The organism is Acidocella aminolytica 101 = DSM 11237 (assembly GCF_900129125.1).
GTDB classification, from domain to species: Bacteria; Pseudomonadota; Alphaproteobacteria; order Acetobacterales; family Acetobacteraceae; genus Acidocella; species Acidocella aminolytica.
In genome coordinates this window covers 1-51,707 of record NZ_FQVJ01000028.1, presented here as the reverse complement: position 1 = coordinate 51,707, position 51,707 = coordinate 1, and the positions used below count along the sequence as shown (strand labels likewise).

The following is a 51,707-nucleotide window of genomic DNA, read 5'->3' as shown; positions in this document are numbered from 1 at the left end:
ACACCCACCTCAGCGTCTTGGATCAATCAGGTCGAACGTTTCTTCGCTTTGTTGACAGATCGAGCCATCAGACGCGGCGTGTTCCGCTCCGTCGCAGAACTCGAGCGCGCCATCACAGCCTATATCGATACCAACAATGCCAATCCAAAGCCGTTCAGATGGACCAAGAGCGCCGACGATATCCTCGCCTCAATTCAACGCTTCTGCCTGCGGTCCCTCACAAAAATGCCCAAAATGAAGACAAATTCCGAATCAGGACACTAGGTGAGTCTGGCGTTGGAAAGACAGTGATTGCCCGGCATATCCACGACCTAGCCGCCGGTAACGGTGCACCTTTTATGCATGTGAATTGCGGAAGTATTCCTGAGACTTTGTTTGAATCCGAAATGTTCGGTTATGAGCGCGGCGCCTTTACCGGCGCGTTGCAGGCGGGCAAGCGCGGCTTTGTCGAGGGTGCGCGCGGTGGTACGCTTTTTCTCGACGAGGTTGGAGAAATCCCTCTCTCCTCCCAGGCCAAGCTGCTTAAATTCCTCGAAGATAGTACGATCCAGCCGGTTGGCTCGCCGGTTTCCAAACGTATTGAGACCACCGTGATCACCGCCACCAACCGCGATCTGCGCGAGATGATCAGGCTGGGGCGGTTCAGGGAGGATTTGTTCTATCGTATCGCTACTTTTCCCATGCTCGTTCCAGCGCTGCGCGACAGGCCGGATAAGGAGGCGTTGCTCGACGCTCTGCTTGTCAAGGCAAACGCTGGGCGGCAGCCGAAGCTGCGCCTCTCCCCAGGCTGCCGGACGGCGCTACTGACCGCGCATTTGCCCGGAAATGTACGAGAACTTTCGAGCATTATCGACTATCTTGACATCGTCGCTGATGAAGTGGCGACGCCGGAGCATCTGGAATCTGTGCTGAACGTGGAGGCGGCAAGCCCAGCTTCATTGCCCATGCAGGAAGAGGGCACAACGTTGAAGGAGATGACCGCCATGTTCGAGGATCGAGTGCTGCGCGACGCCATTGCCAAATATGGCACGAGGCGTGAGGCCGCGCAGCGTTTGGGAATCGACAATGCCACGCTGCTTCGTAAGCTACGCCGGCTAACTGGCTAAAGCTTCTTTCAGCGGAATGTTATTATCTGAGGCGCGGACAACATCCAGCCGCGCGTGATTGAGCACAAGCGGTTTTCCTGCGGCGTAGTCCTTGGTACAGTTCACGCAATCCAGGGCGATAACTTTTCCTTCTTTTAGATAAAGGATCGAGAAACTACGCGCAGCGAGGTCCCCGCGCAGCAGCGTAGTGTCATGACCCATGTTGAGCCCGGCGCTTTGCAGGCGCAGATCATACTGGTTGGACCAAAACCAGGGCAGAGCAGCATAAGGCTTGCTTTGGCCCGCAATGGCGTGGGCGGCAGTGATTGCCTGATCGGTGGCGTTCTGCACCGATTCCAGCCGCACCCATTCATTCAAGGCGAAACGATTACGGTGGCGTGCGCCGTCACCAGCCGCGTAGATGCCAGGCAGGCTGGTGGCGCAGAACTCGTCCACCTCTACCCCGTTGCCACCCGCTGCTCCCGCCTCCAGCAATGGCGCAACTAATGGCGTAATGCCGATGCCAGCGACGACGAGGTCGGCTGGTAATTCTCTTCCATCAGCCAGTACTGCAGTTGTTACCTCACCATTCGTCCCGTGCAATTCGCGCAGTTGGGCGTTAAGAAAGACCTCTACCCCATGAGCGCGGTGCTCGGTTTCAACGAAACGTGACAACGTCTCACCGGCTACACGCGCCAATACACGCTCCTGTGCTTCCAGCACGGTGACGTGATGCCCCAGCTTGCGCAGCACCGACGCCATCTCCAGCCCAATATATCCGCCGCCGACGATCACCGCACGCCGGGGGGCGCCGAGCCGCGCCGCAATGGCATCGGCATCTAACTTGTCATGCAGTGTGAATATACCGGAGAGTTTCGCGCCGGGACACGTGAGGCGGCGGGGGGTGCCGCCTGCGGCCCAAAGCAGATTGCCAAAGCCAATAACACGACCATCGGTCAGCGTCACCTGTAAGCGGGCAGGATCGATGGCGATGACGGCTGCGTTAGTGAAAATACTGATTTTCTGTTCAGCCCAGAAGCGAGCGGGACGGATCAGGTTGCTTTCGAAATTGCGCTTCCCGAGTATATAGCTTTTCGAGAGCGGTGGTCGCTCATAAGGAAGATCTGCGGTGGCTTCCAGAATGGTCACGCTTCCGCCAAAACCAATCTGGCGCAGAGTGATGGCTGCGGTGGCGCCTGCTTGGCCGCCCCCGACGATTAGAACATCTGACGTGAACAAATTTCAGTCCTCGGGAGCGATGACCACGTGTAACGGGTCCATACCCCTGATCAGGGTGATTTGGCAGGAAAGGCGCGAGTTGGCCTGACGTTCCGACGTGCCGTCGAGTAGGTCGTTCTCATCCTCGCTCATAACTGCAAGCGGAGTATCGCTGTCCACATATACATGACATGTTGCGCAGGAACAGCTTCCACCGCACAGCGCCTTGATATCGTAAATCCCCTGATCACGAATGCTTTCCATAAGGCTCTTCCCCGGCGTGGCTTTGAAGTTGTGTTCGCAGCCCGCGCGATCAATCACAATTAAATCCACCAAGGTAAATTACTCCTATTCTTGGTTCAAATGATGTTTCTCTCTGAATTTTTTGAAAGCAAGAGTTGTGCCGTTTCCAGAAATGCTTGGAAATGCTAGAGATCACGCTTGGTGTGGTGCAAATTTGCCGATATTTTTGCGTTTTTGTTTTGTCTTTGATAATTTTTGTTTCATCGACCTGATATTTACTTAACCGGATTGAGGTAGGGGGCGTGGACTTGCTTTGGAAAAGTGGAGAGCTGTTTTAATTACGGTGTCTACCTCTCGTAAGCGGCTAGGCTGATGAAGTCCTGTGATGGATGTTGGCAGGCTGGATTATAGAACCCGTCGATGTAGCGGCTAATGGCGGCCTTGGTTTCCTGCTTTAGTCATAAACGTTGTGCGCCAGACGATTTCTGACTTGAGAGTTTTGACGAAGGTCTCGACGATGGTGTTGTCGTAACAACTTCTCTTTCCTGACATTGAAATGACGGCCCCCTGCCTCTTCAGTTCAGCTTGACATTCAATTGAACAATATCAGTTGCCGTGATCTGTATGGCAAATCAAGCCAGGACAAGAGCCACGAATGGTAAAAGCCTGCCGGATTGTGGCCGGGGCGAGGTTGCGGTGCAAGCGGGCACTGACGGACCAGCCGTTAGTGTGCCGGGACAAGAAGTCCATCACGACCGCCAGATAAAGCCATCCTCTCTTGGGCCAAACGTAGGAAAGATACTGTCGGTGACTTCACTTCGTTTGAGCCAAAGCTGCAAAGCGAGTAGTCTCAGTTTTCGCTCGTGGCTTTTGATCCAATCAGTTCACGATGCGCGATACGTTCATGGTCGCTGCCGTGCAAGCTTCTTGTAGTCCTGTCTTTGCCAAGCCGATGTATCGGCTTTGTCGCAATCCGAACGTGCGCACGCCCTGCAACAATGTTCCTTAAATTCCAGCCTTTATCCCGTAACGCTTCTGCCATTCTTGGTCATGGATCCGCATATAGGCGGTATTCAGCGCCTCGTCTTCTGGGCGCGGACGGAAGTAGATCGACCGCCGTGCTTCTTTTGATGGTGTACATTGCTCTCAAACCTCAAAGGCACTGCAGTTAGTGCGGCTGAATATCGCTTGAATGCGTGAGATAGTCGTAGCAGCGCGGGTGCTCATCGTTATCGCGCATAAGCCGCGCAACCCTCTGGCGTCCTACCGTCAAACCCTGGTCGCGAAGTTCGCGGGTCATCCGCTGGCGCCCGTAAGCGCCATTCGACAAGGCGTATGCCGACCGGACATGGGCAAGTAGTACCTTATCCTGCCGTTGTGCAGTCTGAGGAGAAGGGATCTCCAGGCAAAATGTCCACTTTGGCTTATTGCCAGCATTTTGCAATGCCGATGGACATGGAGGTCTTTCTTTGCACGGCGAATGTGCCCGCTCGTGATGACCAGCCGAACCGCCGCATCTTCAAAGTCCTCGGTATTCCGTTGCACCATGAGCGAATTACCCCTCCCTATACAATTAGGAGCTCTCCATTTTCCTGAAGCAAGTCCAGAAGCATAGCACGGTCGCATACCAGCTTCTTGACATCTTCTATCACTCGAAAGTCTAATTCTATTATCGGCTATATTGCGCGATAATCGGACAAACAATTTCTGCCTCGTGAAGGCGGAAGAAAATGAGACAGGGGTTAAGGCTTGGCTGTGTGTGATGGTTTGGCCTTCAGCATCCTACGCTCGGAAACAAATGCAGGAAGAAGTTATGAGTAGTTCCAGGGATTTACCAGCTCTGTCAGGCGGCGCCGAGCATAAACGCATTGTCGATAAAATTGTCTATGTCTTTGAACAGCTGTTGCCTGACCCGTTCATCCTGTCCATTGGACTCACGGTATTGGTTGCGGCGTTGGCCGTAATTCTGGTGCCTGGTATTTCGGTATCAAAACTGCTGAACAGTTGGTACACAGGCGCGTTTAAAATTATCGCCTTTGCGTTCCAGATGGTGCTGATTTTACTTACTGGTTTTGCGGTGGCGGACGCTCCTGCCGTGCGTGCCATTCTAGGTGCAATGGCCAAAAATGTAAAAACCCCGGCTCAAGCGGTCATATTGCTGTTCCCAGTCGTCGCGATAGCAGCTTGGCTAAACTGGGGGCTCGGGTTGGTGGTTGCAGCTTTTCTCTCACGCGAAATTGCACGCCGAGCACAAGTGGATTTTGGCTGGTTGGTGGCGGGTTCTTATTCCGCTTGGTCGATCTGTAACAACGGCTTGTCTAGCTCGATCGCCCTCTCTCAAGCCACTCATGGAAATGAGATGAACTTTGTTGAGAAAATTACGGGCCAACTCATCCCATTGAGTCAAACTATTTTTGCTCCCTTTGTATTGGTACCCACCGTTTTGGTGGTTGTGGTCATGGCGGTAATTTTTGTTTGGATGCACCCGAAGGGAGACGATCTTCAATCTGTTCAGATTGAAGATGAAGCAGGGGACATGGACAGCCACAGCCGTACAGCCCTGAATCCGGGCTCGCCAGCTGCGCGTATGGAGCGCTCTCCCTTAGGCACAATCGTTCTGCTGGCGCTTGGGCTTGGTTTGATCTGGACAAAAGTTGCCAGTCACAGCTTCGTACTCGACATTAACATGACGATCCTGATTTTCTTGCTAGTAGGTCTGGCTTTGCAGGGACGCCCGATCAACTATGCCTATGCCGTTCGCAATGGCGTAAGACAAACTGGCTCTATGGTCCTGCAATATCCGATGTATGGCGGTATTATGGGGATCATGGCGGGTACGGGGCTAGCAGCTCTAATCGCCAAAGGCTTTGTGAATATTGCGTCTAGCCATTCTTTGCCGCTGTGGAGCTATGTAAGCTCTATGATCATTACACTCTTGGTCCCTAGCGCAGGTGGTCATTGGGCTGTGCAGGGGCCGTTCGTAGTGCCTGCCGCCGTGACATTGCATGCTTCTGTGGCACACACCGCCATGGGGGTTGCAATGGCAGAAAATGTTTCAAATATGCTGCAACCCTTTTGGGCGGTGCCTGTTGTGGCCATGGCTGGCATTCGGCTGCAACGTGTAATGGGCTATACTGCGGTCACGTTCCTGGTATCGTTCGTGATCTACGCCGCGAGCCTACTCTTCATTCCGTAAACGAATATTGAACTTAGCCTCAATCACACAGTCGTCATTGGGGCTAAGAGGTGTAGGTGAAAGAGAGACTTGAAAGCTGGATGCGCGGATAGGGCGAAAGTTATCCTGACAGCAGACAGTCAAGTTGCGTTCGTGTCGGCAAAATAAGCCAGCTGGGGCTCATCACGATGTGTTGAGCCCCAGCCAGGCGGGTAGTGCTGCCAATGTAGTGACTTCATGTGCGGGCTGGCCGGGCAGGCGCTCGCGGCGTTGGCCGTAGCGGTTGCACCAGACCACACGCATACCGAAATCCGCCGCGGCATGGGCATCCCAACCGTTGGAAGATTGGAAGCTGATTTCATCCGCTGCCAGCCCCAGCCTGTCCAGTGCGTATTGATAGACGCGCCGGTCAGTCTTGTAGGTACGCAGCGGATCAACTGAAAGCACCTCATCAAACAGCCCTTCCAGCCCGGCACTGGAGATGGAAGAGGCGAGCATTGCCGGGGTGCCGTTGGAGAGGATTGCAGTTTTCAGGCCGGCCTGACGCAGGATGCGGAGCATTTGCGGCACCTCCGGGAAGGCGTGAAGCGTTTCGAACAGCGCCATTAGCGCTGCATGGCGTTGGGGGCTGGCGAGGTTGAGGCTCTCCAGCGCGAAGTCCAGCGCTTCGGCAGTGACTTGGTGAAAGTCCGCATAGCGTCCCTGCAGCGCGCGCAGCCAAGTGTATTGCAGTTGCTTGTCGCGCCAAAGCGCGTTCAAGGCGGCGCGCTGAGGTTCCGGTATGTCTGGGCAGCGCGCGGTGGCGGAAGCGAGGTCGAACAAGGTTCCATAAGCGTCGAATATGCAGGCTTTAATGGGCATGGCTTCCTCTCCCTCACGCTGCAGCAGGCATTGCCCCGGCCAGCCCATCATAGGCATTCAACATGCGGGTGAACCAATCGGCCAGGGCTGGTTGATCGCTGGTGACGTCGTGAGGGCTGCACACACGCAGCCATTGCAGCGCTCCAAAGACGACATGGTCCGCATAGGCAGCCGCCGCGCCGGATATGTAAGCCTGCTGGGCGAGTGTGGCCGCAAGAGGACGTAGAGCCTGGCGCAGCGTGGCAAGATGCGCCTCGCGTCCCGCCGCTAGATCATCCAGGCTGCAGCCAAAGAAAGCCTCGCGCGTGGTTTTGAAATAATCCTGATCCTTGGGGTGAAGCATGGCGTGGATCTCCGGCAGGATCAACCGGGCGATGGCGGGGTGCAGCGCATTCTCGGTCCATTCATTAACGAACCTGGTCAGCGCATGACCAGCCGCGCCGTTGAACAGCGAGGGGCGGTCAGGGTACGTCACCTCCAGATATTCAGCGATGTCCCAGCTATCCACCACACAGCGCCCGGCATCGACGATCACCGGCACCTTGCCCTGGCCGGAGAAGGAAATCGCCTCCTTTTCCGTAAAGCGCCAAGGGATGGTCTCAACCGGCAATCCTTTATGCGCCAGTGCCAAACGTACCCGCCAACAATTCGGGCTGAAGCGGATGCCATCATCCTTGGCGGCGAGGTCGTAAAGTCTGATCGGGTTGGTCATCATTTGCTCTCCGCCAGGTTTGTTGCGGTCTGGCCAAACAGAACAGCGCGCGCTTCCTCGCTTACCACCGGCGCAGTGTTGATTTTATCCGCCAGCTCATAGGCGCGCTTCACCGCTGGCCGCTCGCTCACCAGCGCGTACCAGCGCGCCAGATGCGGGAAGTCTTCAAGGTTTTGCTTCTGGTTTTTATGCAGCTTGATCCAAGGATGGCATGCCATGTCGGCGATCGAATAATCCCCGGCGATATAGTCCCGGCCCGCGAGACGTTTGTTAAGGACACTGTATAGGCGATTAGTTTCATTCACATAGCGGTCGATCGCATATTGAATTTGCACCGGCGCGTATTGCACGAAATGATGGTTCTGGCCGGCCATTGGGCCAAGTCCGCCCATTTGCCAATAGAGCCATTGCAGCACGTCGAAACGCTGGCGCGGCGCGCGGGGGAGAAACCGCCCGGATTTATCGGCCAGATATTCTAGAATGGCGCCGGATTCGAAGATGCTGAGCGGTCCCGCGCCATCTTCCGGCGCATGATCGACCATGGCGGGCATGCGGTTGTTTGGCGAAATGGCGAGAAATTCGGGCGTGAATTGTTCGCCCTTACTGATGTTCACCGGCACGATCTTGTAAGGCAAACCGGTTTCCTCAAGGAAGATCGTGATCTTATGGCCGTTCGGTGTGGTCCAGTAATAGAGATCAATCACAGGCTTCAGGCTCCTTGTTCAAGGGAAAGTCCAAGCGGGGTTAGGGCGGCCTTAACCAGCCGGCGCAGCCGCACCGGGTCGGGGTCTAGGCGGGCGAGTACGCGCAATGCGAGTACGGCGCCAAATAGCCCTTCCGCCGCCAGGGCGGGTTCAGTTCCTGGTGGCAGCAGTCCGGCCTTTTTGGCGCGCTCAAGCTGGGCGCGCAGAAATGCCTCAACCTCGCCCAGCCGTTCGCGTACCAGGTCAAGGGTGGCCGTATCAGCCGCACCATCCAGCGCGGTGTTGATAAGCAGGCAGCCGGAAGGTGTGTCCGTCGAACATGAGAGAGCAAGCAACTCGGCAAATAGTCCGACAACCGCGTCAGCAGGGTTCGGCAAAGCGGCCAAGCGGGGCAGAAATGTGCCGCTTAACCCTGTATCGGCGTAGCGGCGCAAGACTTCACGAAACAACCCGGCTTTATCGTGAAAGCGGTTGTAAAGCGCGGCGGCAGAAAGGCTGGTGGCCTCCGTCAAGTCTCGCAGCGAGGTGGCTGCGTAGCCCTGACGCCAAAAAATGTCGCGGGCGCGGTCGAGAAGCTCATCATCATTAAGTACACGGGGACGGGACATGCCTAAGTTATAATAGAACGATCGATATATAACAAGAGCCCCAGTAAGGTGCCGCCATATAAAACTTGGTGAAGCCAAATGCTGTGCGGTCCTATGCTTCCATGCCCCCGGAGGCTTCAGGCGAACTGGGCGGCTGTTTTTCGGGAAAACCCTGTCCGTGGTGGTTACGCCATTTTCTTTGCTTGTTTGGGGATGTACGACCAGACGAGCGCTTAGAAAAAGTCGGACAATGCAACTTCTACTCGCCGAAGACGAACAAAAAACAGTTGACTACCTCACCAAGGGGTTGCGTGAGAATGGTCATGTTGTGGAAGCCGTTAACAATGGCCCGGACGCGCTGGCCCTGGCCATGGCGGGGACGTTCGACGCAATGATCCTGGATGTGATGATGCCGGGGCTGGATGGCTGGGAGGTACTGAAACGCCTGCGCGCGGCTGGGCGCGCTACGCCGGTGCTGTTCCTGACCGCACGTGACCATGTGGAGGACCGGGTGCGCGGCCTCGATCTCGGCGCTAATGACTATCTGATCAAACCTTTCGCCTTCGCGGAGCTATTGGCCCGGCTGCGCAATCTGGCGCGGTTGCCCAGGGCGGTGACGGGAGGCGCCCTGGTGTCTGTGGGGGATTTGGAAATCGATACGCTGCGCCATCGTGTCACCCGCGCCGGCCACGTTTTGCAACTCACCTCCAAGGAGTATGCCCTGCTGCTACTCCTTGCCCGCAACCAGGGCCGGGTGCTTTCGCGGACTCTCATCGCTGAGGCGATCTGGGGTTTGTTTCACGATCAGCAATCCAACGCCGTAGACGCGCTGGTGCGGCGTCTGCGCACCAAGCTGGACACACCTTTCGCATCCGCGCTGCTGCATACCATACGCGGCACCGGTTATGTGCTGGATATATGAAACGCCTATCCCTTCGTCCGGCTTCAATCAGCGGGCGTCTAGCCTTACTCTACACGCTTGGGGCGTTGCTGGCGGTGGGGGTGTTCGCGCTGCTGGCCAACTGGAAGCTGGAAGCGAATTTCACCGCCGCACACCGTGATTTTCTTCAGGCCAAGGCAGCCGAGCTGCAGGATGATCTTAGGGATGGCGACGGCACGCCGGATGCTCTGATTAAGGAAATTCTCCAGGAAACCGCTGGCGCCCGGCTACGCGCTTATGAGGCTAGGGTGTTGGTGGCGGGCAAACAGGTGGGCGAGACACCGGGTATGGGCGTTGCCTTGCCTGCGGATTTGTTTCCTGCCGCGCGTAATGTGCAGAATCTGACGCTTATCCCTTCTCAAAACGACAAAGGCTCCTGGCTGTTGACCAGCCTGCCCTTGCATGTTGCCCAAGGGCCAAAAGGCGTAGTCCTACAGATCGGGCTCGACATCACCAGGGACAATGCGTTGCTGACGGATTTCCACCGTGCCCTGGCCGCGTTTTTTCTGCTGATGGTGCCACTATTGCTGGTGGCCGGGCGCTTGGCCGCCGCGCATGCGCTGGCGCCGCTGGAGCGCATTGCCAAAGTGGCGCAAAGCATCACACCGGCACAGCTTTCCCGCCGTATTCCGCTAGATCCGCCCTGGCCACGGGAGTTGAGCGGTCTGGTAGAGATATTCAATCAGATGCTGGATAATCTCGACGCGAGCTTCAAGCGTCTCTCTCGCTTTTCGGCGGATATCGCGCATGAGTTGCGCACCCCGCTCTCCAACTTCAATGGCAGCCTGGAAGTCTGTCTTACTCGCCCACGCAGCGAGGCGGAATACCGCGCCGCGATCGCCTCAGCGCTGGAGGATGGCCAACGCCTGACCGAACTGATTGAGAATTTGTTATTTCTGGCGCGGGTGGAAAACCCTAGTCACGCGTTGCGCCATGAACGCTGCGAGGCGGATGAGCTCTGCGCCTGGGTCACCGCGCAGTATGAGGCGCAGTCCAGGCCCAAGGGCTTACATATCCGCATTGAAGGAACGGCCACGCTATATGCGGATACGCTGCTTTTCCGTCAGGCGGTGGGCAATGTTCTGGCCAACGCGGTACGCCATGCGCCACCAGCCTCTGAAATTTCAATTGTCATTTCAGGCTCTCCCGCCAGCGGTGTGGAGATCGCCATTACTGACCAGGGGTCTGGTATTCCGCCCGAGCATCTGCCCCGGCTGTTCGACCGTTTTTACCAAACAGACCCGGCGCGGGGTCACAAGGCCGCGCAAGGCTCTGGGCTAGGGCTGTCCATCGTGCGGTCGATTATGGATCTGCATGGCGGGCGGGTCGTGATTGAAAGTAAGCCCGGCCAAGGCACGCGGGTAACATTGCGCTTCCCGCCCATGGAAGCCTGAAAATGATAAAATTATCATCAAAATAGCGCCGTTTTGTCGAGCGGTGGCGCTTATGAAGAAAGGATGACTCGACGATCAAGATGCGCGCCGCTTTGGCTCATTCTGACCGCTTTGGCTCTCACCGCGCAGGCCCCAGCCGGTTGGGTGACAGTAAAGGCCACACAACAGGCACCCATTCTTTCCGGTTTTGCCTCCGTGCAGCCTGCCACCGACATTACCATCAGGGCCTTGCAGCCAGGCGTACTGACAAGCCTCTCTGTCCTGCCGGGCGAGAGCGTGCGGGCGGGCGAGACAATAGGACGGCTCGGCGGCCCGCAGATCGTGGCGGCACTTGCCACGGCGCAAGGGGCTAGCCAAGCCGCTAATGCTGCTCTTGTCGCGGAACGTGGGAAGTTTGCGGATCATCTCTCCACCCGCGCGGCGGTGACGCAGGCCGAGGCAGCGGCAACGGCGGCGCAGGCCAATCTTGCGGCACTACGGGCAGCATTCCGTCTGCAAAGCCCTGTAGCGGGGCACGTGCAAAGCCTTGCCGTTGGGACAGGGGCTTCCTTGCAGGCGGGGCAGGCGGTGGCAGTGGTTCAACCGGCCGCCGGCGCATGGGTGAGAGCCGTGCTTTACGGCTCGCAGGCAGCAGCGCTTCCCCCTGGTTTGGCCGCGCGGTTTATCCCCGCCAATGGCCACCCTGCCATGCCGGTTACCCTGCGCGGTATGGCCGACCATCAGGCCGATGGGGGGGAGGTGCTCGCTTTCGCCGGCACAGGGCTGCAGCCCGGTGAGGCAGGCATTGTTAGGCTTTCTCTGGCGCCCCGGCGTGTTTTGCTGGTTCCCAGCGCGGCGCTGGTGCTGGATGACGGGCGCTGGTGGGTGATGCTGCGTGACGCAAATGGCGACCATGGCGTGCAGGTGGTGCCTGGCGCAACGGAAGGCACTGAAACGCCTATTCTCTCTGGCCTCGAGGCCGGGGATCAGGTGATCGTCCAGGATGCCGCCCTGCTGTACCATCGCGGCATTGCCGCCCAATACCAGCCGCCGGATTAAGCTATGCCCGCCGCGTTACTCCGCCTGCTAGGCCGTCCGGCTTTGTGGCTGATGATCTATGCCGCCTTGTTCGGTTACGGGTTGTTTGCCCTTTTCAATATCCCAGAGGAGGTGCTGCCCGCCTTCAACTATCCCGAGGTGAGCGTTATGGTGCACCTGCCCGGCACCACCGCCACGGATATGGAGGCTATGGTTGCCACGCCGCTGGAGGGTGTGCTGCTTGGCCTGCCGGGGGTATCCAATATACGCAGCACAATCAGCAATGGTCTGGTGGAAACAGATCTGCGCTTTGCAAGCACAACCAACGCACAGGCTGATTTGCAGGCGGTCAATGGCGCGGTAGATCGCGCGCATACAGTTTTACCGCCCGGTGCGCGGCTTTTTACGCAAATCATGGGCAATGCCATCAATGAAGTGGCGGATTACGCAGTGCGCTTTGACCCCGGCACATCGCAGGCTGAGGTGTCACGCGCCGTTGCTATGCGGCTTATCCCCGCCCTGCGTGCCGTGCCTGGCGTGCAGCTTGTCACCACGGCGGGGCTGGGGAGAGAGGTGCTCTGGGTACAGCCCAACCTCGCCGCCATGCGGCAGGCGGGCGTGCCGGTGCAGGGGTTGCAAAAAGCCTTGGCAGGGCAGGCAATGCTGGTGCCGGGCGGGCACCTCAGCCTTGGCCATGCCGATGCCCTTATAACCTTTGGCAAGCGACCCAGCGCCGCCGCCTTAGCGCAAATTCCAGTCCAAAGCCCCCGCGGACCGGTACCGCTCGGCGCGCTAGGCCGGATTCTACGCGCCACGGCGCCTGTGCATCAAAGAGAATTACTCGACGGTAAACCTGCCATTGCGCTCGTCATCTTCAAGCAGCAAGGGGCTTCCACCTTGCCTGTCACTAGAGCGTTGAAGAAGGCGATTCAATCCGTGAAGCTGCCGCCCGGCGTGTCCGTGGTGAAGATTTACAGCCAAGGCCATCTGGTTGGGGCGGTGAGTAATGACCTGCGCCGGAACCTTGTTATTGGCGGAGTATTGGCCATTGCTGGGCTGCTTGCGGTACTAGGGTTGAGCAGCGGCGCGTGGCTGTTGGCGCTCTCAATCCCGGCCTCTCTGCTGCTGGGCATCGCAGGGCTGTATGCCAGCGGGCAAAGCCTAAATCTGCTGACTTTCGGCGCCATTATCGTCGCGCTCGGGCTGGTGGCGGATGATGCCATTATCGTGCTGGAGAGCATCTTTCATCGCTGGGAATTGGGGGATGATACCTGGTCTGGCATCTGGCGGGGTGTTCGAGAGATCGTGGCCCCGGATATTATCGGTACGCTCACCACCGTGCTGGTTTTCGTGCCGCTGCTTTTCACTGGCGGGCTGGCGGGGCTGTTTTGTGTGCCCTTCGCGCTCGGTATGATCTTCTCCCTCGGTGCATCGCTGCTGGTGTCACTCACATTGATCCCACTGGGGCTGGGGCTGCTGCCACGCCATGCCGTGCGTCCGCCACGCGCCGCCAATATGCTGCTCCTGCGGCTGATGGGCTGGAACCGCCGCTTTTTCCGTTTGGCTTTGGCTTATCCGAAACGCGCTGTGTTCGCCTGTGTGGCGCTGTTAGTGTTCAGCCTGGGGGCGATGAGCCTAGTTTCCGTCAATATAATGCCCTTGCCGAACGAGGGTGTACTGCTGGAATCGTTCACTTTGGCGCCCGGTACCGCGCTGGCGGATACAGATGCGCTGATGCGCCACCTCTCCGCCCGGTTAGCAAAAGACCCCGCGGTGGCGGATGTTCTGGCGCGGATCGGCTCCTCTGCGAATTCAACTTATACGGAGCCCGCTTACGCAGGAGAGGTCACCATACGTCTCAAGCCGGGGGCGGGTGGGGCGAGCTTGGACAAAATCGCCAATCGCGTACAGGCTGAAACGCAATTTCCCTCTCTGCAAACAAGTATCGACACGCCAACCATAGAGCGACTGGGTGAGAGCCTGGATGGCCTGCCACAGCCCTTCGCACTCGATCTTTTTGGCGACCACCTCAGGCAGATGTCTGCCACCGCCAAAGAGATCACGAAACGGCTGCGCCGTGTGCCGGGCCTGAGCAGCCTGTTCAACGACCAAGGATACCCCGAGACCCAAATCCGCATTACGCCACGCTCGGCGGCGCTAGCGGCGGCGGATATGACGCCGGCTGAACTAAGCGCGCAGGTCTCAACATTGCTGGCAGGGCAGATTGTGACGGAAGTGCCGGACGGCGCTGCGCCACTGCCGCTTTATCTGCGTTTGCCGAACCCGCATCTTCTTTCATTGAGCGCGCTAAAATCACTGCCGGTCGGGCTAAATGGCGCCACCCCCTTGAGCGCGTTGGCCAATGTCTCGCTTACGACTAGCCCAAACCAGTTCATGCATATTGATGGTGCCCGCGCGCTCGAAATTCTTGCCACCCCCACCACCGCGCCCAACCTCGCCATTACTGAGGCGCGACGGGCTTTAGCTGGGCTGAAGCTGCCGCCAGGTGAGCGGATCGTGTTCGGCGGGCTCTACCCGTTGCTGGAGAACGCGGCATTGGGACTGGGCATTGCCGCCATTGCCGCCATTGCATCCCTTGCCTGGGTGTTGTTCTTGCGGTTTTCCGGCCGCCGCGTGCCGCTTTTGCTTATGGCGCAAATTCCCCTAGCAATGACCGGAGGCGGGTTGGCGCTGGCGGTGAGCGGGCTGGGGTTAAATGGCTTCGGGCTAATTGGCTTTCTGTCCTTGGCGGGGATCAGCCTGAATCATGGCGTGGTGCTGTTGGACCGCGCCCGCCGTAACGAGGCTGCGGGCATGAGCCCGGAAGAAGCGGTTGATGAAGCTTTGAATGTGCGCTTCCGCCCTATCTTCCTTACGACCGCGGTGGCGATGTTGGGGATGCTGCCCACAGCTCTGGGCTTCGGTGCCGGGGCTGCCCCGGAGCAGGGGTTGGCGGTCGTCATTGGTGGTGGGATTCTCTGGAGTGCGCTGCTCTGTACCAATTTGCTGCCTGCTCTTTATCTGGCTGGCCGGGAGGGAGGGGCGCAGCAATGAAGCGCGTGCTTCTGCCGGCCTTGGCCGTACTTTCCGGCTGCGCCACCTATCATCCCGCTCCGTTGCCGGATGCAGCCCCGGCTACCAAGCCGCTGACAACCGCCCTTCCTTTGACGCTGACAAAGCTTGCTGCGCTGGCGGTGAAACGGGACCCTGAATTGGTGGCCGCGCGGGCTCAAGCTGGTATCGCCCAAGCAGAGTTACTGGCTGCCGGAACCCTACCTGACCCATCCCTCTCCATTGGGGTCGAAGCATTGTTGAGTGGCCCGGCCTCCATGTCCGCGGTGGCAGGCAGCTTGGTGGAGGACGTCTCGCCCATCATCACCCGTTCAGTCGATGTGAGTGCTGCCAAGGCGCATTTGTTGCAGGTGAATGCTGGCATTCTCTGGCAGGAATGGCAGGTGGCGACCCGAGCAGAGCTGCTTGGCGTGGCGCTCACCGGTGAGGCCGCCCAACTAACCAGTTTGAACAGGGATGTGCAGGCGCTCACGGCACTGGACCAGGAGGTGCGGGCGCAGACAGCGGCGGGCAATCTTACCCAGCAGGATGTTTCAGCCACGCAGACCACTCTGGCGACGCTTCGTACCACTTTGGATGCTGAGGAACAGGCCCAGGTGCAGGGTGAGGCGCAACTCGACGCGCTTTTGGCGCTGCCGTCTGGTACGCCGGTTGCTCTGGCATCTCCGGATGTGCCAGCGATTCCGGCCGCGCGGCGGCAGATGGCCATCGCCACCTTGGCGCGGCGCCGGCCGGACCTGTTGGCCTTGCGTTATGGCTATACCGAGGCGGACGAGAAACTCCGCGCGGCAATCCGCCGCCAGTTCCTCCCCATCAGTCTTGGCGCGCAGGGTGGGCGAGATACATCGGGCGTTGTCAGTGTCGGGCCGCAAATCACCCTGTCCTTACCTTTGTTCAACCGCAACCGTCCTGCCATTAAAGCCGACGAAGCCACACGCGCCGCCTTACGCGCGCAATATACAGCCAGCTTGGATGAGGCTCGGAACGGTGCAGAAGAGCTGGGGCAAAGCATCGTGCTGCTGCAACGCCAAACCGCGCAAGCCGGGCACGCCGCCGCAAGAGAGGCCGCCATCGCCGCCAATGCAAGTCATGCTTTTGCGGCGGGCAGGCTGGATGCCAGGGCGGAGACAAATCTCATAATTGCCGCCGGAGAGCGGGAACGTGAGGTGATCCAGTTGCGCACGCAACTGCAAACAGCTGAAATTTCCCTGGCCATGCTGTTAGGAATCGGCTTGCCTGCTGAAGAAGAGGTCGCGCACCAGCCAGCCGAATGAAAGCTAATTGTCTGGACATTGCAGGACCATCCAGCCTTTGAGATGCTACGCAAAGCCATTGGTGAGAAGGGGCTTTGATTTGTCTGCCGGTTTGACATGGGTACAGCAAAGCTTGCGGTGGGCCATAGCACCAGTTTGGAGGATGGCTTACGGTCTTTATGAGCACCAGCTTGAAAAACAGATACGGACTTTGCCCATGCCCGGCCATGTTGGCATTATTCTCGACGGTAATCGTCGTCATGCGCGTGAGTCCGGGATGCAAAATCCTGATGCCATTTACCGCCTGGGCGCGGCAAAGCTGGATGATATTCTAGCCTGGAGCGCCGATCTTGGGGTACGCAGAGTCACGTTATGGGTATTTTCACCTGATAATCTGCGCCGTCCGGAGGCCGAGGTGGGAGGGATTTTCGGTGCAGTTGAAGCCAAGATGCGCGACTTGGCGGCGGACCCGCATATCCGCCACAAAGGCGTACATATTACCGCCATAGGCCGTCGCGACCTGCTGCCCCCGGCTTTGCTGGAGGCGCTTGACGCCGCTGAAGCAGCAACGCGCGGCAACGACCAGATCACCGTAACGCTGGCGATTGGGTATGGCGGGCGTGAGGAAATTGCCGATGCAGTGCGTGCATTGCTGAAAGACTTTGCCGCTCAGGGGCTTTCCATAATGCAGGCCGCCGCGCAGGTCTCGCCCGAAACGATCAGGCGGCATCTTTATCTGGCCGATATGCCGGACCCGGATCTGATCATCCGTACCAGCGGTGAGGTACGGCTGTCCGGCTTCATGCTTTGGCAGAGCGTGCATAGCGAGTTGTATTTTTGTGACGTGAACTGGCCGGTGATGCGGCGGATCGATTATTTGCGCGCCATCCGTGCTTACCAGCGCCGGGAACGGCGGTTTGGCGCCTGAAAGGAAGCGTCGCGCCCATGGATCTTCTGCACGCCTTTGTAACCGCCATCATTGGTTTTGCCGCCGCGCACCGGCTGTTGGCTTATGGTGTGGCGTTTCTGCTGGCTGGCGCCGAGACGGTTCCGGTGTTTGGCGCGCTGGTGCCGGGGACAGCGATTATCGTCGGGCTGGGCGCGCTGGTGCCCGGCGGAACTCTAGCAATGTGGCCCCTGATCGGTCTGACCGCGGCCGGTGCTCTTACAGGTGATGGTCTCTCTTACCTGTTCGGGCGGCGCTATAAGCAACGTGCCATGGGGATGTGGCCATTGCGGACACGACCCAGCCTTCTGGCGGCGGGTAGGGCGTTTTTTGCACGCCATGGTAGCAAGGCGGTGCTGATTTCCCGTTTTTTGCCTGGGGTGCGCGCTGCAATTCCCATGGTGGCGGGCATGTCCGGCATGTCCGCTGTCCGGTTCTACGCGGTCGATGTTTGTGCCGCCGCGCTGTTTGCGCTGGCACACATCCTGCTTGGCATGGCGCTAGGCGCGTCCTTAACGGTTTTGCATGCCATTGCCGGGCGGCTGGTGGTGTTGGTGCTTATTTTGGCAGCGGCGCTGGCGCTGGTGGTGTGGCTTACACCGCGGGTCATCCGGTATGCAATCGGACTGCTGACGCGTCTGCGCGGGCCGCTGCGGCAATGGGCCGAGGCGGGAGATGGCTGGGTACGGCGGCTAGTCCGGTCGTTACTCGACCCTGCCCGGCCGGAAGCATTGGGGCTTCTTGTGCTCGGTGCCTTACTGATTGGCGGATTATGGCTGTTCTTTGGTGTGCTCCAGGATGTAGTCGCGGGTGACCCGCTAGTACGGGCGGATGCGGCGATCTTTCATTTTTTGCAATCGCTGCGCACGCCCGCGGTCGATCAGGTTATGGTGGCCATCACAGAGCTAGGGGATGCAACGGTCGTTATCCCTGTGCTTGTGGTGACGTTGGCTTGGCTTGCTTGGCAGAGGGCTTGGCGCGCGGTATTTTATGGAATTGCGGCCGTGGCCGGCGCCAGCTTGTTCGCTTTTCTGTTAAAAATTACCCTGCAATACGGCCGGCCCGCAAATATTTACGCCGGATGGGATGCTTATTCCTTCCCAAGCGGTCACGCCACAGCAAGTACCGCCTTGTATGGATTTCTGGTGGTGTTGATCTGCCGGGAAGTCGGAGCTCGCGCCCGTGTGCTCGTGACGGCGGCGGCTTCTGTGTTTGTGGGAGGAATTGCTTTTTCGCGGCTATATCTTGGCGCACATTGGCTTTCAGACATAATGGCGGGGCTAGCCTTTGGCGTCGCCTGGGTGGCGTTACTGGGCCTTGTATATATGCAGCATGCGCGCAGAGAAGTAGGCGCGTCTGGCTTGGCCGCGGCGGGGTTAAGTGCGTTGTTGTTGGCAGGTGGGCTGCATATTGCCACCGCCCACGCCAAAGACATGCGGAGGTATGCACTTACATTGCCTTTGCGGCACATGACCATGGCCGACTGGCACAATAGCGGCTGGGCAAGTCTGCCTGTACGGCGCGTTGACCTGATGGGCGACTACGAGGAACCGTTTATTCTACAATGGGCCGGTGCCCTGGCGCCGTTGAAAGCTGCCTTGCGCGCACAAGGCTGGCAGACGCCTGCGCCGTGGGATTTATCCTCGTCCGTGGCGTGGTTGTTGCCGGATGCCAAGCCAAACGCGCTGCCCGTACTGCCGCATCTCGATAATGGCCGCTCAGAGGCTCTGGTGATGATTAAAACCAGTGGAAATGTGCCTTCCGGTCAGCGGGTGATTTTACGAGTCTGGCCGTCTGGCACGGTGCTCACAAGTGCCGGGGCTACCCAACCTCTCTGGATCGGCACTGTGGTTACCGAGAAAATAGAGCATCTGAAGCCTTTTGCTAGCCTAGTAGATGAGCGGAATGATGTGAATCGGGCTTTGCACGCTCTGGAGACTTCCCTGCCGGGAATAGAACTGAAAAAACGTACGCTCAAGGAGGCTGATTGGAACGGGGTGGTTTTGCTCGGTCAGTCTTGAAACGCCCAGAGGAGGCTACGAAACTATTCAATCCGGCGCCATTGGGTTAAGCAACTGTGCCGAACAGCATGCCAATTCCAGTTGTGGCGGCCATGGCCAGCGCCCCCCAAAAAGTAACCCGCAGCGCTGGTTTGAAGATTGGTGCTCCGCCTGCCGTGGCGCCGATCGCGCCGAGCGCGGCCAGAAATACCAAGGCCCCGACGCCGATACCGGGCATTAGCCAGACCATGGGGAGGAATGCGGCCAGCAGCAGAGGCGCTGCAGCGCCAACGGAAAAGGTAAGGGCAGAGGCGAAGGCGGCTTGAACAGGGTTGGCGCTGATGGTTTCGGAGATCCCGAGTTCGTCACGCGCATGGGCGCCCAGCGCATCATGCGCCATAAGTTGCAGTGCCACTTCTCGTGCCAATTCCGATGTTAAGCCACGCCTTTCATAGATTCTCGCCAGCTCGGTTATTTCGGCGCTTTGATCTGTGAGCAGTTCGTGCTGTTCTTTGGCCAACGCGGCGCTTTCCGTGTCTGCCTGGGAACTGACCGAGACATACTCACCCGCCGCCATAGCCATGGCGCCGGCCACAAGCCCAGCCACGCCCGCCACGAGCGCGTCGTGACGCAAACCACTGGCCGAGATGACGCCGAGAATCAGACTGGCGGTGGAAATAATGCCATCATTGGCCCCAAGCACAGCGGCACGCAGCCAGCCGGTCCGCTCGACCAGATGATTTTCCTTATGAACCTGCAGCATTTATGCACCTGCTTCCATTCGTCGTGTTATCATACTTAACCCAGTCCCAATCATATTGCACCAATCAATGCGTCTACGGCTATCGCGTGTCCGAAAGGTGTTGGAGCGCTTTACTTACGACAGACGTAGAATAAGTAACGGTTGTTTGTGAATCGTGGTGCTGCTAGGCATAACGGCTTGAGCTGATGACGATTGTGAAAAATAAGATAGTCAGAATGCCGACCCCAACACAACAAAGACTTCATGACGATTGAAATTCACAGTCGGATCGCCTGAGACGCGCTGTGTGTAACGATAATCGGTCCCAACGTAAGTATAATCCGTAAAGTAATAGCGAACACCAATGGACATATCCGCTTCATTATCCCACCGGGTTGATTGACAAAAATTGCTGCGCGCAAAGGCAAGGCGAGCAATGCCAGTAAGCTTTGGGAGAAGAGTCTGTTCCACACGGCCGCCGACAATGGTGTAAATATAGGCAGGGCTGCCCGGCAATGTGGTTTCCTCGATTGAACGGTCAAGGAATAGAACCGCCGTTGTTCCCTCAGTAGCATTCCAACGCAGGTTGGCGTCCGCGGCGGGGGTGGTAACGGGCTTGAAGCGCGGGTCAGCGTAATAACGCCCCATCACGCCGACAGATGCTTCACCAACAAAAGCAGGTGTTATACGAAAGCGGGAGCCGACACTGACACGATATCCGTTCGAGTTTCTATAATAGCCCGTAGTGGCGGGTTCGATAACGAAGTCATCCGGCGTATGGTCATAACGGCGGATATCTGCCAGTCCTTCAAAAAAAGGACGAAACGCGATGTTTGCATTGTTGCTTACAGAAATTCCAGCCGTATAGCGGTTATGATTGCGGTCTTGGTTGTTGATTTCACCGTTTTGGCCCATGACGTTTGCGTATGTAATGCGCTCAATCGCCCCACCTAAACGGAGATTATATACACCTATGCGATGTATAACTCCTGCATAACCATTTAACTCCCAATAACGCGTTGGCGTTAGTCCTTCGACCGCATCAGGCGAAGAGCGGTCTTCATGTTCTTTCAAGGCTATGCCGCCGAGAATAATCCGCGTGGTTGGATTAACGTCTATCCTGCCCTGGACCTTTGTATGCCAGTCAGCCGTGTTCTCGTTTCCATGGTGCAGATAGCCGGTAAGATCCGTTCCAGCTTCAGCGTAGAGGGCGTTATGATCCCAGTTAGAGCGGATGGCGATGCTTGGCGAAATGGAGCCGACGCCGTCTGATACTGTAGCGGTGCGGGTGGCGTATATGTTGCTGTCGTAAAACATACCTGCCTGGATTTGTGGATAAACGGTGAACGAGCCAACTTGATAGCCGCGCTCACCGGCCTGCGGCGCCTGTTCTGGTACATTCCCAAATGTAGAAGGCGGTGGCGCTGGCATGATGCGAATATCTGTCGCTATGAAAGCGGCGATTTCAATACTGATCGCCTGGCGCACAGCCGCGCGTTGCTCAGGCGGTGCCGCTGCAACGATCTTGTCGGAGATTTCTTGATAGATAGGGAGATTGGCGCCAACAAAATCCGGCACAGGCATTGCCGCGGCACGAGCCAGCGCGGCTGCGGATGACGGGGTCGAGGCGAGTTGAGGGGTGGTTGCCAGGAGTTGATCCAGCCCGTCAAGCAGGGCGCGTGGCCCGTCTTGGGCGTCGCGTGCAAGTTGAGCGCTTACCGAAGGTTGGGCGGATGCATAGTGAGCAGGCAGCATTCCAACAAGCACCGCCGTAGCCAAGTAAGGTAAACGGCAAAACAAGCGAGACATATACTCTTTCCTTTTTTCGTCACAGGAATACAGCCAAGCCAAAAGATAACAGCCTAAAATTATTCTGAATTTTTGTGATTGGCCATGATCCGCATCAAATTCATGTACTCGACTTTGGGCTCTTGTGTTTTCGGTTTTTTAATGAAGAGCTTGACCTTTATCAAACAATTTTCAGCAGAAAGGTACGACAAAGTCAGATAGTAAAGTTAAACGCGAAGGATGGGGTTTCCCCGTGCGAAAAGGCAAAAAATATGCCCTCGGATTTGCGATTGTCTGGGGTTTGGCTATTGGTCCAATCTTGTACACTGCAAGAGCCGCTGAAAGCGGTACACCGCATAATAAGCCAATTGCCGAGGGAGTTGGAAAAATTACACCGCGCAGCCCGTGGTGTAGCGGCTATAAGTTAACAGGTATGACGCAAGAGCAGCGCCTGAGCGGCAAGAACCTCGAGCGGCTACGCGCAGCACAATCGGAACTTGCCCCTGGATTTGCAGCAGAAAGTGTTAAAACAGGCTTGTATCTGCTGGCGGATTATCAGGAGGAGTTAGAGAAACGCCGGCCTGATGTTACCTTGGCGGCGAGTTACTTGGCGCTGGCGAGCACGGTGCCCGTTACAGCCGCACGGTTTCGCGATGTGAATGCGCTGCTTTGCGTTAGTACTGCGAAAGTAACGGCGGAATCAATTCAGAAATTGGCGGAGAGCCTTCGAAAGCAAGACAACGCCCCGTCAAGCCAAAGCAAAGGATCAAATCCGTGAAGCAAGCCAGAAGGCTGATTAATGTTGCTTCTTTTCCCAGACGTAGTTTGTTTGGTTTGTTAGGGGCAAATATCCTTCTACTTGGTCTGCCAGGCACTTTATGGGCTGAAGAGGCTGGCGGCGGCCATAGCGGAGGAGGTGGTGGGCATGCTGGCGGTGGCGGAGGAGAGAAGGGCGGCAGTGGCGGTGGTGGCAATGGGGCTGGTAGAACGCCGTCTCAGCGCGCTGTGCGTCATCGCCAGCAGACTGGCCGAACTTTAGGTGGCGGCGAAACACACGGCGGGGGAACCGGTGGAAATCACGGCGGTGGTGGCGGTGGAGACACTCTTGGAAATGCCGACACCCTGCCGCTGCAGGATGGCACAACGACTGGCCCCGTGGGCGGCGATAGTGGTGGCGAACATTTCATCCATGAGGGGCTTGGAGATTGGAGTACGGGGTCGAAAGTTTTGCGCGGAAATTAAAGCTTACTCGAAATAACGACAAGATCAAGAAAGGTACTTAAAAGTCATGAATACGAATAAGCAACTCCGTACGAGCCTGCGTGTGGCCCTTATGGGGGCTGTAGCTCTGAGCGTTGGAATTGCCACGCCATGTCTATCTGGCACCGGCAGCTTCTTGATGGGTATGGCTCATGCCCAAACGCAAGGGGGAGGGGGCGGGAATATGGGGGCTAATGGGTCTGGCCATGCGCCCGGCACATCTGGGCAATCAATGGGGCGTGGCGGCTCTAGCGGGACGCAAGGCCACTATGGCCAGGGCGGGTCTAGTGGCACAGAAACAGGCGAAGACGGTACAAGCTCAGATAGGCAAGGGCCACGTTATGGTGGCAGTGAAACGAATCAAAAGCCTGCCGCGGGCACAACAGGAGGCAGGCCCGCTTGGGCAAAAGAGGGGATTCCCGAGGTGGAGCTTGGCCGCCTAAGCGTGGCCCGTTCACCGGAACATGTGCTCGACCATGCTTTCTCTGAGGCTATAAGCAACTGGACCACCATGGGTACAACGGTGATGGTGTTGACTGCTGAAGGGCAGGAAACCCTGACTATGACGGTGGCGCAGCTTTACTCCCTGTCTGCTACGGAATTTTCTTATATCGTTAAAACTTATTACGCCTCCATCGTCAGAATCGACTCGCCACTTGAAAACCTGAGCTTGCTCAAGAGCTATGTGCTAACAGACGCGTCGCCTTTGAGCGGGGTTGCCCCTGCCAGCCAGGATGATATGATTGCAATTTATCTCGGTTCTGCCTCAGACAAGACGATTCCCATCACTTCAGATACGGTAACGGCAATTAACACGATTCTTGGCCTGCCATCTCTCACGCCTGAACAAACAGCCGATATCGCCGCGAAGGCTGAAGATGTGCGGTTGGCTATTCTGAGTGGACACGGCTGAAAAATATAGGCCAGAGTAAAGGATGCCGAGATGTTCAAGTCAGCATGGATAGCAAGTGTTTTGGCGGTGCCGGTGCTTTCTGGCTGTGCTGTCACGCCGCCTACCGCACCGTCGATTGCGGTATTGCCGGGCCAAGGCAAGAGCTACTCCACCTTTCAAGAGGAAGATTATGCGTGCAGGAACGTGGCGGCACGTAGCGTCGGGTACTCAAATAGGCAACCGGCGGCCAATCAGGCCGCCGTGGGCGCTGCTGTTACCGGTACGGTAGTTGGCGCAGCAACAGGTGCCGCCATAGGCGCAGCAGCGGGAAATGCCGGAACTGGCGCGGCGATCGGTGCAGGGGCAGGGCTTTTAGTGGGAAGTGCGGCAGGCGCATCGGCGAATGCATCCATGACTGCGACGGAATTGCAGCATCAGTACGATATTGTATATGCGCAGTGCATGTCTGCAAAGGGGAATAATGTGCCTCCACTACCCTCTGCAGGGGTGGCCTCTTATCCGCCGCCAGCGGTGGGATACTATCCTTATGTTGCTTATCCGCCTCTCTATGCTTTCTACCCCGGGTATGGATATCTATACCCCAACGTATCAATTATTTACGGGTGGGGCTGGAATGGTTGGTATCATCCTAGGCACGGGCGTTAAAATATAGATTGGCCAAATAGAAAGGCGCCCGATCTAACAGATCGGGCGCCTTTTTCTGATGCAGCTTAATGCCGACCACCACCTCCACCGCTACCCATTGATCCGTAATGTTGGTTCATCCCAGGAGTGTTGAGTCGGTTCTGAGTTTTTTGTTCGGTTTGAATTTGATTTTGTTGCTGGTATTGATTTTTCATCTGGTTTTGTGAACCATATCCGTCTTGCGGGCCGGATTGAGATTGATTCTTCAGGCGCTCCTGGTTTTGTAGTTGGTTTTGCTGGCCGCCTTGCATTTGTGTTCGCTCTTGATTTGTTGTTTGCGTTTGAGTTTGAGCAAAAGCGGGTGGAGCGAAGAAGATAGATACAGACAGAGCAATTATGCTTGCGCCTATACCGATCAGCATGCGGTGGGCATGTTCGGGCGCTAATACAGATGTAGTGATTTGGTTGTTCATAACTATTTGTCCTGGTATTGGATTTATCACGTAAATTATATATTTTTGTAGATTAGCAAGGTAATGATCTTCGTCATATGTTTGAGTTTTAGCGCATTAAAAAGCGGCAACTAAATATCGTAATATATATCATTTTCAGGTTATAAAAATGGAAGAAATAGGATTTAAACGAGTTGGCAAGCGGCTTAGAAAGTGCGGCTTTGTTAGTGTTTCTCAGATGTGTCGTGCAGGATATCAAGTTGATGAAGGGATACTATCGGAAAAAATTTTTGTGATTGTTGCGGCTGCTTTTTGTCTAAAGGATAAGAAAGGAAAGTGTGGATCGGTGGCTGTCGTGAATAGGTTCTGTAACGGGACTAGTCGACGTTGATTTATAATCCTTCACGCATGCGGATCGTTTCGATAAGCGGTCTTAGTCCTGGTTCATTTTGCCGCCTGCTGGCGAAATAGGCGTAGAATCCTGGGCCAGTAGAAGCCCAATCCGGTAGCACGACCTCCAGCTCGCCGCGCTCGAGCTCTTCTCTCACCCGCCGCTCCAGCACATAGGCTAAACCGAGCCCATCGATCGCGGCGGCTATTGTTGTTTCGGTATGGTTTACCCCTAACGGTCCGGTTACATCAAGCCGGACCTGATGCTCCCCGTCTCCCAACTCCCATTTGTAGGCCGTGTTGTTGCCGAGGCGCACGCCGATGCAGGGCAGGCGTGTCAGATCTTGAGGGTTTTCTGGTCGCCCGTGCTTGGTCAAAAAGCTTGGTGAGCCAACCACAACCCAGCGCAGCGGATGGGTCAGCGGTACGGCCACCATGTCCTGCGGCACGGTGCCACCATAGCGTATGCCCGCGTCGAAGCCTTCGGCGATGATGTCCACTGGCCTGTCCTCCACGCTTAGGGTGAGGGCTACTTGCGGGTATTGTGCTGAGAACGAAGCCAGTATTGGCCAGAGCAGCAGTCGTGCGGCGTCCTGCGGCAAATTAATGCGCAAAGAGCCTGATGGATTCTGACGGTAGCTCTCTATGCTCGACAGCGCCGCGCCAATCAGATCGAATCCTTGCTCCAGCCGTTCAGCGAGAAGCGCTCCTGGCGCGGTGGGCATCACTGTTCGGCTGGTACGGTGCAAAAGCCGCACCCCCATTTTCGTCTCCAGCTTGCGCATTGCATGGCTGAGTGCTGACGTTGTCACCCCCAATTCTATGGCCGCGCGCTTGAAGCTACGATGCCGCACGATAGTGGCGAAGATTTGTAAGTCGGGTAGATCGAAGCGATTCAGCATGGCCTTTATTTGGTTGATTAATGGTCAAGGTCGCCTTGAGTCAATTTTAGGCTCTTTGCATAGCGTAACCTAGCCTCAGCGCCTATGAAAATTAGCCAACGCCAAAACGCAGAGGAATAAGACATGCAGACCACTGGCTATCATTTTTTCGATCTGGCTGAAATCATATCTGGCTTTCCGGCTGCAGCAGATTCGATGATCGTTGACGCTTATCTCTCTGACCATGATTCTGCCAGCGCTCGGCTTTTTCGGCTCTATCATCCGCTGCCGCGCCATTATCACCGCACATGCGACGAGCATCTGCTGCTACTCGAGGGCGAGGTGGATTTCATCATCGCCAACGATTCTCCAAAACGGTTGCGCGCGGGACAGATGGTGACTTTTCTACGTGAAACGGTGCATGCCATTATGCCTGTGCCTGGCTCGCCAGTGATTTTCCTCACCGTTGATACACCACGCCGCTTTCCGCAGGACGTGTATTTTGTCGACCCTCTGCCAACGCCCGCCAGGGCATTTGTCACGCATCTCGCGGATTATGGAGGACAGGGGGGCTGAAGTGCATTTGTTCAACGCTTTGATGAACAAGGCTCAACGAAACTGAGTGGAAACTGTAGTGCTGGCGTTTATTTTGAGTACTGGAACTCTTCATAGCGTTGGCTACGCCTTCGCGCCCGAACTCAATTGGACCGGAGTGGATTATGGAAACCATCACTATCGGCAACAGCGCTGTTGTCACATCGCGTATTGGGCTTGGCACCTGGGCAATTGGTGGCTGGATGTGGGGCGGCACCGATGAGGCGGAATCCATTGCCACCATCCAGAGCGCGGTAGCGCGCGGCATCACCTTGATCGACACGGCCCCAGTCTATGGCTTTGGTCGGTCGGAGGAAATTGTTGGCAAGGCCATTAAAGAGGGCGGGCTGCGGGATAAAGTGCAGCTTGCGACCAAGCTTGGGCTTGCCTGGAAGGACGGCAAGGTGTTCCGCGATGGGCGTGGGACCCGTATCCGGCAGGATCTCGAGGACTCGCTACGCCGTCTGCGCACAGATCGGATCGACCTCTATCAGGTGCATTGGCCGGACCTCGAAACCCCGCTCGAGGAAACCGCCGAAACACTGGAGACGCTGCGGCAGGAGGGCAAGATATTATCCATCGGCGTCAGTAATTTTTCACCCTCGCAGATGGATGCGTTCCGCGCTGTGGCGCGGCTGGACGCGGTGCAGCCACCTTATAATCTTTTCGAACGTGGGATCGAGACGTCTGAACTACCCTACGCGACTAGAACCGGCCTTACCGTGCTGAGCTATGGAGCGCTTTGCCGCGGCCTGCTCAGTGGGCGGATGCTGGCGGATACGGTTTTCGAGGGCGATGATCTTCGGCGCTACGATCCAAAGTTTAACGGTGAGCACTTCACGCAATATCTACGCGCGGTGGAGGAACTGCGCGAGTTGGCATGGCGGCGCTATGGTAAATCAGTATTGGCGCTGGCGCTGCGTTGGGTGCTAGACCAAGGCCCGACCGTCGCGCTGTGGGGGGCGCGTCATCCCGGACAGCTTGACCCTGTGCCGGATGCGATGGGCTGGACGCTGGATGCTGAAGGCAAGATGGAGATTGAGGATGTTCTGACGCGCTGCATCAGGAGCCCGGTAGGGCCGGAATTCATGGCACCACCATTGAAGCGCCCGGAACTAGTCTAAGCTCAGCTGTTCGATTCAAGGAGAAACGAGATGGAATATCGTTTGCTGGGCCAGTCCGGCCTGAAAGTATCCACGCTCATTCTGGGCACAATGACCTTCGGAGGACAGGGTAATTTCGCCAAGGTTGGCAATACTGGCATTGAGGAGGCTCGTCGCCAGATTGATATGAGCCTGGAGGCCGGGGTGAATATGCTGGATACGGCGGATATTTACTCCAATGGAGCTTCGGAAGAGATCATCGGTCAAGCCATCGCCGGCCGACGCAACAAGTTGCTACTCGCGACCAAGGCTCGGTTTCCCATGAGAGAGAAGGGGCCGAACGATCGGGGGCTTTCCCGTCAGCATCTTATCCGCGCCTGTGAGGATAGTCTAAGGCGCCTGGGGACCGACCATATCGATCTCTATTGGTGCCACGAATGGGACGGGCTGACGCCGGTAGAGGAAATTCTTCGCGCGCTGGACGATCTGACCCGTGCCGGGAAGATCGGCTATGTCGGTGTATCTAATTTCTCGGGCTGGCATGTGATGAAGATGCTTGGCATGGCAGAAGCAAAAGGGCTGACGCGGCCGATCGCGCAGCAAATTTACTATAGTCTGCAGGCAAGGGATGCCGAGTACGAGCTGCTACCCATTGCTGTTGACCAGGGGGTGGGCGCGGTAATCTGGTCGCCTTTGGCGGGCGGGCTGCTGTCAGGTAAATATCGGCGCGGTAAGCCGGAACCTGAAGGAACACGCCGTGCCGCGCAATGGCAGGAGCCGCCGGTCCGCGATGTCGAGGCATTGTACGACACTATTGAAAAGCTCGTGGAGATCGCTGAAGCGCGTGGCGTGACGCCAGCGCAGGTTGCGTTGGCTTGGCTGCTGACGCGCCCTGGTGTCGCCAGCGTGATTGTTGGCGCGCGCACTGAAGCGCAACTCGCAGACAATCTTCGTGCCGCCGAGCTGGTGTTGGCACCAAGCGAAATTGCGACGTTGGAAAAGGTCAGCAGGCCACCGCTACTCTACCCGTACTGGCACCAGAAGGCCACGGCTTCTGAAAGGCTCTCACAGGCTGATCTGGCTTTGATCGGCCCGCATCTGACGTAGTTAGCTTGAAAGTCTCCGAGCCGGTTAGCTACTTCCCTGATAGGAAACTGCAACCTGCCGTTGGCATCATATACAGAGTTGTTTGTTGATTTCCGGCACCTCCTTGGCCAGGAGATGCCGGATTTAGAGTCGAGATCAGATATCGTTAGTATCCACCAAGACCACCTCGGCGTCTTCAATCGCGTGGATGATGATTAGATCTTCATCCTGCACGGCTGCGCCGTCTCTGGCGGCAAGAGGAATACCGTTAACGTCAACCACGCCGGCCGCGGGAACGAGATATGCTTTTCGGCTTGGCTGGAGCCTGTATTCGACTGTTTGACCGGCCTTTAATGTCGCGCCGACCACGCGCGCATTCGCACGGATTGGCAGTGCATCTGTATCACCGGCGATACCGCTTGCGAGAGTTACAAAATGACCAGCACGCTGAGCTTTTGGGAACGGTTTGGTCCCCCATGACGGGGCGCCGCCATGGCCTTCCGGGATAATCCAGATCTGGAAAATCTTTGTGGCTTCGGCCTCAAAATTATATTCCGAATGACGGATCCCGCTTCCAGCGCTCATGACCTGTACGTCTCCGGCTTCGGTACGACCATGGTTGCCGAGACTATCCTGGTGTGTGATCGCACCTTGGCGGACATAGGTGATGATTTCCATATTGGCATGTGGATGGGGAGGAAAGCCGCTTTGCGAGGCGATCTCATCATCGTTCCAGACGCGCAGCGCCCCCCAATGGATCCGATTTGGATCATGATAGTTGGCAAAGGAAAAGTGATGGCGGGTATCAAGCCAGCCTTCGTGACTGCCACCCAGGCTGGAATAAGGGCGAATATCAATCATGTGTTGGGTCTCCTTTTTTGAGGGGAGGCTGAGAGGGCTTGTGAGTGCTGCCTTCGGCAGTGGGTTCCACCACGAAGACGTGTCTTACTTTGCTTCGAGGCCGATCGCCGCATCGAGCGAGTACTTGCCCGCACCGATAATGTAGAGCAGCAGAAAGCCGCCTGCGATGCTGACATTTTTGTAGAAGTTTATCTCATTTTCAAAATGGGCCATGCCGGTCATCGTCCAGTAGTGATGAGCCAGAAAGCCGGTTGCGAGCGTGTAGCCACCCATGAGGAGGGCGAGCGGGCGTGTGAAGAAGCCAATGACGATCGCACTCGACACAAGGCATTCCATCGTAATCGCGATAAGAGCCGCCAGCGATGGCAGGGGCACGCCGGTTTGGGCCATATAGCTCACCGTTCCGGCATAGTTCATGAGTTTGCCCCACCCAAAAATAAGAAACAGGGCGACGAGTAGGACACGGGCAACGAGGACGGCCTCGTTCTTAAGCCGGTCAGCACCAAATGTTGTCATGGTCATTCTCCGCGATTGGGCCGCTGTTTAGGCGCGCCGGTTGTTGATCTATCGACGGGGTGAATATCGTCTTGGCAGGCGAGATAAAAAAGAGCAATAATAGAAACTCATCGTTTCTGGAAATTGCCATGCGTCGCTTGCCAGACCTAGAAGCCTGGGCCCTTTTTGCAAAAGTTGTGGAGACCAGGTCCTTCGCCCGCGCTGCCGATGAGCTGGGCTTGTCGAAGCCGACAGTGTCGAAGGCGATCGCGCGGCTTGAGGTGCGGATAGGCACGGCTTTGTTAAACCGGACCTCCCGTCGCCTTTCTTTAACGGAAGCAGGTCACCGGGCGGCCACGATCGCTGGCCGGATCCTGGCAGAAGGGGAGGCGCTGGAGGCGGAAGCAACAGCGCAAGCAACGGTGCCAAGTGGCCTGGTTCGATTGACGGCACCGATGTCGTTCGGTGTTGCGCATGTGGCGCCACTCCTGCCTGAGCTTTTCGAAGTTTACCCGGATATTTTGATTGATCTGCATTTGGCCGATGAGGTTGTTGATCTGGTAGGCGGGGGCTTTGATATCGCGATTAGAATTTCGGCTCTTCCAGATTCAGCCTTGCGGGCGCGCCGCGTTTGCCGCGTTCGCCGTGTGCTGGTTGGCGCGCCAGGATATTTTGAGCGGCAAGGGCGGCCCGAACATCCGCGTGATCTCGAACAGCATGTCTGCCTCGGTTATGCCTATCTGCCCTCATCCAACCGCTGGCAGTTCCGCCACATAAGGGGTGAGGAGTATGACGTGATGCCGGGAGGCCCACTGAGGGTCAATAACGCCGATGCACTGAGACCGATGTTGTTGGCCGGACGAGGGTTAGCGGTGCAGCCGGAGTTCATGGTGGCAGAGGACATAGCGGCAGGCCGGCTTGAGGCTGTGATGACTGATTGGTCTATGCCGCTCATCACACTGAACATCGTGACGCCCCCCAGCAGCTTACGGCCAGCGCGCGTTATAGCTGTTATTGACTTTCTCTGGCGCCACTTTGCTCAAGAAGCATGGGCAGCTGAACAAAACCTTCAAAATATCTCAGACGATACACATTGATGGAGAGCGTTTACTAAGAGTGACGAATATCACCTGATTTCAGCCTCTTACAGTAACGTTCTGGGGAGGCCCATTGCGGAGAGTGACTAATAACAAGCTGGATCATCGCCGCATTATCTTGATCATTTCTCACGTCAGGCCAAGATTGGTCCCTTATCCGGTAAGCAACTCTTTGACCAAGGCTGAGAGCGAGCGGAGATGAGGATTGCCATCACCAAAATCGTTGATGATGGCAACAGCCTGCCCGGCGGGATTGAACAGAAAAACCGCATCACTATGTCTAATTCCTGCTTGTGGGTCGGGAGCGTTAGGTGAGCGCGGCGCCTTGAAAAATACACCAAAGCGCTTTGCAAAGAAATCCAAAGTTGTTGGTGTTCCGTAAAGCCCATCGATATAAGGTGGCGGCCCGAACTGGGCGAGATAGCGCTTGAGACGTTCAGGGGTGTCGTAGTTAAGATCCACTGTGACAAATAGGAAGCGGACCCTGTTGGCAACTGTATCAAGCGAAGAGATCAGGCGGGCGGCATTCATGACAGTTAGAGGGCAGGTGTCCGTGCATCGGGTAAACCCGAAATAGACAATCACGACATCTCCCTGGTAATTTGCAGCGCTGACAGATTGTCCGTCGGAAGTCCGCTCCATTTGGAATGACAAATTTGGCAAATGGCCTTTTACATCAATAAGGCCGGGAGTTTGGTTAATGTCGCCAACCGACGCGGCGTTGGCGGGCGCTGTCCGAGCTATATAAAACCCAAGAGCTCCTGCACCCAGAAGAACATGACGGCGAAGAAAATAGTGCTTGAGGTTCATGAGCTACCCTTCACTTTGCGTTATACGGGCTATGTAGGCGGTTACGGCTGCGCGTTGGGCCATATTGAGGTGTCGGGCGATATTCGTCATTTCTGATGTGTTTTTTGGGTTAGTGGCTTCGTCGTCAAGGCGATCCATAAGATCGGTAGCTGATTGCTTCTGCAGACTTGGCGCGCCTTTGTCTTGCGTACTATTGAAACCAGCCCCGTGGCACGATGCGCATGCAGGAACATCTGGTGGAATGCCACGTTCAGCAATAGCTTGGCCGTTTGGTGGCCAAGATTCCGCATGTGCGGCGCATGGCAGGAAGATTGTTAGAATGGCCGTGGATATGCTTTTTGAAAGCAGTTTCATGACATGCTCCTAATTGTGCCGGAAACCGTTCCCCACAACGATAAGCTGAGCAGTCTAGCTTGCCAACCAGTCCAACTTTACTTGGAAAAAGGAAGGCTCAAGTTTCACCTCGCATTGCAGTTGTGGTTTTGATTTGTGATGTACACGTTTTGCGGCAGCTTGATGGGCTCTTCGTCTGAGTGACTATGCGATGATGCCAGCTGGGTCATTTGCCCTTGTGCGATGCGCTTGGTGATGCACCTGATTTCCTACCCGTGACTGTAATGGAGTCGCCTGGGTTTCATGTCTGTTTGTGAGTTTCTGGTAAGCGTCGATACCCGACAACGTGAGTTCGAAAACGCCAATTGCATTTGAATATTGCAGGCTTACCCTGGCAGCTCAACCACTACTCGTAACCCGCCACCTGGTCTGTCTAGGAGCAAGATGCTGCCGCCATGTGCGATGATGATGTCGCGGGCGATGGAGAGGCCCAGACCTGTTCCGCCTGGATGGTCGCTTTCGAAGGGTTTTAGCAGTGTTTCGCGCTTTTGTTCGGGGATGCCGGGTCCGTTATCGTCGATGAGGATTTGCACGCTTCCCCCGATGCGGGTTGCGCTGACCCAGATTTGCGTGGCGTGGCGGCGAGCGTTGTCGATGAGGTTGGTGAAAGCCCGGCGGGTGGCCTCCGGGCGCAGGGTTACGGTTAGCTCGTCGGCAACGGAGAGGTTGATGGTCGCACCCGTGCGGCGGGCGGTGGCGCAGATATCGTCCAGCAGGTCTGGCAGATCGGTGGGCAGGGCCTGCTCGGCGCCCTCGCCACGCGCGAAGCTGAGATAAATGCCTATCAGCCGTTCCATGTCGGCGATGTCGCTCTCCATGTCCTGCAGATCCTCGGGAGTGATGCTGGGCTGCATAGCCAAAGCCAGCCGTAGGCGGGTGAGGGGAGTTCGCAAATCGTGGCTAACCCCCGCCAGCATGGTGGTGCGCTGAGAAACGAAGCGCCGCAGGCGTTCGCGCATACGGTTGAAGGCGGTGGCGGCGCGGCGCACCTCAATGGCGCCTTCCGGGCGGATGGGGCCGTGATCCCGCCCCATGCCGAAATTCTCCGCCGCTTCCGCCAGCCGTCTGATGCCGCGGACCTGGGTGCGCAGAAACAAGGCCGCCAGCGCGGCCAGCAGCACCGCCGAGCCGATCAGCCAGACCAGGAAAATATATAGGGTGCCGATGAAGAGGCGTTTGCGTGGCACGTCCACGCTCATCACCCCATCCGCCATCTGGATGTTCACCCGCAAAATGCCGGGATGCGTGTGCCAGGCGACGTTGAAGGGGCGGTGCACATCCTGCGCCAGGGCGCGGGCGAGGTCGGTATCCACCGGACCGGGTGCATCGGGCGGGGGGAGATGGCGCAGCGTTTCGTTTTTCAGATAGACAGTGCGGAAGGTGAAATGCTTGTCCGCCTCCTGCAGCACCAGTGTGCGTCGGGTGGGGTCGCGGTCGATCTGGTCGATCATGAAGCCAATCTCGCCCGCCACAGCCCCGGCGAGGCGGCGGGAGAGTTCGTCCAGGTGCGAGCCGTAGAAGATTTGCAGCGCCACGCCCTGCAGCACGACCATGGGCACCAGCACAATCAGCAGCGAACGGCCAAACAGCCCGCGGGGCAACATTTTACGGATGAGCCGCTCCGGCTGCAGCGGGCCCAGGCGTAGTCTCACGGCCCGGGCTTCAGCACATAGCCTTTGCCGCGCACGGTTTGCAGAAAGCGCGGCTCGCGCGGGTCGGGTTCAATCTTGCGGCGCAGGCGGGTGACCTGCACGTCGATCGCGCGCTCATTCACATCGTCCAGTCCTAGCGTGGCGGCCAGGGCTTCGCGGGAGAATACCTCGTGCGGGTGGGCTGCCAGGGTGGTGAGCAAGGCAAGCTCCGCCCCAGTAAGGCGGATGCGAGAATTGGGGCCGATCAGTTCGCCGCGCCCGGAATCAAAACTGGCCTCGCCCAGCTTCAGTGGCCCGGTAGTGGCGGTGGGTGGCTGGGCGCGGCGTAGCATGGCCCGCAGTCGGGCCACGAGCACGCGCGGGTCGAACGGCTTGCCGAGATAATCATCCGCCCCGGCTTCAAACCCGGCCAGGACGTCCTCTGGTGTGTCGCGCGCGGTGAGCAGCAGGATGGGCATTGCTGGGGCGCGCTCCGCCCGCAGGCTGCCGGTGAGGTCCAGCCCGCTTTCGCCGGGCATCATCACGTCCAGCACCATCAGGTCGAATTCCATGGCGCGCAACTTGACCCTGGCCTCGGCGGCGGAGGCGGCGCGAGTGACGCGGAAGCCGTTTTCAGAAAGATAACGCCCCGCCAGAGCCGCCAGCCGCGCATCGTCATCCACGAGCAGGATATGCGGCGCGTCTTCTGTGAAACATATATCGGTCATGGGGCGGATCAGGTTGAGCGGGGCGCCTTTGGTGCGCGTGGCTGTTCAGCGGTTTCAACGTAAGAGCGGCCCTGCGGGCTTATTAGCCCGCGCATGACACGCTTGAAGCCCTCCACGGCTGGGCCGCCTGCTTCACGGTAAGCGGAGAGCAGGCGTTCTCGCTGGGACTCGAACAGCTGGCGCTCCAACGTCGCGCCTTTTTCCGTCAGGCTCAGGAGACGCTGGCGCCGGTCTTTGGGGCCGGGGACCTGCTCCACATAGCCCTCTCGGATCAGTGGGCCGAGCACGCGGGTAAGGCTTTGCTTGGTGATGCCGAGAATGGACAGCAGTTCACCTACTTTCAGGCCAGGGCGGCGGCCGATCCAGTGCAGGCACCTATGGTGGGCGCGGCCGAAATCCATCTCCGCGAGCAGCGCATCGGGTGGGGCGTTGAGGTCGCGCATGGCGAAAAATACAAGGTCTTGCGCCAGCCTCAGCTCGTCTTCGCGCAAGAATAAATGGCCTGCACCGGGTGCTGCGTGTGGCGCGCTGGTCAGGGTTTCCCGTTTGCTGGTCAGGTAGGGTTGAGTCGGTGCATCAGGCATGGCAGTTTCAATAACCGATGGTTGGCCGCAATTTAGTGGTAAAACGGCTGACTAATACGCAAGAATTTACTGTCATGCGACAGTAACCCAAACGGAGACATTTGACCATGGCACTCGTGCCTTTCGATGACCGCGACGGCTTCATCTGGTGGGATGGTAAGCTCATTCCCTGGCGTGAGGCAAAGCTTCATGTACTGACCCATGGTCTCCATTATGCTTCCGCTGTATTTGAGGGTGAGCGCGCCTATGGCGGCAATATTTTCAAGCTGCGCCCGCATACGGACCGTTTGATTTCCTCCGCCCGACTGCTCGGGTTTGAGATTCCTTACACCGCCGAGCAGATTGATACTGCTTGCATCGAGACGATGAAGGCGAACAACTTGACCGACGCTTATATCCGCCCGCTGGCGTGGCGCGGGTCCGAGCAGTTGGGGGTGTCTGCTCAGCAGACCAAGGTCCACCTGATGATAGCCTGTTGGACTTGGCCGGATTATTTCGGCTCGGACCGGATGAAGGGCATTCGCCTGAACATATCCGACTGGCGGCGCCCGCATCCGCAGACCGCGCCCATCGCCTCCAAGGCCGCCGGGCTGTATATGATTGGCACGCTTTCCAAGCATAAGGCTGAGGCCGAGGGTTTTGAGGAAGCGCTGATGTATACCTGGGACGGATTTGTGGCCGAGGGCACCAGCGCAAATATCTTCTTTGTGAAGGATGGCAAGATCCATACCCCGGTGACCGATTGCTTCCTGAATGGCATCACCCGGCAGACGGTGATTGCGCTTGCGAAGGCGCGCGGGATTGAGGTGATCGAGCGGCAGATCAAGCCGGAGGAGCTTTCTTCCTTCAGCGAGTGTTTCCTGACAGGCACTGCTGCCGAAGTGACGCCGGTACGCCAGATTGGCACGGATATCCATTATACCCCCGGCAAGCTGACCGAGACGCTGCTGAACGACTATACCGCACTAGTGCGGATGTCGCCGGAAGAAGTTGAAAAGCACGCGGCTTGAGCCGTGGGTGAAGGGGCCGGAAGGCCCCTTTCTTTTTGCGTTATTAGCGCGGTAGCGCAAAGGTTTAAGAAAACGCCATAAGCTGGAAAGCTGAATTTTCGCGAGTAAGAGCCATTTACATCCCATGGCTGAAGACGCGCGAAAACTGATCCCCCTGGAAGGGTTGCGGGGGATCGCCGCCGCAATCGTCGTTCTCTATCATCTGGTGCTGGCATTCACTCCCAAAGGGGTGGGGGCGGTGCCGCATGGCTATGGCCTGCTGGATGTGCTGACCCAGTTCACCCTCGGCATGTTGAATGGCGGCGCGGCTGTGGCGGTATTTTTTGTGCTGTCCGGCTTTATTCTCAGCCTGCCTTTTGCGCGTGACCGACGCTTTGCCCGCGTGCTGGCGGCGGTTTTAAAGCGGTGGCCGCGTTTGGCTGGTTTGACCGTGATCGCCTGCTTGTTTGCGTTTGTGCTGATTACATGGTCGGGGCACGAATATAAGGACGCGGCGCAGGTTATTGGCGCGGGCTGGCTAGGCAGTCATGGCAACGCTCCAATCAGGCCGGAGCAGCTCACATGGGAAGAGGCGCTGCGCGAAGGACTGGTGAATGTGTTCACCAAAGGAGAGGTGAAGTTCGACTCGCCGCTATGGACAATGCGGATTGAACTGTTCGGCTCCTTTGCGATTTTTCTGGCAGCACCGATGTTGTTTGCTTTGCGCAGCTGGTGGGTGCGGTTAGGGCTGGTGGTGCTGGCGGTGTATCTGTCCGGCACGGCGTATCCGTTTACGTTTTTTTCGGATTTTCTCGCCGGGGCGGTGCTGGCCTTACTCTATGCGGAAGATAAATTGCCTGAGCTGGGCAATAAGGCCGCGTGGGTGCTGGGCGGCTTGGGGCTATATTTGTTCAGCTTTACCTATGAGCAGGCTTTGCTGATACATGCGCCGCTGAAGCTGTTTCTCTCGGACAAATATTGCCATTTTGTGTGGGATGCGGGCGCCGCGCTGATGATTGTGGTGCTGTTGGGCAATGCGGCGGTTAGGCGTGTTTTTTCAGGCCGTTGGGCGGTCTGGCTGGGGCTAATGTCTTTCCCGGTTTATCTGCTGCACGGGCCGATTTTGCTTTCCGCCGGGTCTGTCGCGTTCATGGATGAGGTGGGCAGGTTGGGCATGGCCGGTGCCGCGCTGACGGCGGCGGTCAGCTCCATTTTGCTGACCGTGCTGTGCGCGCTGCCGCTGGTCTGGGTGGACCGGCATTGGACTGGGTTGCTATCCCGACTTACCCGCCCCTTTACGCGCAGGGCTGCGATGGCCTGAAAGGACCGGCGTTTCACAGAGGGGGAAACGCCGGTCTGAATTTAAGCGGCTATTTGCAGATCCGCTTGGTAAGCGACCGCAGAGCTGTTCAGCTTGGCCCGGAGCCTTACGGGAAGCTGGCGGGCGGATTTTACGCGGCCATAAGGCATTTCCATTACAGGTGCGCGCTCGCTGTCCAAAGCCTCATATTCGGCCCAATTGTCGAAGGCCATGCGGTCCACATTGTCGACAAAGGTTTCGGTGGGAGCGGCTTCAGCCAGGATAAGGGAATGGTCGGGGGTTTCGATATGGTAATAGGTGAAGCGCTGTGTCATCCGCGTTTCGCGCAGGATGCTGACTCCGTTCACCATGGCGCCGGCCTGTACCAGAAGTCCGTCCAGGAACATGGCGTGATCCGGGGAGACCAGTAGGTCTCGTGCAGGGAGGCCGTTGCCGAGTGCGCCTTGCCGGATGCGGATGGGTTGTGAGCGCAGCGGGTCGGCAAAACGGGGCTCCACGGCGCGGCGGCCGATCCAGCGCACGGGCACGGCGTCGCCGTCAACGGTCAGCACCAAGTCGCCTGCTTCTAGAGTCTCAACGGGGCGGTCGCCGTTCGGAGTGCTGATGAGGGTGCCAGCGCAGAAGCAGGGAGCGTTAGTGGAGTCGAGGGTGAGGGTGGAGGTGTTGCCGCTGTAATCGTTGAGCAGCTCAAATGTGCCCTTCGAGGTGAACAGGTTGTATTGATTGTAAGCAGTTGTGAACTCGAGACCGTGAAGGTCAATCCCGTCCGTATTGCCCGGCGAGGCAGAGTGTTTGGAATTAACACCAGAGCTGGCGTTAGGAAAAATTGTGTTGTCGTAGATGGACGAATATCCGTATTGGACTGTACCGCCGCTGCCAGCCATTCCGACAATTTTCTGCCCTTCAAATGTACCGGAGATACTCGTTACCGCGTAACCTTCACCCGAGACATTATCTTGCCTATAACCGGTCGGATTCGAAACCTTTTGAAGCGTCGTTGAAACTGTTACATTGATCGTATCAGTGTAGCCTGCACTATCAGTGAAAGTGTAAGTGTAGGTTTGTGACATTAGTTGTCCCCGATACCCTGGTTGAAATTTTTAGCGGATGTGAAAAAATCTAGAAAATATTATACAAAAATAATTGGAAATCTCAACGAAGGTTTGTTTCTTTTTTAGAATACTCGGCGGATTGTGGTTAATTTACCATCAAAATTGCGTTACCGGTATATTTTCACTTGTTATGAGGCGTGCTTAGACGGTGACGAGCCTATTCCAGTTCGGTGTTGCCGCCTGAAAGAATAAGACCCACAACCTTGCCGTGTAACGTCGCTTTGCCGGAGAGCAGCGCCGCCAGCGCCACCGCGCCGCCGGGCTCGGTCACCAGCTTAAGTGTGCGGGCAGCAAATTTTTGCGCAGCGCGGACCTCAACGTCGCTGACCGTGAAGCCAGAGGTGACGAGACGTTGGTTTATCGCGAATGTCAGCGCACCAGGCATGGGGGAGAGCAGAGCATCGCAGAATGGCGAGCCGTTCATATCGTTCCGCAGCCGTTCGCCCGTTGCGAGGGAGCGGGCGGTGTCGTCCCAGCCTTCGGGTTCAGCGGTGTGCAGGCTGGTGCTGGGTGAAACATCAGAAAGCGCCAGGGCGCTACCTGCCATCAAGCCGCCGCCCCCCGCCGGCGCGATGAACAGGTCAAGCGTGAGCCCGGCGGTGGCGGCGTCCATGGCGAGTTCCAGAGCCGCTGTGCCTTGGCCGGCGATAATGTCCGGGTGGTCATAAGGCGGGATCAGCGTGGCGCCAGTTTCAGCGGCGACAGCGGCGGCGATGGCCTCGCGGTTTTCCGTGAACCTGTCATAGGGAATGATCTTCGCGCCCCAGAAGGCAGTGGAGTCGCGTTTGATCGCCGGGGCATCCGACGGCATGATGATCGTGGCGGGTACGCCGAAGCTGGCAGCCGCGCAGGCAACGCCTTGCGCGTGGTTGCCGGAGGAATAAGCGACCACGCCGCGCGCCCGTGTGGCTTCCGGAAGACAGAGCAGCGCATTGGTGGCGCCGCGCAATTTAAAGCTGCCCGTGCGTTGCAGAACCTCCGGCTTAACCAGCACGGTGGCGCCGGTGGCTGCGTCCAGCATGGCGTTGCGCAGCATGGGCGTGCGGACAATGCAGCCCGTCAGGCGGGCTGCGGCGGTATGAACATCCTGCGGCGTGGGCAGGCGCTGGTTCATGGGCGTGGAAAGTCCTTGGCGGCGGTAGCGGCGGTGATCTGGCAGACTTTATAGAGCATGACCGGCTCGTGGCCACGCTTACGGGTGATGGTGCCGATTTCATTCGGGCAAGGTGTGTCCGAGCGGCGGGTGATGAGCAGGCCGGTTTCGCCCCGTGCCGGGATGACAGGCCAGTTGAAATAGGTCCAGCGGGGTGTGAAGCCCAGGACGGCCACTGACTTGGGGGCGTAGAACGCCAGCTCGGATGCGGTCGCGTAATCATCCGAGGTTAGAAACGCCGGATGCGTGGCGGCGGCTTGCTGGGCGAAACGTTGCCAGCCCGCCATTTGCAGGGCGGCGGTGTCACGCTTCGGCGAAATGGGGATGAAGCCGGTGACGGCTTGCAGATAAACCAGCCCAGTGATGCCAAACCCAACTGCCAGGGCAGGGCGGAACCAGCGGCGTGGCACGGCGGCGGCCAGGCAGGCGGAGGGGTAGAGAATGGCGGGCCAGTTGCTTTCCACCCGGTTGGTGAGGGTGTGTTCCAGGAAGATGACGGCAGGCACCAAGGTCAGCCAGAACAGCAGCCGGGCGCTGGGGGCTGGGATGCGCCTTAATCGCCAAAGCCCCCATACCGCCAGAATGGCGACCAGCGGGGTGAGTAGCAGAGATTGTCCGCCAATCAGCTCGCCAAAAAACTGAAGGGCGCGGGCGGGGTCAAACCCATCCACCCGGCTGCCTTGCTTGAGGTAGCTAGCCCAGCCATGGTTGGCGTTCCAGGCGATATCCGGCCCGAAAACCAGGAATGCGAGCGCGATGCCCGCCCAGGGCCACGGAGTGCGGAGTTGCGCGCGGATGGGCTTGCAGGTGAGAGCCCAAAGCCCGGCGCCCGCCAGAAGCAAGGCGGCCGTATATTTGGAGAGCAAGGCCAGCCCCGCTATGGCCCCCGCCGCCAGCCACCAGCGGGCATTGCCAGACTGCGCCAGCCGCACCAGCGCCCAGACGCCGAGTGTCCAGAAGAACAGCAGTGGGGTGTCGGGCGTCATTAAAATGCTGCCTGCCCCTAGCATCAGTGTAGCGTTGAGGAAGGCGGCGGCGGGCAGGCCCAGACGCTGGCCGGGCAGCAGCCGGTTACCCGCGTCATAAAGCGCCACCGAGCCGAGGGCGGCGGCCAGCGGGCCGAACAGCCGGATGCCCAGCGCGTTATTGCCGAGCAGGGTGGTGCCAAGCTTGATCCACAGCGCCACCATCGGCGGATGGTCGAGATAGCCGGCCTGTAAATGCTGCGCCCAGGTGAAGTAATAGGTTTCATCCGGCGTCAGCGGCAGGATGGCGGCCAGGGCCAAACGCAGCGCCGTGAGCGCCAGGAGTGCGACGATTGGCCCGACCATGTTAACGCACGCGCCAGACCAGGGTGGCGGAGACCGCATAGTTCCACACCACGCCGACAGCAGCGCCCGCCGCGCCGGAGAACAGGCTGAGCCCGTTTTCAGCGTAGAGCGCCTTGGCGATGCCAATATTGGCGATCGCGCCCAATCCGCAAACGACCATGAACAAGGCCAAGCCGCGCCAAGCTTTGTGGCCCTTGAGGCGCTGCGCCCGGTAAGTAAGCTGGTTGTTGAGCTGGAAATTTGCCACCATGGCCACGATGGTGCCGATGGTTTGCGCCTTGCCGAAATCCGCTCCGGCGGCGGTGGCGAGTTGCAGCACGATGAGGTTTACCGCCACGCCGATCATGCCGACCAGTGCGAAGGAGATGAAGCGCAGTGGGACCATGCCGCGCAGTGCCTTGTCCAGCAGCAGTCCGGCGAATTGCGCCAGCACCAGTACGTCCAGCTTGCTCTCCCCCGCCAGACGGGGGCGAAATTTATAAGGGATTTCCGCGATCGTGAGTATGCGCGGGGAGGCGAGAATGAGGTCCAGTAGGATCTTGAACCCCTGGCCGGTCAGCCGCGCCGCCAGCGCGTCAAACAGCTCCCGGCGCAGCAGAAAAAAGCCGCTCATCGGGTCTGAGATAGAAGTGCGGGTGACCGTCTGGGCGATACGGATGCCAGTTTCGGACAGCTTGACTCGCAAAGGGGAGGATAGGCCGGATGAATCGCCACCTTCCACGTGGCGGCTGCCCACGGCCATGTCGGCGCCGTTGCGCACTGCCTCCAGCATTAAGGGCAGGCGGGTTTCGTCATGCTGCATGTCGCCGTCGATAACGGCGACATGTTCGGCGGCGGAGGCGAGCGCGCCCTCAATCACCGCCGAGGACAGGCCGCGTCGCCCGATCCGGCGGATGCAACGCACCCGCGGGTCGCTCTCGGCAAGGCGCTTGGCTTCGGCGCTGGTGCCGTCCGGGCTGTCGTCATCAACGAACACGACTTCCCAGGCTAGACCTGCCAACGCCTTGTCCAGCGCGGCGACCATGGGGGCCACGTTCGCGCGCTCATTAAAGCACGGTACAACGACCGTGAGGGCGAGGGCCACGGAATTAGAGAGCTTCGAGAATCGCTTCGGCGCGGCTGACTTCGAATCCGCCGGGCTCCTCAACAGCGACCTTGGTCACGATGCCGTCCTCGATAATCAACGCGAAACGCTGGCTGCGGATGCCCATGCCGCGTGCCGTAAGGTCGAGTTCCAGCCCTAGCGCCTTGGTGAAGGCGGCGGAACCGTCGGCCAGGAACTGCACGGTCTCGCCCGCTTTCTGGTCCTTGGCCCAAGCGCCGAGCACGAAGGCGTCATTGACGGCCAGGCAAACGATTTTGGCCACGCCTTTGTCCTTTAGCTCCGGCGCCAGCTTCACGAAGCCAGGCACGTGTTTGGCGCTGCAGGTGGGGGTGAACGCCCCCGGCACGGCGAACAGGACCACCTTACCGGTGCCCAGCAATTCCGCTGTATCCACTTCGCGCGGGCCATCCGGTGTGGCCAGCATTAGCTTTTGCGCCGGAATTTTGTCGCCAACTTTGATCATCATCTGCCTATGCGTAGTGAAATCTGTCAGGCTTCATAGCCTGCTACGGCGCGTGATTGAACCCTCCCCCGAAAAGCTATGGGCTGGTCGAGTGCTGGGTGGCTGAATTATAGTGGGGCAATGACGGCGCAAGTTATTTCAGATCCCCCGCAGCCGGGCTGGCTGACCGGCCAGATGCTGCTCGCGATGCCCGCCTTGCGCGATCCGCGATTTTCACAAAGCGTGATCTATATCTGCGCCCATAATCAGGATGGCGCGATGGGGCTGGTGCTGAACCGTATGTTACGCAAACCCAAATTTGAGGATTTGATGCTCCAGCTCAGTGTTGAGCCCAACCCGCCCCAGCGTGTGCTGGCTATGGGGCAGGGGGGGCCGGTGGAGGATCATCGCGGTTTTGTGCTACATTCCGCCGACTGGGTTGGTGAAGGCAGCTTGAATGTGGATGGTGCGCGTGTGCTGACCGCCAGCATGGAGGTGCTGCAGGCCGTGGCCTCCGGCGGCGGGCCTGAAAAGGCGCGGCTGCTATTGGGCTATGCAGGTTGGGGCAGCGGCCAGCTTGAAGAAGAGATCCAGCAGAATAGCTGGCTGACGGCCGAAGCGGATGACGAAATATTGTTCGACGCGGACTGCCAGACCAAATGGCAGAGGGCGCTCGCGAAATTGAAGATTGACCCCGGCATGCTTTCGGGCGATGCGGGGCGCGCATGAATAAGCTCGTAATTGCTTCTCATAATCCGGGTAAGCTCAAGGAATTTCTGCCGCTCCTAACGCCTTTGGGGTATGAGCTGACATCCTCCGCTGCACTGGGATTGCCGGAACCCTCTGAAACCGCACGGGATTTTGCAGGTAACGCCCGAATCAAGGCTGTTACGGCGGCCAAAGCCAGCGGCCTGCCAGCGTTGGCGGATGATTCTGGATTGTCCGTTTCGGCGCTGAACGGCCAGCCGGGGGTGTTTTCCGCCCGGTATGCGGCAGATGATTATCCAGCAGCTTTTGCTAAAATTATCGCTGCGGCGAAGGCCAAGGAGAATTGGGTGGCGTGGTTCACCTGCGCGCTCTGCCTGGCGCAGCCGGATGGTTCAACGGCCACTTATATTGGCGAGGTGCTGGGGCGCATTGCGTCGGAGCCGCGCGGCGAGGCTGGGTTCGGCTATGATCCGATTTTTATCCCCAACGGGTACGATAGGACCTTTGCCGAGATGGGCGAGGCAAAGGAGGCAATCAGCCACCGCGCCCGCGCGTTTGAGCAGGTTAGAGCGGTTTTGTTGGCCGAGGCGAAATAGGCTAGTTGGGTGCGGACTTGGGTTGGTCAATGACTTCGACATTGACCTCCAGCGTTGAAACCTGATCGCCGCATTCGAGCTTCACATTCACCTTGTCGCGGTCAATGGAAACGTGTTTGGCGATGACGGCCAGAATTTCCTCCCGCAGAACGGCTATGAGATCAGACTGGCCGGACAGGCTGCGCTCGTGCGCCAGCAAAATCTGCAATCGGTCGCGGGCGACCGGTGCGGAGCGGGACCGGGTGAAAAAGCTGAACAGGCTCATGCCGTGGCCGCCTTCCGCCCGAACAGGCGGCTCATGAAACCTTTGCGCTCCATGGGTTCCACGATTTCCAGCTTTTCGCCGCGCAGGCGGCGGGCGGCATCGGAATAGGCTTTTGCGGCCATGGAGTCGGGGGTGTTCAGGGTAACGGGGCAGCCGACATTGGAGGCGGTGAGCACGTCGTTGCTCTCCGGCACGATGCCGAGCAGTGGGATGGCCAGAATTTCCAGCACGTCCTGCACATTCATCATCTCGCCCCGGGCCGCGCGGGCGGCGTTATAGCGGGTGAGCAGCAGATGCTTCTCGAACGTGTCGCCGTTTTCGGCGCGTAAGGTCTTGGAGTCCAGCATACCGATGATGCGGTCTGAGTCGCGGACAGAGGAGACTTCCGGGTTGGTGACGATCACCGCCATATCCGCGAAACGCATAGCGAGCTGGGCGCCTTTTTCGATCCCGGCGGGGCTGTCGCAGATGATCCAGTCGAATTTCTCTTTTAGCTCCTCGATGACGTTTTTCACGCCCTCTTCGGTCAGTGCGTCTTTGTCTCGGGTTTGCGAGGCGGGGAGCAGGGTGAGTGTGTCGATGCGCTTATCGCGAATCAGCGCCTGGGGTAGCTTGGCATCGCCTTGCACGACGTTCACAAGGTCGAACACTACCCGGCGCTCCGCGCCCATCACCAAGTCGAGATTACGCAGGCCGACATCGAAATCGACGAGCACGACGCTTTGCCCGCTCTGGGCCAGGGCCGCACCAAGAGAGGCAGTGCTTGTGGTTTTGCCCACGCCACCCTTACCGGATGTAACCACCATGACTTTGGGCATCAATGCGAACTCCTTGCCTGTTTGGCGGTAAAATGTCTCAACCTAACGCGGAAATTTTCAGGGCTCCGCCGCTGAGCCAGATTTGTACGGCGCAATTATCGTATGTTTTGTTCCAATCATCGGCGGTGCTGTAAACGCCGTCGATCGCCGCCAGCTCAGCGCCCAGCTTTCGGCAGAAAATGCGCGCTTTGGCGCCGGATTTTACACCCGCGATGACACGGCCGCGCAAGGGGCCGTAAACATGCACGGAGCCGCCTGCGATGACCTCAGCTCCGGAAGACAAGGCGCCGAGAATGGTGACATCGCCATGTTCAAATATGATCGATTGCCCGGATCGCACGGGGCGGTCGATTAGTAGCGAGGTAACGGCTGGAACAGGTTCGGCGCGGGGAACTTCCTCCGGTAGCGCCAGTTCACGGCCAAGCGGCTCCTCATTATCGGCCTTCTGGCGTAAATCCGGCAGGGTCTCGAAGCGGGTACCGGATAGGCGGGAACGGTCCAGCCCTTCCACGCTGATGATGGCGAGGCCACGCATATCCAATGCATAGAGTAAGGCGGTAGGGTCGGTCGCGTCATCTGCCAGAGCGGAAAAATTCACGACCACCGGCTTTTGGGCAAAATATCCGGCGGCACGCTCCATTTGCGCGTCGAGCGCAGAAAGCCAAGCACTGACAGGCGCCTCGGGCACTAGAATGAGGGCCATGAAATTGCGGCCGCGTACCCTTAGTTGTGGCAAGGCGGTGGAAGCGCTAGCCATGTCCGGCCGTGGGCAAGTCTGAAATCGTCTTCATTACGCCTGGAATGTTTCTGCCTAATTACGTGTCGTCAAGCAAGCGTTATGCATGGCGTGCGCGTGGCCGGTCAAGCGATCGTGGATTAAGTGATGGTAGGGTCGGCACCTTTATCACAAGGCGTCGCATAGCTTACCATTGCAATATTTATATATGGAATTCACCACTAAATATATGGAATTAATAAAGATTTTTACTATTAAAAACTGTGTCTCGTCTTAATGCGGGTCCCGAGGCTGATGGAGATCTGGTCGAAACGATTATCCACTGATGCTCATAGTGGATGCCCCCCATCGGATTGAGCGATCTCCCTGATGCAGCGTGAAAGGGCAAGTAAGGGCGTCGTTGGAACAGCCCAGTCGGGACGCTGGATGATCAATTTTTGGCGAATCCTGGAGTCTTGCAGTCTACGCCTTACGACGCTCCGGCCATCATACGCCAAGCCCCCCGCCTGCCGTGTAACCAGGACAGAAACGCCCAACCCGTTGGCAACCATGCCAAACGCCATATCGAGTGAAGTCGTCCTATACGCGACTTGTGGCTCTACCCCTTCAGCCCGAAAAACCGAAAGCAGAAAGTCCCGGCTGAGCGGCAGGTCAATCAAGATCAATTTCTGCTGAGCGAGCGCCGCGATGGATACGGCCTCCTCCCGTGCCAGTGGATGGTCAGCTGGCAGCAAGGCGTAAGGCGTCAACTCTCCGATCACTTCGATCGCCGCGCGCGGGGGCGCCTCTACTGCGTAGGAAAGAGCCAACTCGATCCTTCCGCTTTCTGTCAGCTTGTTTAGCTCCGCTAGGTCCGCTTCTTGCAACGTCACTTCCACGTGAGGGTGGCGCTTTGCCATCAGTCGCAGTACCGCCGGTACATATTGCGGGCCCAGCGTCGAGAAATAGCCAAACGCGACGGATCCAGATGGATCTTCATCCATCGCGTCCCCTTGCTGGAAGGATGCAAGCCGTGCGGCAATCTGGCGGGCCTGCCCCAATTTGCGCAGTCCAAAGGCGGTGGGTGCCATACCCTTTGCTGAGAGCCGCTGAAACAGCTTCTGGCCCAATGTCTGCTCCAGCTCTTTCAATGCCACCGACACAGAGGGTTGGGACAGATTGAGTGCCCGTGCAGCCGCTGCCGTGCTGCCGGACTCGGCCACCGCTAAAAATACCCGTATGTGGCGCGTCGTGATGCGTATAGCTACAGCCTATAGTCAGAATTTAAATTTAATATTTTTTCTATAGGCGGCTCTGCTCTTAAGCAATGGGAATTCCTTTCCGGAGGCAGATATGCAGCCCGCACCGCCTGGCCCTTTAACCGGCATCAAGATTCTCGATTTCACAAGGGTTCTCTCTGGTCCTTATTGCACAGCTCTGCTCGCCGATCTGGGAGCTGAGATTGTCAAGGTCGAAGCGCCGCAGGGCGATGAATATCGGCATGTCGGTCCGTTCCAAGGTGGCGAGAGTGCACTCTTCCAGCTTGTTAATCGTAACAAGCAAGGAGTCGCACTGGATATGAAGCAACCGGCGGCGCGGAAGATCGCCAAACGTCTCGCGTTGCAGGCCGATGTGGTGGTGGAGAATTTCCGTCCCGGTGTGGCGGAACGGCTCGGACTGGGAGCTGAGGCGCTAATGGCCGCAAACCCAAAACTCATCTACGCTAGCATCTCTGGTTTCGGCCAGACCGGTCCGCAGGCTAGACTTCCGGCCTTCGACCTCGTGGCCCAGGCAATGTCCGGCCTCATGGCGCTGACCGGTGAGCCCGATGGCGCGCCTATGAAAATTGGCGAGTCGATCGGCGATCTCGCCGCCGGACTCTTTGCCTCCTGGGCGATTTTGGCAGCGTTGGTGGAGCGCGGTCGCACCGGCCAGGGGCGGCGGCTGGATGTGGCGATGCTGGACAGCCTGATCGCCCTGCTGCCCACCGCCGTGGCACAATGGATGTTCGGCGCTTCTGCCCCCAGCCGTGTGGGTAATCGGCATCCGCTTTCCACGCCGTTCGGCACATACCGCGCCCAGGATGGGCATCTTGTCATCTGCGTCCTCAACGCCCCGCAATTCGAACGCCTGGCCGCTTGCATGGGCCAGCCAGAACTGGCCGCCGACCCGAATTTTGCTACGGATGAGCTGCGCACCAGCCATGAGCCGGAGCTACGCGCCCGCATCGAAGCATGGTTGTCTGGCCTGACCGTCTCTCAGGCGGTGGAGCGGCTGATGCAAGACGGCGTGCCCGCTTCAGCTATCGCCGAGGCGGCGGATGCATTCTCCAGCCCGCAAGTGCAGGCGCGCCGGCTGTTGCCCGCAATGCAGCACCCCACACTCGGTGTCATTCATACCATGGAGCAGCCAGTGCATTTCATCGGGCTGGCGCGCGGCGGCCAGCGCCCAGCCCCGGCGCTCGGCCAGCATAACGCGCAAATCCTCAAAAGCTGGCTGGCCCTGGAAGATGTGGACATCGCTGCCCTCTCGGAAGCTTGCGTCATCTCAGGAAAGGGTCATCCATGAACAACACTCCCTTGCCCGCTGGGCTGAACGAAATGGATCTTGCAGCCATCGAGACCGTGCGCCGCGTCGCGGAAAAAATTCTGGCGCCCGAGGCCGCCACCGTGGATGAAACCTCCAGTTTCCCTGCCGCTCAGCTTCACGCATTGGCCGAAATCGGCGTGCTGGGCATCAATCTGCCTGAGCAATGGGGCGGGCCGGGGCTCTCGGCTCTGGCCCTTTCCGCTTGTGTCGAGGCTGTGGCAGCGGGATGTGCCTCAACCGCCTCTGCCCTCACCGCGCATTTCCTGGCGACGGACGCCATCCTGCTCGGTGGAGATGATGCCCTGCGCGCACGTATCCTGCCCAAAGCCTCCACAGGCGAGGTGCTTGGCGCGTTCGCGCTCACGGAACCCCGCGCTGGTTCCAACCCCGTGGATATGCGCTGCACCGCCAGGAAAACCGACTCCGGCTATCATGTTTCCGGTGTGAAGCATTTCATCTCCAACGGAGCGGTAGCTGACTTCATCGTCGTTTTCGCCATTACTGATGCTTCGGCGGGGCATAAGGGCATCAGCGCCTTCCTGGTGGAGCAGAATACGCCCGGCCTCATTGCGAGCCAGCCCGAGAGAACCATGGGGCTGCGTGGCGGCCATGTATTCGAACTATCTTTCGATTGTGAAATTCCGGCGGAAAACCGCATCGGTCAGGAAGGTAGCGGCTTTCGTACTGCCATGAAGGTGTTGGATAATGGCCGCGTGGAAGTGGCCAGCATGTGCCTGGGCATCGCGCAGTCTGCGCTGGACGCGGCGCTGGGCTGGGTGAAACAGCGCATGATTGGCGGTCAGCCGCTGGCTGGTTATCAGGGCATACAATGGATGCTAGCCGATATGGCCACGCAGTTGCGCGCTGCCCGGCTGCTGACGGAGGATGCCGCCGCCAAGCGCGCCCAGGGCATTCGTTTCTCTCAAGAAGCCTCTATGGCAAAACTTTTCGCCGCCGAAGCCGCAGGACGTATCGCCGATACCGCTTTACAGATACACGGCGGCTACGGTTTTGTCCGGGATCTCCCGTTGGAACGGCATGTTCGTGATTTGCGAATTATGCGCATTTATGAGGGATCTTCCGAGGTTCAGAGGACTATCATTGCTAGGCACTTGATCAATCAGTGAATGCTGATCGATCGCAGTCCTCGTGGAGTAGCGGGGGCCATCAGTCCGTAGTGACAGCTCGATGTCCCTGGACGCCTCGATGGCCGACATGCTTGAATCCCCTCTTGCTCAAAGGTGCTGCCATGGCTGGCTTTATCTTCGCCGTGCCTTGTGTGGCGTTCGCGCCGCAGAGTTTTTTGCTGGTGCCCCCAATCGACTGGAGCAGGATGCTCTTTGAGCATTGCAAAGGTTTTGGCTCATGCACTCGTAGACAGGGAAGTGATTACAAACTTAGTGAGTAGCAGATTTGGGCAGTAGATTGATCCGCTCGGATCCGAGCGCCACTGCTAGGATTTCCTGCTAGCATTTAGCCGCGTCACGATGAAGTTAATAGGTCATTTCGAGCCGTCGGGTATTGCCACGAGAAGAAGATCATTTACCCTTCTTTTTGTTGATCAGGTTCTAACAGGTGTGGCGGAAATGCATACTTTATATCGGGATGAGCGGAGCGAATTTTAGCCACTTGGCTGATCGCGGCGGGACTGGCTTGTTTTTGAAGAAAGATTTTCTATGAAATTCATTATTCTGGCTGCTATTGTCGCAGCGACTTTCTTCTGGGTCCCGCAGCTTCTTGAAGGAGCACCTGATTCTTGTTCAGCTCTAGCTCTTCGTGCTGTGGCTCTCGAAAATCAAAATGAAAGCGGTGGAAACAATTTTGGCGAAGCCCTTATTACAGGCTTTGCACGGGCTTTTGGAGGAGAAGTTGCTCGAGAACTTGCAGCGAGAAAATTCCCCGACCTCCCGTCTGGCGTGAGTTGTGATGCGTTATATTGGCAGTCTGTCGTTGACCCGGGTTCTTTAAAGCAGGCGATCAGCGAAAGTCGTACCGACTGAGGGGGGCGGTAGTCTATAGAAGCTGAAGCTAATCAGGTTTAGCAATCATTTTCCGTGTGTGGGTTCTAAGCTTCCCTCGAGCAGGTGACGGCTTTGTCTTTTTGGTTTTAGAAGAAAGTTCTTGCTGGTTTCCTATGCGAGGCGCCTCTGGGTCCTGGACTGCAATCCTTCTATTTTTAACAGAGCTTCTTGGTAGAACTCACGCGGCCAGCTTCAGTTTCTGAGCGAGTGTGATCCGGTAATCCCCCCGTTTTTAACGCTATCTGATGCACACATCTCTTAGCGTCTTGAGGTAGCGCCGAAGAGCTGATTCACTGGTCGCTGATTTGCTCGGGAGGTTTGTATGGGCATCAGCGACATTGACGTGAGACGGCTTTCGGTTGGCGGGTTTGGTGACTTGCGTTTGGAAAAAAGGGGGCCTGGTGTCATGCGGCGCTGGTTGCCCATCCGGGCTCCTGTATCCTGGAATTGTCATGCGGCCAGCGACGAGGCGAGGTAGGCTTTGGTCGGTTTTTGCGCGATCCGGCAGTGACTGTGGCCGCCTTGAGTGCGGCTGCGGCGGAGAGAACCGCAGGGCGTGTCGCGGGGCGCGATATTCTGGCCATCCAAGACACCAGCGAGATTGTGCTGGGCGGGCCGAAGGTCCGTCAGGCGGGCTTTGGCCCAGTTGGCCGTGGCGGCTTTCTGGGTGGGGTCCTGCTCCATCCCGTGCTGGTGGTTGATGCCATGAGCGGTGAACTTGTGGGGGCTTGCTGATTTTGCCCTGTGGAACCGCGACAAGCAAAATGAATTGCACCACGCCAGGCGGCCGCTGGAGCAAAAGGAATCCCGGAAATGGCTGAATGGCGTAAGATGTGCCAGCGATACGCTTGGCAAGGCTCGACGCATCACGGTCGTGTCGGACCGGGAAAGCGATCTCTATGA

Annotated in this window: 53 protein-coding genes and 4 pseudogenes; 28 read left to right on the top strand and 29 right to left on the bottom strand. The window is 57.9% G+C overall.

The genetic code is table 11. The annotated features are described in order from the left end of the window. Together BUB54_RS21185 and BUB54_RS14105 are read left to right on the top strand one after the other, a co-directional pair. A pseudogene (locus BUB54_RS21185) lies at nt 1–264 on the top strand (IS630 family transposase); the annotation flags it as partial. Next, nucleotides 159–1,106 carry a sigma 54-interacting transcriptional regulator gene (locus BUB54_RS14105; protein WP_073211832.1) on the top strand — a complete coding sequence of 316 codons (948 nt, stop codon included), beginning with the start codon at nt 159–161 and terminating at the stop codon, nt 1,104–1,106. The pseudogene BUB54_RS21185 and the gene BUB54_RS14105, both read left to right, overlap by 106 nt. Here BUB54_RS14105 and BUB54_RS14100 read toward each other — a convergent pair. The 4 genes and pseudogenes from BUB54_RS14100 to BUB54_RS21560 form a co-directional block, all read right to left on the bottom strand. Then, nucleotides 1,095–2,324, bottom strand: coding sequence for an NAD(P)/FAD-dependent oxidoreductase (locus BUB54_RS14100; protein ID WP_048879332.1), 1,230 nt, complete (start codon nt 2,322–2,324; stop codon nt 1,095–1,097). The genes BUB54_RS14105 and BUB54_RS14100 overlap by 12 nt on opposite strands. 3 nt (nt 2,325–2,327) lie before the next feature. After that, the gene (locus tag BUB54_RS14095) at nt 2,328–2,636 is read right to left on the bottom strand and encodes a 2Fe-2S iron-sulfur cluster-binding protein (RefSeq protein ID WP_241869400.1); all 309 of its coding nucleotides are present in this window, start codon (nt 2,634–2,636) and stop codon (nt 2,328–2,330) included. Between the two features lie 516 nt (nt 2,637–3,152). Further along, nucleotides 3,153–3,314 (bottom strand): annotated as a pseudogene (locus BUB54_RS22105) (IS3 family transposase); the annotation flags it as partial. Nucleotides 3,315–3,774: 460 nt separating this feature from the next. After that, nucleotides 3,775–4,028, bottom strand: a pseudogene (locus BUB54_RS21560) (IS3 family transposase); the annotation flags it as partial. Nucleotides 4,029–4,260: 232 nt separating this feature from the next. On the opposite strand from BUB54_RS21560, the gene BUB54_RS14085 reads away from it, so the two are divergent. After that, nucleotides 4,261–5,742, top strand: a complete 1,482-nt coding sequence (locus BUB54_RS14085) for a TIGR00366 family protein (protein ID WP_241869394.1) — start codon at nt 4,261–4,263, stop codon at nt 5,740–5,742. A 162-nt stretch (nt 5,743–5,904) separates the two neighbouring features. Here BUB54_RS14085 and BUB54_RS14080 read toward each other — a convergent pair whose 3' ends face one another. From BUB54_RS14080 to BUB54_RS14065, 4 genes are read right to left on the bottom strand one after another with little or no spacing between them, the layout of a single operon-like run. Continuing rightward, nucleotides 5,905–6,633, bottom strand: a complete 729-nt coding sequence (locus BUB54_RS14080) for a haloacid dehalogenase type II (RefSeq protein ID WP_241869395.1) — start codon at nt 6,631–6,633, stop codon at nt 5,905–5,907. Continuing rightward, nucleotides 6,596–7,297 (bottom strand): glutathione S-transferase family protein, encoded by a 702-nt coding sequence (locus tag BUB54_RS14075; RefSeq protein ID WP_306309135.1) that lies wholly within the window; start codon nt 7,295–7,297, stop codon nt 6,596–6,598. The genes BUB54_RS14080 and BUB54_RS14075 overlap by 38 nt, the downstream gene beginning before the upstream one ends. Further along, the gene (locus tag BUB54_RS14070) at nt 7,294–7,998 is read right to left on the bottom strand and encodes a glutathione S-transferase N-terminal domain-containing protein (protein ID WP_048879335.1); all 705 of its coding nucleotides are present in this window, start codon (nt 7,996–7,998) and stop codon (nt 7,294–7,296) included. The genes BUB54_RS14075 and BUB54_RS14070 overlap by 4 nt, the downstream gene beginning before the upstream one ends. 5 nt (nt 7,999–8,003) lie before the next feature. Further along, nucleotides 8,004–8,606 carry a TetR/AcrR family transcriptional regulator gene (locus BUB54_RS14065; protein ID WP_048879336.1) on the bottom strand — a complete coding sequence of 201 codons (603 nt, stop codon included), beginning with the start codon at nt 8,604–8,606 and terminating at the stop codon, nt 8,004–8,006. Nucleotides 8,607–8,835: 229 nt separating this feature from the next. On the opposite strand from BUB54_RS14065, the gene BUB54_RS14060 reads away from it, so the two are divergent. From BUB54_RS14060 to BUB54_RS14030, 7 genes are all read left to right on the top strand, one after another. Beyond that, nucleotides 8,836–9,507 carry a response regulator gene (locus tag BUB54_RS14060; protein ID WP_048879337.1) on the top strand — a complete coding sequence of 224 codons (672 nt, stop codon included), beginning with the start codon at nt 8,836–8,838 and terminating at the stop codon, nt 9,505–9,507. Further along, nucleotides 9,504–10,919, top strand: a complete 1,416-nt coding sequence (locus tag BUB54_RS14055) for a heavy metal sensor histidine kinase (protein ID WP_048879338.1) — start codon at nt 9,504–9,506, stop codon at nt 10,917–10,919. Before BUB54_RS14060 ends, BUB54_RS14055 begins: the two co-directional genes overlap by 4 nt. 111 nt (nt 10,920–11,030) lie before the next feature. Then, nucleotides 11,031–11,957, top strand: a complete 927-nt coding sequence (locus tag BUB54_RS14050; protein WP_217652505.1) for an efflux RND transporter periplasmic adaptor subunit — start codon at nt 11,031–11,033, stop codon at nt 11,955–11,957. A gap of 3 nt (nt 11,958–11,960) precedes the next feature. Next, a complete protein-coding gene (locus BUB54_RS14045; protein ID WP_048879340.1) occupies nt 11,961–14,990 on the top strand; it encodes an efflux RND transporter permease subunit in 3,030 nt (1,009 codons plus the stop codon). Continuing rightward, nucleotides 14,987–16,282 (top strand): TolC family protein, encoded by a 1,296-nt coding sequence (locus BUB54_RS14040; protein WP_048879341.1) that lies wholly within the window; start codon nt 14,987–14,989, stop codon nt 16,280–16,282. The genes BUB54_RS14045 and BUB54_RS14040 overlap by 4 nt, the downstream gene beginning before the upstream one ends. A 196-nt stretch (nt 16,283–16,478) precedes the next feature. Beyond that, nucleotides 16,479–17,189, top strand: coding sequence for a polyprenyl diphosphate synthase (uppS, locus tag BUB54_RS14035; RefSeq protein ID WP_241869396.1), 711 nt, complete (start codon nt 16,479–16,481; stop codon nt 17,187–17,189). Nucleotides 17,190–17,206: 17 nt separating this feature from the next. Further along, nucleotides 17,207–19,228 carry a bifunctional DedA family/phosphatase PAP2 family protein gene (locus tag BUB54_RS14030; protein ID WP_048879343.1) on the top strand — a complete coding sequence of 674 codons (2,022 nt, stop codon included), beginning with the start codon at nt 17,207–17,209 and terminating at the stop codon, nt 19,226–19,228. Nucleotides 19,229–19,274: 46 nt separating this feature from the next. Here BUB54_RS14030 and BUB54_RS14025 read toward each other — a convergent pair whose 3' ends face one another. After that, complete coding sequence (locus tag BUB54_RS14025; protein ID WP_048879344.1) at nt 19,275–19,970, bottom strand: VIT1/CCC1 transporter family protein; 696 nt, start codon at nt 19,968–19,970, stop codon at nt 19,275–19,277. A 210-nt stretch (nt 19,971–20,180) separates the two neighbouring features. Next, the gene (locus BUB54_RS14020; RefSeq protein WP_052948392.1) at nt 20,181–21,758 is read right to left on the bottom strand and encodes an outer membrane beta-barrel protein; all 1,578 of its coding nucleotides are present in this window, start codon (nt 21,756–21,758) and stop codon (nt 20,181–20,183) included. Nucleotides 21,759–21,990: 232 nt separating this feature from the next. Here BUB54_RS14020 and BUB54_RS14015 point away from each other — a divergent pair, with 232 nt between their 5' ends. Next, nucleotides 21,991–22,515 (top strand): hypothetical protein, encoded by a 525-nt coding sequence (locus tag BUB54_RS14015; protein ID WP_073211827.1) that lies wholly within the window; start codon nt 21,991–21,993, stop codon nt 22,513–22,515. Nucleotides 22,516–22,596: 81 nt separating this feature from the next. Next, complete coding sequence (locus BUB54_RS20860) at nt 22,597–22,776, top strand: hypothetical protein (protein ID WP_048879346.1); 180 nt, start codon at nt 22,597–22,599, stop codon at nt 22,774–22,776. On the opposite strand, the gene BUB54_RS20855 is transcribed toward BUB54_RS20860, so the two are convergent. Then, entirely contained in the window at nt 22,773–22,928 is a 156-nt protein-coding gene (locus BUB54_RS20855; RefSeq protein ID WP_175556518.1) for a hypothetical protein, read from the bottom strand. The genes BUB54_RS20860 and BUB54_RS20855 overlap by 4 nt on opposite strands. A gap of 221 nt (nt 22,929–23,149) precedes the next feature. On the opposite strand from BUB54_RS20855, the gene BUB54_RS21555 reads away from it, so the two are divergent. From BUB54_RS21555 to BUB54_RS14000, 3 genes are read left to right on the top strand one after another with little or no spacing between them, the layout of a single operon-like run. Further along, on the top strand, nt 23,150–23,440 hold the full coding sequence (locus BUB54_RS21555) for a hypothetical protein (RefSeq protein ID WP_241869397.1): 291 nt from the start codon (nt 23,150–23,152) through the stop codon (nt 23,438–23,440). Nucleotides 23,441–23,442: 2 nt separating this feature from the next. Next, nucleotides 23,443–23,910: a hypothetical protein gene (locus tag BUB54_RS21550; RefSeq protein ID WP_244890789.1), complete on the top strand. Its 468-nt coding sequence runs from the start codon at nt 23,443–23,445 to the stop codon at nt 23,908–23,910. A 30-nt stretch (nt 23,911–23,940) separates the two neighbouring features. Further along, nucleotides 23,941–24,555 carry a glycine zipper family protein gene (locus BUB54_RS14000; RefSeq protein ID WP_073211821.1) on the top strand — a complete coding sequence of 205 codons (615 nt, stop codon included), beginning with the start codon at nt 23,941–23,943 and terminating at the stop codon, nt 24,553–24,555. Nucleotides 24,556–24,620: 65 nt separating this feature from the next. Here the strand turns inward: BUB54_RS14000 and BUB54_RS20345 are convergent, their stop codons facing one another. Both BUB54_RS20345 and BUB54_RS13995 read right to left on the bottom strand, forming a co-directional pair. Next, nucleotides 24,621–25,007 carry a hypothetical protein gene (locus BUB54_RS20345; RefSeq protein WP_139284918.1) on the bottom strand — a complete coding sequence of 129 codons (387 nt, stop codon included), beginning with the start codon at nt 25,005–25,007 and terminating at the stop codon, nt 24,621–24,623. A 371-nt stretch (nt 25,008–25,378) separates the two neighbouring features. Beyond that, nucleotides 25,379–26,278, bottom strand: a complete 900-nt coding sequence (locus BUB54_RS13995; protein WP_048879348.1) for a LysR family transcriptional regulator — start codon at nt 26,276–26,278, stop codon at nt 25,379–25,381. Between the two features lie 123 nt (nt 26,279–26,401). On the opposite strand from BUB54_RS13995, the gene BUB54_RS13990 reads away from it, so the two are divergent. From BUB54_RS13990 to BUB54_RS13980, 3 genes are all read left to right on the top strand, one after another. Beyond that, complete coding sequence (locus BUB54_RS13990; RefSeq protein WP_048879349.1) at nt 26,402–26,833, top strand: cupin domain-containing protein; 432 nt, start codon at nt 26,402–26,404, stop codon at nt 26,831–26,833. Between the two features lie 143 nt (nt 26,834–26,976). Further along, a complete protein-coding gene (locus tag BUB54_RS13985; protein ID WP_048879350.1) occupies nt 26,977–27,975 on the top strand; it encodes an aldo/keto reductase in 999 nt (332 codons plus the stop codon). A gap of 30 nt (nt 27,976–28,005) precedes the next feature. Further along, on the top strand, nt 28,006–29,061 hold the full coding sequence (locus BUB54_RS13980; RefSeq protein ID WP_048879351.1) for an aldo/keto reductase: 1,056 nt from the start codon (nt 28,006–28,008) through the stop codon (nt 29,059–29,061). A 135-nt stretch (nt 29,062–29,196) separates the two neighbouring features. On the opposite strand, the gene BUB54_RS13975 is transcribed toward BUB54_RS13980, so the two are convergent. After that, nucleotides 29,197–29,901: a pirin family protein gene (locus tag BUB54_RS13975; protein WP_048879352.1), complete on the bottom strand. Its 705-nt coding sequence runs from the start codon at nt 29,899–29,901 to the stop codon at nt 29,197–29,199. 84 nt (nt 29,902–29,985) lie between these two features. Beyond that, a complete protein-coding gene (locus BUB54_RS13970; RefSeq protein ID WP_048879353.1) occupies nt 29,986–30,417 on the bottom strand; it encodes a DoxX family protein in 432 nt (143 codons plus the stop codon). Between the two features lie 128 nt (nt 30,418–30,545). Here BUB54_RS13970 and BUB54_RS13965 point away from each other — a divergent pair, with 128 nt between their 5' ends. After that, nucleotides 30,546–31,493: a LysR family transcriptional regulator gene (locus BUB54_RS13965; protein WP_048879354.1), complete on the top strand. Its 948-nt coding sequence runs from the start codon at nt 30,546–30,548 to the stop codon at nt 31,491–31,493. 153 nt (nt 31,494–31,646) lie between these two features. On the opposite strand, the gene BUB54_RS13960 is transcribed toward BUB54_RS13965, so the two are convergent. The 5 genes from BUB54_RS13960 to BUB54_RS13940 all read right to left on the bottom strand — a co-directional run bounded on the left by BUB54_RS13960 (nt 31,647) and on the right by BUB54_RS13940 (nt 35,639). Continuing rightward, nucleotides 31,647–32,303 (bottom strand): SCO family protein, encoded by a 657-nt coding sequence (locus BUB54_RS13960; RefSeq protein ID WP_073211818.1) that lies wholly within the window; start codon nt 32,301–32,303, stop codon nt 31,647–31,649. 3 nt (nt 32,304–32,306) lie between these two features. Next, on the bottom strand, nt 32,307–32,657 hold the full coding sequence (locus BUB54_RS20340) for a c-type cytochrome (RefSeq protein WP_139284917.1): 351 nt from the start codon (nt 32,655–32,657) through the stop codon (nt 32,307–32,309). 365 nt (nt 32,658–33,022) lie between these two features. Continuing rightward, nucleotides 33,023–34,348 carry an ATP-binding protein gene (locus BUB54_RS13950; protein ID WP_241869399.1) on the bottom strand — a complete coding sequence of 442 codons (1,326 nt, stop codon included), beginning with the start codon at nt 34,346–34,348 and terminating at the stop codon, nt 33,023–33,025. Next, nucleotides 34,345–35,055, bottom strand: a complete 711-nt coding sequence (locus BUB54_RS13945; protein ID WP_048879357.1) for a response regulator transcription factor — start codon at nt 35,053–35,055, stop codon at nt 34,345–34,347. The genes BUB54_RS13950 and BUB54_RS13945 overlap by 4 nt, the downstream gene beginning before the upstream one ends. A gap of 8 nt (nt 35,056–35,063) precedes the next feature. Further along, nucleotides 35,064–35,639: a MarR family winged helix-turn-helix transcriptional regulator gene (locus BUB54_RS13940; RefSeq protein ID WP_082075691.1), complete on the bottom strand. Its 576-nt coding sequence runs from the start codon at nt 35,637–35,639 to the stop codon at nt 35,064–35,066. A 107-nt stretch (nt 35,640–35,746) separates the two neighbouring features. Here BUB54_RS13940 and BUB54_RS13935 point away from each other — a divergent pair, with 107 nt between their 5' ends. Continuing rightward, nucleotides 35,747–36,649 carry a branched-chain amino acid aminotransferase gene (locus tag BUB54_RS13935; RefSeq protein WP_048879358.1) on the top strand — a complete coding sequence of 301 codons (903 nt, stop codon included), beginning with the start codon at nt 35,747–35,749 and terminating at the stop codon, nt 36,647–36,649. A gap of 124 nt (nt 36,650–36,773) precedes the next feature. Next, nucleotides 36,774–37,949 (top strand): acyltransferase family protein, encoded by a 1,176-nt coding sequence (locus BUB54_RS13930; RefSeq protein ID WP_048879359.1) that lies wholly within the window; start codon nt 36,774–36,776, stop codon nt 37,947–37,949. A 41-nt stretch (nt 37,950–37,990) separates the two neighbouring features. Here the strand turns inward: BUB54_RS13930 and BUB54_RS13925 are convergent, their stop codons facing one another. The 5 genes from BUB54_RS13925 to BUB54_RS13905 form a co-directional block, all read right to left on the bottom strand. After that, entirely contained in the window at nt 37,991–39,019 is a 1,029-nt protein-coding gene (locus BUB54_RS13925) for a Hint domain-containing protein (protein ID WP_082075692.1), read from the bottom strand. A gap of 199 nt (nt 39,020–39,218) precedes the next feature. Then, nucleotides 39,219–40,175 carry a threonine ammonia-lyase gene (locus BUB54_RS13920; RefSeq protein ID WP_048879360.1) on the bottom strand — a complete coding sequence of 319 codons (957 nt, stop codon included), beginning with the start codon at nt 40,173–40,175 and terminating at the stop codon, nt 39,219–39,221. Beyond that, nucleotides 40,172–41,545, bottom strand: coding sequence for a glycosyltransferase family 39 protein (locus BUB54_RS13915; protein ID WP_048879361.1), 1,374 nt, complete (start codon nt 41,543–41,545; stop codon nt 40,172–40,174). Before BUB54_RS13915 ends, BUB54_RS13920 begins: the two co-directional genes overlap by 4 nt. Before the next feature lies 1 nt (nt 41,546). After that, a complete protein-coding gene (locus tag BUB54_RS13910; protein WP_241869401.1) occupies nt 41,547–42,569 on the bottom strand; it encodes a glycosyltransferase in 1,023 nt (340 codons plus the stop codon). A gap of 64 nt (nt 42,570–42,633) precedes the next feature. Continuing rightward, on the bottom strand, nt 42,634–43,113 hold the full coding sequence (locus BUB54_RS13905) for a peroxiredoxin (protein WP_048879377.1): 480 nt from the start codon (nt 43,111–43,113) through the stop codon (nt 42,634–42,636). A 120-nt stretch (nt 43,114–43,233) separates the two neighbouring features. Between BUB54_RS13905 and BUB54_RS13900 the strand changes: the two genes are divergently transcribed. Beyond that, nucleotides 43,234–43,821 (top strand): YqgE/AlgH family protein, encoded by a 588-nt coding sequence (locus BUB54_RS13900; RefSeq protein WP_048879363.1) that lies wholly within the window; start codon nt 43,234–43,236, stop codon nt 43,819–43,821. After that, nucleotides 43,818–44,396 carry an RdgB/HAM1 family non-canonical purine NTP pyrophosphatase gene (gene rdgB, locus BUB54_RS13895; RefSeq protein WP_048879364.1) on the top strand — a complete coding sequence of 193 codons (579 nt, stop codon included), beginning with the start codon at nt 43,818–43,820 and terminating at the stop codon, nt 44,394–44,396. Before BUB54_RS13900 ends, rdgB begins: the two co-directional genes overlap by 4 nt. A 1-nt stretch (nt 44,397) precedes the next feature. Here the strand turns inward: rdgB and minE are convergent, their stop codons facing one another. From minE to BUB54_RS13875, 4 genes are all read right to left on the bottom strand, one after another. After that, nucleotides 44,398–44,661 (bottom strand): cell division topological specificity factor MinE, encoded by a 264-nt coding sequence (gene minE / locus BUB54_RS13890; RefSeq protein WP_048879365.1) that lies wholly within the window; start codon nt 44,659–44,661, stop codon nt 44,398–44,400. Further along, nucleotides 44,658–45,479, bottom strand: coding sequence for a septum site-determining protein MinD (gene minD, locus BUB54_RS13885; protein WP_048879366.1), 822 nt, complete (start codon nt 45,477–45,479; stop codon nt 44,658–44,660). The genes minE and minD overlap by 4 nt, the downstream gene beginning before the upstream one ends. A 37-nt stretch (nt 45,480–45,516) precedes the next feature. Further along, nucleotides 45,517–46,236 carry a septum site-determining protein MinC gene (minC, locus tag BUB54_RS13880; protein ID WP_048879367.1) on the bottom strand — a complete coding sequence of 240 codons (720 nt, stop codon included), beginning with the start codon at nt 46,234–46,236 and terminating at the stop codon, nt 45,517–45,519. 308 nt (nt 46,237–46,544) lie between these two features. Beyond that, on the bottom strand, nt 46,545–47,435 hold the full coding sequence (locus BUB54_RS13875) for a LysR family transcriptional regulator (RefSeq protein ID WP_264797849.1): 891 nt from the start codon (nt 47,433–47,435) through the stop codon (nt 46,545–46,547). A 112-nt stretch (nt 47,436–47,547) separates the two neighbouring features. On the opposite strand from BUB54_RS13875, the gene BUB54_RS13870 reads away from it, so the two are divergent. From BUB54_RS13870 to BUB54_RS21180, 5 genes and pseudogenes are all read left to right on the top strand, one after another. Further along, nucleotides 47,548–48,762, top strand: a complete 1,215-nt coding sequence (locus BUB54_RS13870; RefSeq protein WP_048879369.1) for a CaiB/BaiF CoA transferase family protein — start codon at nt 47,548–47,550, stop codon at nt 48,760–48,762. Further along, on the top strand, nt 48,759–49,910 hold the full coding sequence (locus tag BUB54_RS13865) for an acyl-CoA dehydrogenase family protein (protein ID WP_048879370.1): 1,152 nt from the start codon (nt 48,759–48,761) through the stop codon (nt 49,908–49,910). The genes BUB54_RS13870 and BUB54_RS13865 overlap by 4 nt, the downstream gene beginning before the upstream one ends. A gap of 549 nt (nt 49,911–50,459) precedes the next feature. Beyond that, nucleotides 50,460–50,783, top strand: coding sequence for a hypothetical protein (locus tag BUB54_RS20335; RefSeq protein ID WP_139284915.1), 324 nt, complete (start codon nt 50,460–50,462; stop codon nt 50,781–50,783). Nucleotides 50,784–51,311: 528 nt separating this feature from the next. Next, nucleotides 51,312–51,539 carry a hypothetical protein gene (locus BUB54_RS13860; RefSeq protein WP_073211587.1) on the top strand — a complete coding sequence of 76 codons (228 nt, stop codon included), beginning with the start codon at nt 51,312–51,314 and terminating at the stop codon, nt 51,537–51,539. Beyond that, nucleotides 51,523–51,707 (top strand): annotated as a pseudogene (locus tag BUB54_RS21180) (IS4 family transposase); the annotation flags it as partial. The gene BUB54_RS13860 and the pseudogene BUB54_RS21180, both read left to right, overlap by 17 nt.

What these genes read in the sequence shown, in the direction of transcription:
- BUB54_RS20340 (WP_139284917.1), bottom strand. Translation starts at nt 32,657, where the DNA reads ATGAAACTGCTTTCAAAAAGCATATCCACGGCCATTCTAACAATCTTC.
- BUB54_RS13980 (WP_048879351.1), top strand. Translation starts at nt 28,006, where the DNA reads ATGGAATATCGTTTGCTGGGCCAGTCCGGCCTGAAAGTATCCACGCTC.
- BUB54_RS14075 (WP_306309135.1), bottom strand. Translation starts at nt 7,297, where the DNA reads ATGATGACCAACCCGATCAGACTTTACGACCTCGCCGCCAAGGATGAT.
- BUB54_RS13905 (WP_048879377.1), bottom strand. Translation starts at nt 43,113, where the DNA reads ATGATCAAAGTTGGCGACAAAATTCCGGCGCAAAAGCTAATGCTGGCC.
- BUB54_RS14055 (WP_048879338.1), top strand. Translation starts at nt 9,504, where the DNA reads ATGAAACGCCTATCCCTTCGTCCGGCTTCAATCAGCGGGCGTCTAGCC.
- minE (WP_048879365.1), bottom strand. Translation starts at nt 44,661, where the DNA reads ATGAGCCTGTTCAGCTTTTTCACCCGGTCCCGCTCCGCACCGGTCGCC.
- BUB54_RS13870 (WP_048879369.1), top strand. Translation starts at nt 47,548, where the DNA reads ATGCAGCCCGCACCGCCTGGCCCTTTAACCGGCATCAAGATTCTCGAT.
- BUB54_RS14040 (WP_048879341.1), top strand. Translation starts at nt 14,987, where the DNA reads ATGAAGCGCGTGCTTCTGCCGGCCTTGGCCGTACTTTCCGGCTGCGCC.
- BUB54_RS14080 (WP_241869395.1), bottom strand. Translation starts at nt 6,633, where the DNA reads ATGATGGGCTGGCCGGGGCAATGCCTGCTGCAGCGTGAGGGAGAGGAA.
- BUB54_RS13970 (WP_048879353.1), bottom strand. Translation starts at nt 30,417, where the DNA reads ATGACAACATTTGGTGCTGACCGGCTTAAGAACGAGGCCGTCCTCGTT.
- BUB54_RS14020 (WP_052948392.1), bottom strand. Translation starts at nt 21,758, where the DNA reads ATGTCTCGCTTGTTTTGCCGTTTACCTTACTTGGCTACGGCGGTGCTT.
- BUB54_RS14045 (WP_048879340.1), top strand. Translation starts at nt 11,961, where the DNA reads ATGCCCGCCGCGTTACTCCGCCTGCTAGGCCGTCCGGCTTTGTGGCTG.
- BUB54_RS13985 (WP_048879350.1), top strand. Translation starts at nt 26,977, where the DNA reads ATGGAAACCATCACTATCGGCAACAGCGCTGTTGTCACATCGCGTATT.
- BUB54_RS13990 (WP_048879349.1), top strand. Translation starts at nt 26,402, where the DNA reads ATGCAGACCACTGGCTATCATTTTTTCGATCTGGCTGAAATCATATCT.
- rdgB (WP_048879364.1), top strand. Translation starts at nt 43,818, where the DNA reads ATGAATAAGCTCGTAATTGCTTCTCATAATCCGGGTAAGCTCAAGGAA.
- BUB54_RS13900 (WP_048879363.1), top strand. Translation starts at nt 43,234, where the DNA reads ATGACGGCGCAAGTTATTTCAGATCCCCCGCAGCCGGGCTGGCTGACC.
- BUB54_RS13935 (WP_048879358.1), top strand. Translation starts at nt 35,747, where the DNA reads ATGGCACTCGTGCCTTTCGATGACCGCGACGGCTTCATCTGGTGGGAT.
- BUB54_RS14065 (WP_048879336.1), bottom strand. Translation starts at nt 8,606, where the DNA reads ATGTCCCGTCCCCGTGTACTTAATGATGATGAGCTTCTCGACCGCGCC.
- BUB54_RS13945 (WP_048879357.1), bottom strand. Translation starts at nt 35,055, where the DNA reads ATGACCGATATATGTTTCACAGAAGACGCGCCGCATATCCTGCTCGTG.
- BUB54_RS13925 (WP_082075692.1), bottom strand. Translation starts at nt 39,019, where the DNA reads ATGTCACAAACCTACACTTACACTTTCACTGATAGTGCAGGCTACACT.
- BUB54_RS20335 (WP_139284915.1), top strand. Translation starts at nt 50,460, where the DNA reads ATGAAATTCATTATTCTGGCTGCTATTGTCGCAGCGACTTTCTTCTGG.
- BUB54_RS13865 (WP_048879370.1), top strand. Translation starts at nt 48,759, where the DNA reads ATGAACAACACTCCCTTGCCCGCTGGGCTGAACGAAATGGATCTTGCA.
- BUB54_RS13910 (WP_241869401.1), bottom strand. Translation starts at nt 42,569, where the DNA reads ATGGTCGCCGCGCTGGACAAGGCGTTGGCAGGTCTAGCCTGGGAAGTC.
- BUB54_RS14030 (WP_048879343.1), top strand. Translation starts at nt 17,207, where the DNA reads ATGGATCTTCTGCACGCCTTTGTAACCGCCATCATTGGTTTTGCCGCC.
- BUB54_RS13915 (WP_048879361.1), bottom strand. Translation starts at nt 41,545, where the DNA reads ATGGTCGGGCCAATCGTCGCACTCCTGGCGCTCACGGCGCTGCGTTTG.
- BUB54_RS13930 (WP_048879359.1), top strand. Translation starts at nt 36,774, where the DNA reads ATGGCTGAAGACGCGCGAAAACTGATCCCCCTGGAAGGGTTGCGGGGG.
- BUB54_RS13920 (WP_048879360.1), bottom strand. Translation starts at nt 40,175, where the DNA reads ATGAACCAGCGCCTGCCCACGCCGCAGGATGTTCATACCGCCGCAGCC.
- BUB54_RS13965 (WP_048879354.1), top strand. Translation starts at nt 30,546, where the DNA reads ATGCGTCGCTTGCCAGACCTAGAAGCCTGGGCCCTTTTTGCAAAAGTT.
- BUB54_RS13995 (WP_048879348.1), bottom strand. Translation starts at nt 26,278, where the DNA reads ATGCTGAATCGCTTCGATCTACCCGACTTACAAATCTTCGCCACTATC.
- BUB54_RS14105 (WP_073211832.1), top strand. Translation starts at nt 159, where the DNA reads ATGGACCAAGAGCGCCGACGATATCCTCGCCTCAATTCAACGCTTCTG.
- BUB54_RS13940 (WP_082075691.1), bottom strand. Translation starts at nt 35,639, where the DNA reads ATGCCTGATGCACCGACTCAACCCTACCTGACCAGCAAACGGGAAACC.
- BUB54_RS21555 (WP_241869397.1), top strand. Translation starts at nt 23,150, where the DNA reads ATGCCCAAACGCAAGGGGGAGGGGGCGGGAATATGGGGGCTAATGGGT.
- BUB54_RS20855 (WP_175556518.1), bottom strand. Translation starts at nt 22,928, where the DNA reads ATGGATGAAATGTTCGCCACCACTATCGCCGCCCACGGGGCCAGTCGT.
- minD (WP_048879366.1), bottom strand. Translation starts at nt 45,479, where the DNA reads ATGCCCAAAGTCATGGTGGTTACATCCGGTAAGGGTGGCGTGGGCAAA.
- BUB54_RS13975 (WP_048879352.1), bottom strand. Translation starts at nt 29,901, where the DNA reads ATGATTGATATTCGCCCTTATTCCAGCCTGGGTGGCAGTCACGAAGGC.
- BUB54_RS14060 (WP_048879337.1), top strand. Translation starts at nt 8,836, where the DNA reads ATGCAACTTCTACTCGCCGAAGACGAACAAAAAACAGTTGACTACCTC.
- BUB54_RS13960 (WP_073211818.1), bottom strand. Translation starts at nt 32,303, where the DNA reads ATGAACCTCAAGCACTATTTTCTTCGCCGTCATGTTCTTCTGGGTGCA.
- BUB54_RS14000 (WP_073211821.1), top strand. Translation starts at nt 23,941, where the DNA reads ATGTTCAAGTCAGCATGGATAGCAAGTGTTTTGGCGGTGCCGGTGCTT.
- BUB54_RS20345 (WP_139284918.1), bottom strand. Translation starts at nt 25,007, where the DNA reads ATGAACAACCAAATCACTACATCTGTATTAGCGCCCGAACATGCCCAC.
- minC (WP_048879367.1), bottom strand. Translation starts at nt 46,236, where the DNA reads ATGGCTAGCGCTTCCACCGCCTTGCCACAACTAAGGGTACGCGGCCGC.
- BUB54_RS14025 (WP_048879344.1), bottom strand. Translation starts at nt 19,970, where the DNA reads ATGCTGCAGGTTCATAAGGAAAATCATCTGGTCGAGCGGACCGGCTGG.
- uppS (WP_241869396.1), top strand. Translation starts at nt 16,479, where the DNA reads ATGCCCGGCCATGTTGGCATTATTCTCGACGGTAATCGTCGTCATGCG.